Below are 52,394 nucleotides of genomic sequence, written 5' to 3'. Positions count from 1 at the left end.
ACAATCGCTATCACTTTCAAGTGTATCTCACATGAAGCAGTGCAGATAAGCAATTTTTTGTATGCACATAGAATTTTCTATGGCTTTCCTGATAGAAGTGCAAAAGTTACTGATAGAAACCTTAAAGTTACTGATAGGAATGCACAAATTCCTGATAGAACAACTCAAAAAGAGTTTATTAGGTCGCCCCCAAAAAACAGATAAGGGTTAGCCTTGACATAATTGGTTTTAAGATCCCTACTTACCGGCTTAAATCATAGTGAAAAATAGCTTTAATATAGGGGATTTCATCAAAATATTCCCCATAGAAATCAATATTTCACATATGCTTTAAAATGAAATTAATTCATCCCTTAGCTTCTCAAATAGTATAAAACCTACAAATTAGAAAATTTGAAACTACCATTATAAAAATTAACAAGCCTCTTTCTCTCCTATAAATTAAGCTAATCAATAGTCGGAATTATTTTTCTTTTCATTATATCTTGACATGGCAAGGGCACGTTGATAACCTTACAATAATATTCTTTTACCTAGGAGGAATTTTCGAAATGTGGGAAACAAAATTTGCTAAAGAAGGATTAACATTTGATGATGTACTATTAGTCCCAGCTCACTCTGAAGTATTACCAAAAGATGTGGATTTATCAGTGCAATTAACACCGAAAATCAAATTAAATATTCCTTTAATAAGCGCTGGTATGGATACAGTAACAGAAGCAAAAATGGCGATTGCTATGGCACGCCAAGGTGGAATTGGTATTATTCATAAAAACATGACGATTGATGAGCAAGCTGAAGAAGTAGAAAAAGTAAAACGCTCTGAAAATGGCGTTATTACAAATCCATTCTTCTTAACACCAGAGCACCAAGTTTTTGATGCTGAGCACTTAATGGGTAAATACCGCATTTCGGGCGTTCCAATTGTAAACAATATGGACGATCAAAAATTAGTAGGTATTATTACAAATCGTGATTTACGTTTTATTTCTGACTATGCTTTAAAAATTGACGATGTAATGACAAAGGAAGATTTAATTACAGCACCTGAAGGTACAACATTAGAAGATGCAGAGAAAATTTTACAACAGTACAAAATTGAAAAATTACCGATTGTCGATGAAAGCGGTAAGTTATCAGGTTTAATTACAATTAAAGATATTGAAAAAGTGATTGAATTCCCTAATGCTGCAAAAGATATTCATGGCCGTTTATTAGTAGGGGCTGCAGTAGGCGTTTCAAGCGACACAATGGCTCGCATTGCAAAGCTTGTAGAAGCACAAGTAGATATTATTGTTATCGATACAGCACATGGTCATTCACAAGGCGTTTTAAATACAATTAAATCAATTCGCGTTGCTTATCCGGATTTAGAAATCATCGCTGGGAACGTAGCTACTGGAGAAGGAACTCGTGCATTATTTGAAGCTGGTGCAGATGTAGTAAAAGTAGGTATTGGACCAGGTTCAATTTGTACTACACGTGTTGTCGCTGGTGTAGGGGTACCACAAATTACGGCTGTATATGATGCTGCTTCGATAGCACGTGAATACGGTAAAGCAATTATTGCTGACGGTGGTATTAAGTATTCTGGTGATATCGTAAAAGCATTAGCTGCTGGTGGACATGTAGTTATGTTAGGCTCGCTATTAGCAGGTACTTCGGAATCACCAGGAGAAACGGAAATTTTCCAAGGACGCCGCTTTAAAGTATATCGTGGTATGGGATCACTTGGTGCGATGGAAAAAGGTTCAAAAGACCGTTACTTCCAAGAGGATGCGAAGAAACTAGTACCTGAAGGAATTGAAGGGCGTCTTCCATACAAAGGACCACTTGCAGACACAATTCACCAATTAATCGGCGGTATTCGTGCAGGTATGGGCTACTGTGGATCAGCGAATTTACAAGCTTTACGTGAAGAAGCACAATTTGTTCGTATGACAGGTGCAGGTCTTCGTGAATCACACCCACATAACGTACAAATTACAAAAGAAGCACCAAACTATTCTTATCAATAAAAAAATGCAACTAATTCACTCTGTTAACGTCTATAATAATGTTAACAGAGTGTTTTTCTTTGTATAAATACCGCATTTATTGACGTTCTATGATAAAATGGCGAAGGAGAAACTATTTAGTGGAGGTAGCTTTGTGAAAAAGGCAAGTATGAAAATGATTAGTTTGCTAATGCTTCCAATCTTATTACTAAGCATGCTAGTAACAACACCGGTGGCAAAGGCAGAAAGTGATTTAGGTTTAACAGTAGACGCAGCAATTTTAATTGACGCAGATTCAGGGAAAATTTTATACGAACAAAATGCAGATACATCATTAGGTATTGCAAGTATGACAAAAATGATGACGGAATACTTATTGCTTGATGCAATTAACGCAGGGTCAGTTACTTGGGATCAGGAATATCGTGTAACAGACTATACGTACAAAATGTCTCAAAACCGTGCATTAAGTAACGTACCTTTACGTGCAGATGGTACTTATACAATTCGTGAATTGTATGAGGCAATGGCAATTTACTCAGCAAATGCGGCTACAGTTGCGATTGCTGAAACGATTGCAGGTACAGAAACTGAATTTTTAAAGTTAATGAATGCAAAGGCAGAAGAGCTTGGTCTTGAAGGGTATAAATTCGTTAACTCTACAGGTTTAAATAATGCTGATTTATTTGGCATGCATCCATCTGGTACAGGAGCAGAAGATGAAAATGTAATGACAGCAAAATCAACAGCCAAATTAGCATATCATTTACTTAAAGATCACCCAGAAGTTTTAGAAACATCTAAAATTGCTAAAAAGACGTTCCGTGAAGGGACAAGCGATGCGATTAAAATGGAAAACTGGAACTTCATGTTGCCAGAGCTTGTATATGCTTATGAAGGCGTAGACGGCTTAAAAACGGGTACTACGACTTTTGCGGGTCATTGCTTTACAGGAACAGCAGAACGCAATGGTACACGTCTTATTGCGGTTGTAATGAAGGCGGTTGATGCAAATGGTGTAGGCTCTTATAAAGCGCGTTTTGATGCGACAGCAAAGTTATTTGATTATGGCTTTGGTCAGTTCACAAAACAAGAATTATTACCTGCTAATTATACATTTGAAAAGCAAAAAACAGTGCGAGTAACAAAAGGGAAAGAAGAGAGTGTTGCGATTGCAACAAAGGAACCAATCTCTTTCATGATTAAAACGAGCGATAAAGATTTATATAAGCCAGTTCTAAGTTTATCTAATGAAGAATTAGAGGCGGCAGTTGAGCAAGGCAAAGTTGTTGGGAAAGCAACAGTAGAGCGCTCAGAAGGTACGGATTACGGTTTTATCGATGGCAAGCAACTATCAGTAGATGTTGTGACAACAGCGTCTGTAGAGCGTGCTAGTAGCATTTCGCTATTTTTCCAAGGCATCGGCAAATTTTTCAGTAATTTATGGGGAAGTGTCACAGGTTTATTTAGTTAATAATTGTAAGAGAGTTGTCCATTTTGGATAACTCTCTTTTTGTGTAGAAACCTGTTCTATTGAAATAAAGAGGAGCATATACATAATACGTGAAGGAGTGTGAAAAATGTGTGGAATTGCGGGTATCGTTAATTTTGATAAAATACTAAATGATACACAGCAAATACAACATATGACAGATGTTTTGGCACATCGTGGACCTGATGCACAAGCTATTTGGACGAATCAGCATGTACAGCTTGGGCATCGTCGATTAGCAGTGATTGATGTGGCAGGCGGTGCACAGCCAATGACAAAAATACATCAAACAAAACTATATACAATTGTTTATAATGGAGAGCTTTACAATACAGAAGAATTACGACAGACATTAACGGCACAAGGCTATACATTTACAACAACATCAGATACAGAAGTTTTGCTATGTGCATTTATAGAGTGGAAAGAGCATTGTGTAGAGCATATCAATGGAATTTTTGCTTTTGCTGTATGGGATGATAGCCAGCAGTCTATTTATTTATTCCGCGATCGTTTAGGTGTAAAACCTCTATTTTATATGCAAAGTGATGAAGGACTTTTATTTGGCTCTGAAATAAAAGCGTTGCTAGCACATCAGGCAGTTCGTCCAATTGTTACTTATGAAGGATTAACAGCCCTGTTAAGCATTGGCCCTTCTAGAAAGCCTGGTACAACAGTTTTTAAAAATATTTTTGAACTACCGCCAGCTTATGCGTTACAGTTCAATCAAAATAATCTGATGACTTGGTGCTATTGGGATGTAGAAAGCAAGGAGCATACAGATTCATTAGAGCAGACGATTGAGCATGTTCGAGAATTAACAACAGATGCAATTAAACGCCAATTAGTCAGCGATGTGCCACTTTGTACATTATTATCTGGTGGGCTTGATTCAAGTATTATAACTGCAATTGCTGCGAATACATTAAAAGAGCATGGCGAACAGTTGCATACTTATTCAATAGATTATGAGGATAATGAGCAGTTTTTTACACAAAATGATTTCCAAACAACGCGAGATGGTTACTGGATAAACATTATGAGCCAAAAATTTGATACAGTACACCATGAAATTATTATAGAGCAGGAGCAGCTTGTTGCATATTTAAGGCAGGCTTTGCATGGAAAAGACTACCCGAGCATGGTAGATATCGATAGCTCACTTGTATTATTTGGTCAGGAGATTAAAAAGAACTTCACTGTTGCACTATCTGGTGAATGCGCAGATGAATTGTTTGGTGGCTACCCTTGGTATTATAATGTCACACCATTATTTCCTTGGATTCGTTCAATAGATGAGCGAGCACAATTAATTCAAGAAAGCTTTCAGAAGAAATTGCCATTAAAAGAATACTTACAGCAAACTTATAATGATGAAATTAAGCAAATGCCTACATCAGATAAAAGGCAGCAGCTCTTTTATTTAAATCGCCAATACTTTATGCAAACTTTATTAGAACGCAAAGATCGTATGACAATGGCTGCAGGCTTAGAAGTTCGAGTACCTTTTGCAGACCATCGAATCGTTGAATATGCTTGGAATATTCCCTGGGAAATGAAGACAGTTGGTGGCTTAGAAAAAGGTATATTAAGAAAATCATTTGAGGGAATTTTACCTAAAGAAATAGTATATCGAAAAAAGAATCCTTATCCTAAAACTTACCATCCAAAATACACGAATGCTGTTCAAGAAATATTGCAGCAACGTCTAGAAAATAAAAATTCGATTTTACATGAGCTGTTCAATCATGAAAAAATAAATGAGTTAATTCAATCAGGCGGTTCATCATTCCAAGTACCTTGGTTTGGGCAATTGATGGCGGGCCCGCAATTGTTGGCGTTTTTAATTCAATTAGATATGTGGTTTGAGGAATATGAAATTGAGCTGGTGGAGCATTAGTGTTTACTAATGCCCCAAGCTGCCATTAATGCATCAACATAAGATTCAATTTTTTCGATTGGAATGCCGCCAAATCCTAATAAAAACGTTGGGAGTTTAAGTTGTATTGGTGCTAGTAAGTAATTGGAAATAGGTAAAATTGAAATATCATTTTCTAGAGCAATTTGTTGTAATTCATGTTCCTGTTTTTCATGTGGAACTTGTATTAATACATGCATCCCTGCAACATCTCCAGAGACTTTAATAGTTGGGTAATGCTTTGTTAGTATTGTTAGTAGTTTGTCGTGCTTTTTACGATAAATTTTACGCATGCGATTTAAATGCTTTGAAAAGTGCCCGTCCTTCATAAAATGGGCTAAAATATGCTGATCAAAGCGTGGAACAGTCGCAGAATAATAGCCGAATATCTCGTTGTAACGTGCTAATAATGTTGGTGGTAGCACGAAGTATGCAACTCGCAAAGAAGGCATTAATGATTTTGTAAATGTGCTTATATAAATAACTTTATCATTTTGATCTAGACTATGAAGTGCAGGTATTGGTTTTCCAATATAACGAAATTCACTATCATAATCATCTTCAATAATATATCGAGATACTTTTTGGGCAGCCCATTTCAACAATTGAGCTCGACGTGCAGCAGATAGAACAGCGCCTGTCGGGAATTGATGAGAGGGAGTAATATACACTAAATTAGCCTCTGTTTTTTCAAGCTGATCAATCTGCAATCCGTCCGAGTCGACATCGACAGGAATTACAACATGTTCAAATTGATTACGAGGAATAGCTGAATAGCCTGGATTTTCTAATGCAATATTGGCATCATCAAATAATCGTAAAATAAAGGGCATAAGTTGCTCTGTTCCTGAGCCGATAACAATTTGCTCAGCTGTGCAGTTGATGCCACGTGATTGATATAAATAGCTCGCGATTTGAGTGCGTAATTCACATTCTCCTTGCCGGTCGCCAATTTGTAGTAGCTCTTTTGAATGTGAGTCAATTAACTCTTTTGCATACTTTCTCCAAACAGTAAAAGGGAAGGAATCCTCATCAATTTTCCCTGGAGAAAAATCAATTTTATATGTGCGTTTTTTATAGTTTGATGCCGTACTACTAATCGGCTTTTCAATAAAGGGAAGTTCATCGATATCTTCAACAAAATAGCCTACGCGTGGTTTGGAGGCGATATAACCTTCCGCTAAAAGTTGTGCATAGGCTAATTCAATCGTCGTCTGACTAATATTTAAAAAATCACTAAGCTTTCTTTTAGAAGGCAATTTTTCACCAACAGCAATTTTTTGCTGAATAATTGCATCTTTAATGCCCTCGTACAATTGCTCATACAATGGAGTGTTCGTATCGCGGTTTAGTGAAAATAACAGCATATCCATTGTCACTCACCCCTTACAAAATAATCTAAGACACAGCATTCGCCGTACTTATTTCTAAAAATCTTGAAAACACGATCAAGCTTCAGTCGTAACAATGATACCACTTTGATTGTCACCAGATATAGTATATGTTTGATTTTCTGGAAGCAAATCTTCTGAGAATTGTTCGCTTGGATAGTATTCAATAATGTAATCTTGTCCATTAACAGATGTATGCACGGTTTGCTCGGTTTTTAAAAACTCAATGTATTCTTCAAGTGCTAAATCTTTTTCCTGCATCAATATGCTATGCGGAAGACCCACATAGCGAATATGCCAAGGCTCATATTTGATTTTCGTAATATGTGTTTTGTTTTTTGGATAACGCATAATGAAGCCATGCTGCCAAACATTTTCAGCAAGCCATTGCCCCTCAATTGTATCCTCCATTCGCCCTTGCGAAGAGCCAATATCTAAAGATAAACCTAAATTATGCTCACTATAACCAGCTGGAAGAGCACTTTTGCTACCATATTGATCGTATAATTTTTTTTGCTCTACAAAGCTTCGGAAGCCGCTACTAACTAAAAAAGTGGATATGCCATCATTATAAGCTTGTTCCATTAAGGCTTCAAAAGGCGCTTTAATGTGCTCAGAAATTAAAATATCTTTAGATAAAACGATATAGTAATTGCTGTAATTTGATTGATGGGCATTGACTATATCCTTTTGTATATACTCCTCTTTAACGGGGAAGTCGTGATTTACTAATAGTAAATCTCCTTTGTACACGAAAGGATGACCATTCGTAGTGTATTTTTCTTTAATGAATGGATTATTTGTAATAAGCCATCCTCCGATTATTAAAATAAGCAAAATAGAGATAATTTTTTTCATTTATTTTTCCTCCTCATTATTACTTTTCATAATAATGAGGAGAACTTAAATAATTCGCAGGGTATTTCTTAAATTTTTCTTAAATTAATAATAAAGCATGTCTCTTTTAGTGAGCTTGTAACTGAAATTGTTCCTTCATGCTGCTCAATAATATTTTTAGCGATAAATAAGCCTAAACCTGTACTGTTATGTTCTGAAGAGCGAGATTTATCGGCTGTATAAAACATATCAAATAAATGAGGTAAATCTTCTTCAGGAATGGTGCTACCATAATTAAAAATGCGAATTTCAATAGTATCGCCTACTGTTTTTGCAGTAATATCGATATATTGCCCGTCTGCGCCATAGCGACAAGCGTTCGTCATTAAATTTTCAAAAACACGGGCTAAAAGTTCACCATCTGCATGAACAAATAAATTGTCTTCAATCGTGGTACGAGTAGTAAGATTAGCTTGTTCAATAATCGGATACATTTCCTCTGAAAGCTGTAATAAAAGGTGTCCAACATCAAAGGTCGTTTGCTTTAACGGGAGCATCCCGTAGTTTAGTCTGGTCACTTCGAATAATGTATCGATTAGCCCTTCTAGCCGTCCAGTTTTTGTATAAGCAATCGTTAAAAAATGCCTTTTTTGTTCCTCTGATAAGCTTTCATCATGTAAAATTAAATGTAAATAACCGAGTACAGATGTGAGAGGGGTTCGTAAATCATGAGCTAAATTAACAACCAACTCATTTTTACTAGTTTCAGAAAAGTCACCTCGTTCAATCGCTTCTTGTAGCATTTTTGCAGCAACATTTACATGCTCAGCAAGCCCACCGAATTCACTGCGACTTTCGATATGAATTTTCTGCGAAAAATCACCGTTTGCTAGATGACGAATGCCTGTGGAAATTGTATTAAAGTAGCCAGTATATTTTTTGGTTAGTAACATAAACATAACAAATGACAAGGGAACAAATACAATTAGAAAGGCATTAGTATCACCAAAAGCTCGCATAGTTTGGCGCCAAGCAGCTAAGCGAGTGTCAGCATTAACATTTTGCTGATAGTACCAGCGTAGGATGGAGAAAAGAGTGCCTGTAATCGCGCCCGAAAGTGACATACTAACAACGAATAGAAATGCCATCTGAACACGGAAATTATGAAATTGCTTAATCATTAAACGTATAACCTACTCCCCAAACAGTTTTAATAAACTGGTTTTTTTTATCCTCTTTTAATTTTTTACGTAAAGTACGTATATGCACCATCACAGTATTAGCAGCTTCAAAATAAGCTTCTTTCCACACTTCTTCAAAAATATTTTCAGTACTAAATACCTTTTTAGGGTGGCTAGCGAGTAAATATAAGATATCAAATTCCTTGCGCGTTAAATCAAGCACTTCATCATAGAGTTTTACCTCACGTTGCTCTGGTAAAATGACTAATCCGCCGTATTGCAATATAGGTGTTGTAGTGGAAACTGGTGTGTTTAATGTTTTAAATCGTCTAAGCTGTGCATTAACACGAGCAGCTAATTCAATTGGAGTAAAAGGCTTTGTTATATAATCATCAGCACCTATAGCAAGTCCATGCACTTTATCAAAATCAGAAGTTTTGGCACTAACAAAAATGATTGGCATATTAAAATTTTTGCGAATTTGTGCTGTTAATTCATAGCCATTCATATTTGGCATCATAATGTCTAATATTATGAGATCAATTGCTTGATTTTGTAATATGGCAAGTACCTTTGTGCTGTCATAGCATGTAATCACATCATAGAATTCCTTTTCTAAATGTAAGGATATTAAATCTGCAATTTCCTTTTCATCATCGACAACGATAATTTTTGTCTTTTGCATAAGCAAATCACCTCAACGTCATTATACGTAAAAATAATCATCATTGCTTGTTACGAGTTGCCAAAAAAAATAAGCTATAGTACAATGAATGCAAATTATAAGATAATGCGATGATAGGAAATAGTAACAAGCTCGTTTTTTGAAGAGAGTTAGCGGTCGGTGCAAGCTAATAAAAACACTTGTGAATCCATCCTTGAGTTGTCTTGCTGAAAATAATAGTAGGCAAAGACCGGTGACTAAAGCCGTTATGAACGAAGTGGAATAAACATTGCCTGTTTATTCAATTAGGGTGGCAACGCGGGTAGCTCTCGTCCCTTTTAGGGGATGAGGGCTTTTTTGTCGTTTTAGCGCATTAATGTAATAAAGTAAAAAGAATGGAGGAAGAAATATGTTAGATATTAAACGTATTCGAGACAATTATGAAGAAGTAAAAAGAGTATTGCTTACACGCAATGAGGATTTAGGGACTTTCGATCAGTTTGAGGCATTAGATACAGAACGTCGTGATTTAATTGCCAAAACGGAAGTATTAAAAGCTGAGCGCAATAAAGTGTCTGAGCAAATTTCAGTAATGAAGCGTAATAAGGAAAACGCGGATGATGTGATTGCACGCATGCGCGAAGTAGGAGAAGAAATAAAAACGCTTGATGAAGCATTACGTGCTGTTGAAGAAAAATTCGAAGATATGATGATGCGTTTGCCAAACATTCCGCATGAATCAGTTCCTGTCGGGGAAACAGAGGATGACAACGTTGAAGTGTACACATGGGGAGAAATAACAGCATTCGATTTCGAACCAAAACCACACTGGGATGTAGCAACAGATTTGCAAGTTGTTGATTTTGAACGTGCGGGAAAAGTAACTGGAAGCCGCTTCCTATTTTATCGTGGACTAGGTGCTCGTTTAGAGCGTGCGTTAATGAGCTTTATGATGGATTTACATTCAGAGGAGCATGGCTATGAGGAAATGCTACCACCTGTTATTATTAATCGAGATTCATTAACTGGTACAGGGAATTTACCAAAATTTGAAGAGGATGTATTTAAATTAAAGGATTTAGATTACTTCTTAGCACCGACAGCGGAAGTGCCTGTAACGAACTTCTACCGCGATGAAATTTTAGACGGAGAAATGCTACCAAAAGGCTTTGCTGCTTATAGCACTTGCTTCCGTTCTGAGGCAGGTTCAGCAGGTCGCGATACACGCGGACTTATCCGTCAGCACCAATTTAACAAAGTGGAGCTTGTGCGTTTCGTAAAACCAGAAGAATCTTACGAGCAATTAGAGCTATTAGTAGGTCATGCTGAAAAAGTATTAAAATTATTAGAACTTCCATACCGCAAGCTGTTAATGAATACGTCTGATTTAGGTTTTACAGCAGCGAAGAAATATGACTTGGAAGTATGGTTCCCAACGCAAGATATGTACCGTGAAATTTCTTCAATTTCAAACTTTGAAGATTTCCAAGCACGTCGCGCAAACATCCGTTTCCGTCGTGAGCTAGGTGCAAAACCGGAATTCGTACACACATTAAACGGCTCTGGCTTAGCGATTGGTCGTACTGTAGCTGCAATTTTAGAAAACTACCAACAAGCAGATGGCAGCGTCAAAATTCCTGAAGTATTAGTACCTTACATGGGTGGGAAAACAGTAATTGCCGCGCAAGGGAAATAAAATTAAAAAGCATCGTATACATTGAGAAATCAATTGTACGATGCTTTTTGTCATATTAGTTAGTACGAACATAATTTTTCATTTGGAAATTATGTTCACTTTGTAATAAATAAACAAGACCTTCAATTATACCGATAGCAGTTGGAACACCCGACCACCAGAAGAATAGATATATAAGTCCCATCCAAGGACGCCCTAGATAAAACTTGTGGATACCAAGCCCACCAAAAAAAATAGCTAAAAAAGCAGCAAGCCCCTTAGATTTAATTGGCCACGAGGGATCAACACCTGAAGCGGACTCTGTATTAACAGATGCTTGAAAGTTTTGCTGCTGAAATGTGGGCTCATTCATATTGTTTTGTGCTGTTGTTTGAGAAGCTATGTCGTATTTCCCTCCACAATATTTACATTGTACTCTGTTTGCTTCAACAGGCGCACCACACTGAGAGCATTTTAAATTACTCATTAAAGAAGCCTCCTAAACGTAAACTAATCAATTAGCCTTTGCACCGCAATTGTGACAGAATCGAGAATTGGGGTCTAATGTTGCACCACAAGAACAAGTAGATTGTCTGAAATTTTTGCCACAGTTTGCACAAAAGTTTGCATTGTTGTTGTTTTTAAAATTACATGAAGGGCAAATTACTCCCTGTGTATTCATATTTTTCAATGGCTTAAGGTGTTGTTCCATACTTGAAAATATTTCATTGAAAGTATTTAAACCGACATTACTATATACAACCGAACTCGTCATATTATTTCGATTATTTGCTGCATCCTCATAAACATCAAAGCTTCGCTCAGTTGTGTAACGGTCATCCCCCATAATCTCAAATCTAGCGCGGGATGTTAAAATTTTATTAATTTCTTCAAAATCTTCATCTGGGAAATCAATTGAGTTTATATGGAAACTTAATAATGAAAAACCATATTGATGAAATTTCTCTTTAACGATTTGCTTCATGGATTGGGATAGATTTGCTAACTCTGTTGAGATTTCCAAAGCTGAGATTTTTTCTCGAATAATTTTATTTGCTAGCTCGGTTTTAATGTTTGTAATCAATAGACCTCGGAAATATTCTTGTACCATTTCATACTGGACAATTTCATCTGAAGTCATGCTACCAATAAGCTCTGAAAAGAATAGCATATAGTTATCAATACGTAAGGCCATTTGACCAAATGCACGAATTCGTAGCTTCACAAAGTATTTAGGGTCAATTAGTTGGATAGGATTGGTAGTACCCCAATACAAATCAAGCTTATTAGTTAAGTTAATATAATAAATTTCGGCTGTAAAGGGCGTCTTTCCACTATACGCCAAATTTAATAGAGAGCCGATAATAGGTAAGTTGTTTGTAGAAAGCACATATGAACCAGAAGAAAAGGCATCACATACCTGTCCGTTTTTTACAAACAACGCAATTTGCCCTTCGTTTACAATAAGTGTACTACCAAGTCGTATATCTTCTTTTGGGTATTTGTAAATAACCCAATCTCTTGAACGTAACCCATCAAATTTAATGCGGTCAAAGAATCTCATAATGTACCATCCCTTCAATGATTTAAAAAATTGTACAAGATATATATTATCATTGTCCTTTGGATTGAAATATGTGTCAACTCATATTCCAATAATAAAAAGTATATTAGTTAGTTTAAGTAAGATTGAAAATAACTCTAAAAAATATTATTTTCAATGCAAAGAGAAAGTGCTTTTAGAATCGTATACTTTAAGTGGTTTAAAGAACGACCTCCCCTTGCTTTCCATTTTTAACTATTATAACATGAAATTGATTAATCAATCAAAAGTGGGTGTGAGAAATGGTTAGTGATAAAGTGGCACGAAAAATGGAATTAAAAAAAGCACGAGTTTTGGAGGCAGCAATAGCACTTTTTGCGGAGAATGGCTATGAGGCAACAACGATGGCTGATATTGCAAAAAAGGCAGAAGTAGGCTTTGGCACTGTTGCAACATACTTCGGCAGTAAAGAGGAGCTCTTTTATACATGTGTTGTGCAACCATTTCAACCGCTCATTGTAGAATTGAAGGACTTTAATGTAAGCCCAACATCTTATCCAAAAGAAATAGAGGCGATGATTAGAAAGCATATTTTCCTTTTTAATGCTCAAGATGTATATTTGCAATTACTAGTACAAGTAATTGGTCAATATGAAAAATTCCCTGTAATATTTGCTGAGATTAACAAGCAAACAAATGAGCTACAACAACGGCTTATAGAATTAATCGTAAATGGTCAAAACGAGCAACAATTGTCAGAGGGAGAGCCTTTAATTATCGCGATTTCTTATATCAGTTTATTATTCGGATTGTGCCTATCGTCTGTAGGAAATTTTCCAAAAGATATGCTTGAGCAATTTGCGACTAGAGCAATCTATTTATTTGGCGTTAAATAACGCAGTAGCCTGAATGTCTGTAATAAGAAAGTTTAATTAATGGAGATTATTGGGGAATTTTAGTAGGTCGATTATAATTCACATTGCACTACGTTTTTAATAATTAGAACGTAGTGCAATGTAAAAAATTATATAAAGTTAGTTGTTTAAACCCTAATAAAAGCTTTACAGTTGCGACTAGTTATCAAATGAAATTAATTCACCCAATGAGGCGGTAATTGAATATGCTTTGGTAAAATAGATTTATTATTGCCTTTTGCTGAATTAATTTGCATTTGAGTTAAAAACATACTTGTAGAAAGATTGGCACCACTTAAATTTGCATCACGCAAATCTGCTCCAATAAAATCAACACCTCTTAAATCTGAATTGCACAGATCTGCTGCAATTAAATAAGCGCCTCTAAAATCAGTCGTTCTTAAATCCTTACCTTTTAAATTTTTACCAATAAAATCAGCGCCTCTAAGTCGCTGCCCTTTCTTAATTTTAAACACCTTTGAACTTAGCTGACCTCGAATATATTCACTTGTTTCTAAAAGTAATTCGTTTACAGGTAACCGACAACTCATGATATCTAATGACAATAATTTATCAGCATTTATATCCGTTAAATTCTGCAATTTTCTTAATTGTTCATTTAGTTGATTCCGCAATGAATCTGAAATATTATAAGTTAATGATTCCGCAATAAAAGCAATCATTTCATATAGTTGTTCCATCACAGGAAATGCGCGAAACATTTTTTCGGCGATTTCAGGATGCTCCCGCCAGCTTTGGCCATTAAAAGTGTCTTGAGAGATTTTTTGACCAGCCCCTAAACAATCGAACACTGTACATCCCTTAAATCCTGTATCTCTTAAGTTCTTATGAATTTTACATCGAAAATCCTTTTGTAAGTTGGGACAAGGTGTCCCCGCCGGTTTATTTATTGCAAAATCACTTGATGCGACAATGTTAAGTGCTGTGCAACAAAGCCCAAAGCATTTCGAGCAATCGGCTTTTAAATTTTCTCTAATATTTTTTGCTGTTTCATTGTACATTTTTAAAACCCCTTTAAATTTCCTAATCATTGTTTTATTTATTGGAAATAAGAATTCCACATTAGAGATGCATAATTGATTAATTTAGATAAACGCTCCCAAATAGGTTGTATAATTTCCTACAGATAGTTTAATCTCTTTAATATTTATATTTAATAAATTGAAAATATGCTAGCCTTAATAGTACAAACTATGTTTTAATTTGTACAATTAGTGCTAGTATATTTTATTACATAATGAGGTGGAAGTTATGGAATTAGTTTTTTATGAGAAAAAATTTGATAGTTTAATAGCCGATTATATATTGACTGAAGAACAATTAAATTATACTGATACCCCACAAGCATGTATTGAAAAGCAAATAAAGGATATAACTCGTCATTCTATATTAGCCATGGAAAATAATAATCTCGTTACTTTCTTTACCTTACACGAAAAAGATGGGGTTAAACCTTATTCTGAAAATACATCAGCTATTTTATTAAGAGCTTTTTCTACAGATTTTCGATTTCTTGGGCAGGGTCATGCTAAAAAAGCGTTAAAATTACTTCCTGAGTTCACAAAAAGTAATTTCCCAAATATTAATGAAATCGTCTTGGCAGTTAATGTTGGAAACAGCGTAGCTCAAAGTTTGTACGAAAAGTGCGGCTTTGTAGATTATGGTGTTAGAAGAGAGGGAAGTAAAGGCGAGTTAATTATTATGAGCTTGTATTTATCTCACATAAATGGGCAGTAATAACTTCTACGACGAGTAACTGCAGGAGCAATTTAGCGTAGCGACACTAGCAATCAGAAGGGATGAGGAAAACCCACTATGGATTGAAGTTTTACTTTATATCCCATTATTGAATAATAAATAGCGCCCTAATTTAATACGGGGTTTCTCGTTTGGAATGGACTATATTTACCTAAGTATCCTGTTATTTACTAATTCTATGGTAGGTATAATGAATGTAATAACGAATTATTATAATAAAGCTACAACTTCAATAGTTCATAGTAATGTTAGGGTGCATCACAATGCCAGCGAAGATAAGAATGGAACAAATTTAGGAGAGTACGCTTGTAGAAATCTCAGAAGAAGCAAAAGTGGCGTTTCAAAAAAAGGTCGATGAGATGGGCCTTTCAAAGCTAAAATCTGAATGGAGAGAATGATTAGAAATTGAACAAATGCAAAAGGAATTTGAAAATTCTGGAGCAGTAGTACAAAATGTAGCGAAACGAATTATCCCAAATATTCAACTGAATGAAAAGTTAATGAATAGCCTAAAAGGGTTGGATGACTACGTAATAGATGCTGCTTATAGCATTATTAACGACAATCTCCTTACACATGATGGAACTTTATCAGCGCACGAGCGAGCGGAGCTTATATCATTAGGAATTGAGAAAGCAAAGTATCTTTCTGAGCACTAGCTGGGAAATACAAAGCAGTTGAATTTATGAGTGCAATAGATGCAATCGCTAAAATTGGGCTAAACGGAAAAGTAAGCGATAATGAAAAAATTCAATATGATATTCCTAAAGGACCATTGGTAGGCGCACCTGATGATTATGTGCATGAGTTTGATTTAATGGAGAAGGCTGATTATCCTGCATGGAGTCAATATAAGTCTATGATGAATGAGGCATTATAAACAAATGATAAAGAAAAAATGTTATCGGCTATGAAGTATGCATTAGATTGGAGTAAGAGAACGCATAGTGAAAGACCAGATATATTTAAAGAAGAAATTAAAAATTATGCTGACTGGAAGAAGCAGATTGAGACTTCAAACATAGTGAATCCTTTTGAAAAGACGGATCAATCGAATAAGGAAAGCTTTTTGCCAAGTATTATTGAATTAAGCAGTTCTGGAACACGGGACAAGCTTCAAAAGAACTTAGATGCATTTTTTAGATATCTAGAGAAAGCTTAATTAAAGGAAGGGTCAATTTTCAAAATTGGGGAAATAACGCGAGGAATCAACATTCTTAACATTGATTCCTCGCGTTATTTATTTATATGAAGAAACAGTATGAGTACATTAAAATTGCTCGTTTTTATCATTCATAACAAAGGAAATAAGGATGCTTGCTAGCACAAGTACTCCGCTAATTATTTGGTTTAATTGAATGATAGCGTGGCTTAGTAGCATTGTAATGATTGGCACTAAATTTAGTAGAATACGATGAAATTTATGATATTAATAATTTATTTTAATAGTTGAGGCACTTGAGCTAGAACTACACAATTAATAGACATATATAATTTGATTGTAGAATTGGAAATTATTATGGAGATAAGTGAGTGGGCGCATTTGTTACCATAATTAATGCAAACATTATTATTTATTTGTATGAATTTAATAGCTGATTTGAAAATGATTAGTATCAATAATTAAAATAATTTTAAGGAAAATATAATCTATTCAAGAATTTCATATAACTATTAGAAGTGCACACATAAAACTGAATAATAGAAAAAGTTTGACTATTTTCACATTTATATGTATTATAAATATAAACCTTTAAGGTTTATATTTACATATTAGGGGTAAGGAGGGTTTGTGTATGAAAAATGTTTTAAAATTGCAACGTTTAGTTGAAGAAAAAGTTTCTGAGCCAGTTGTACAATTTAGTTGTACTTCGTCAATGCTTTACTGCTTAGTTAGACCATAATAGAAAAGAGGTTCCAGAAGTTAAAGTTGAAACTTCTGGACTTTCTTTTTATATGGAGTTTTTGAAGATGGAAAGGATGAAATGATGAGAACCGTTGCTCAAAGTACACATGGACATTACCTATTATCTAATAATTTATTTTATGCACCTGCTGATAAGTATTTACCAACTACTGAATTGTATAATATAGTAAATGAAACTCTTGGGCATGAACAAAGAATTTTACAAAATGGTGTTTGGTCATCAGTAACTCATTCACCTTATACACAGAATCAAGGTTGGAAAATCCATGTTTCAGCCAATTTACAAAATTATAAAGAAATATTGGGTATTGTTTCCGAATTTTGCAATAAGCAGAAAGTGAATTATAAATTTAATAGTGATACTAACATGTTTTTATTTATGAATTCTAAAACCACTGGTAGAGGAAGTAGTGGGAAGTTTATAACTATATATCCAAGAGATACAGAACATTTTATTGAGCTTATGGAAGAGCTATATTTCTTATTGGAGAATTTTGAAGGTCCTTACATACTGTCTGATAATAGGTATAAAGAATGTAAAGTTTTATATTATAGATATGGTGAATTTGTTAGTATAAGGGAATTGAATTATAAAAACGAATATGATTCATATATTTATAATGTAAAGGGTGAGAAAGTAAAAGAGGTGAGATTACCTTATTTTACGTTACCTGAAGGTGTTCAAGACCCCTTTGAGGATGACAATTCTTTATTTGATGAAGATGAAGATGAATTACTATTAAATAATAGATATCAGATAATAAAAGCATTACATTTGTCAGCTTCTGGAGGAGTATATCTAGCTTTAGATACATTTAATAATGATAAAGTGGTCTTAAAAGAAGCACGACCTTATACTAGTCTTGAGATTCCAAATACGGATGCTTTAGTATTACAAAAAAATGAATATGAAAAGATACTTTATTTAAACTCATTAGGGTTACAAAATATACCCAATCTTATCGATTATTTCAGTGAATGGGAACACTTTTATCTTGTAATAAAATACATTGAAGGTTCAAATTTAGGTCCATATGTTACGTCAAAGAATCCCTTATTAGAATTTAAAATAACTTCAGAGAAAATTCAGAAATATAACAGAAGCTTATTAAAAATATGGAGAAATCTTATTGAAGGCTTTTTAGATTTCTATGAAAAAGGGATTGTTTTTGAGGATTTGTCACCTAATAATATAATTGTTCAAGATGATGGAACCGTAATCTTTATTGACTTAGAAAATGTTAGAGCCAATAATGAACAAGGTTTTAACATGAAAACTATAGGTTATAGAAATTATTATGATAATAGGCCATTTGAACAATTGTCTTATCTAATGTTTACTACCATTCTCCCCCTTACAGCTATATTAGAGAATGATCATAATAAATACATGGAATTTTTATATTACTTAAAACATGAGAAAGTAATTTCTCAAACAGCATTTGAATTTCTAGAATTATTATACACGAACACAAACCCTGATAGAGATACAATAATGGCCTGTTTTAATGAAATTGTAGATATATTAAATCTAGAATATCTTACACATATGTCACCACAAATAGAAATGAGCGAATTAAGAGATGAATTAAGTAAACCAATGATTAATTTTAAATATAATGTTGAAAACTTTTTCCCTGGAGATCCAGTAGCATATGAGACTAACTTTTATAATATTGCTTATGGCATAACAGGAATATTATACTCTTTAAAAATTACTAACCTCGTTCAAGAAGGAGAGAAGTTATTAGAATTTCTGAAAAAAGCGGATTTAGAGAGAATGAATGGGAATCTTATAACAGGAAGTAGTGGAATTGCAGGAGCACTTTATTCGATAAATGAAAATTCATTAGGAGATATTTTTTTAGCACATGCAAAGGGGCACTATCTAAACGACAGTGCACTTGACCTTTCCTATGGATTAGCTGGAATTGGATTAAATTGTTTAAGAGCTTTTAAAGCTACAAATAATAATAAACATCTTGATTATGCCATAGAATGTGGAAATAAGATAATAGTAGAGCTAGATGATTTTAAGCAAGAGTATCCGAGTACCAATAAAAATGGGGAGATTTACCTTGGTCTTGGGTCTGGTTATACAGGAATGGCTTTATTTTTCTCCTACTTATATAGAGAAACAGAGGATATGATATATAAGGATATCTGTGATCATTTAATAGAGCTGGTTTTAAATAAATTAGAATATCGTAATGGAGATTTAATTGGATTTTCTAGGGGCAATTTAAAGCTAGGAGAGCTTGTATATTCCCCTTACGTGTATGATGGGTTAGTGGGCTTGGCAGCAACTTTAATGAGAGTAGACTTTAATAAATACAAAAATATTATTGAAGAGATATTTAATTCTATAAAAGGGAATTTTACAGCTCAAATAAGCTATATGAGAGGCTTAACGGGAATAGGCGATTTTTATATAGACCTTTACAAATTAACTAATTCTCTAGAAATCAAAGAAGAGATAAACAGACTTAATAACTATTTAAAAACTTTTATAGTGGAGGAAAAGTATACGCCAGGTGAACAATTATATAGAAACTCCTTTGATTTATTTACGGGTTCAGCAGGTGTTTTAATTTATCTAGATAGAATTGAGCATTTAGATAAAGAGGAATTACCAGAAAGTAAATGCCCATTTTTTATCGATAATTATTACCCAATCATTTCATTATAATACTGTTTTGTTGATCCTTCGAATGCTCTATATTTATATCGCTAAGGTATTAATATAAAATAGATGTGTGAATTTGCTCTTTATAGAAGAGTAAATAAAAAACGAACTATCCCATGATTACTTTTTGGATAGTTCGTTTATTTTAGTGGTTATGTTTTTTTAGAGGGAGCAACTTATCACTAATAACAACGGAAATAAGGATGCCTGCTAGCACAAGTACCCCGCCAATTATTTGGCTTGATTGGATGATAGCATGAAGGATAATCGCGCTTAGTAGCATTGTAATGATTGGCTCTAAATTCAGTAAAATGGCGGCATTCGTTGAGCCAACCTTGTGTTGATTAGCATTCCAGACAAGGTTGCTGACACCGTGTACAAGTATAGCTGATATGATTAATAAAAGAATCATCGGTAGCTCGGCGATTTGTTTTGGTACAATTGGCGCAAAGCTTAAAAAAGGGAGTAAGGCAAGGCAACCGATAAAACTTGTGAAAAAAGTGACGCTAAAGCTATCTAGATCTTTTCTTAACACATCAAGCAACACAAGGAAAATAGCAAAGCTAAGCATTGTACAAAAGCTGAAAACTTCCCCAATACCAAATTGAGTAGCAGCACCTTGCTTTGCTGAAATAATAATGCCTACTCCTGTAAAAGATATAACCGAGCCAAGCCAAAACAGCCAGCCTTTCTTTTCTCCTCGCACAATACGATTAATAATCCCAGTCATGATAGGTGTAAGTGCTAAAATATAGGCAGCCGTAATAGGGCTTGTCGATTCTAAGCTTTTAAAGAAGCTAAGGTGATTAATACTAACACCGAGTATAGCTGCTAGGCAAAGGAGTAGCCATTGCTTAGGTCGAATTCGAGCTTTACGAATGGTTGGAAACCCGATAATCCCAAGAAATAAGCAAATACACAGCAGGCGATAAACGGTTACATGCAAAGCTGACCAATAATTGACGAGCACCGCGCCAATAATAAAGTTGGAAGCCCACAGGTTAACGCAAACAATGAGTATTGCATAGACCTTTAATTTCATAAACTATAGATTGAAAAATTTCCCTTTGTTCATCATAACGCGCTTCTTCGGTGGGCGTGCCACAGTCTCTGCGCTACAGCTTGATGCTACAAAAACAAAGCTTGCCTCATCGCCAGCCTTTGGCCATTGCATATTACCTTTGCTATCTAAAGGTGTAACGCCATTTGTAATATAGCCTAAGCTTTGACGTAGCTCACGCTCGGTAATTTTACGTGTAACATCTGCAAATGTACAAGCCTTTTGTAAAATATCACCAATACCATATGGACTCCATGAGTCATAGAAGCCATCACAGCCGAAATGAACATTTACGCCATGTTCAGTTAATAAATCAATTGGTGGAATGTTGCGGCCTAAATTAAATGGTACTGTCGACATAATGGCAGAATTATGTTTTTTCAGACGCTTCGCCATTGCGATTTGCTCTGGGACAGTTACATCGCCTAAAGAAAAGGAGTGACTAAAATCAGTTTTTCCTTTAAAGCCACTTTCCTCAACCATATCAAGCCATTTTTCGATTGTGTAATAGCCTAAATGTCCGTTGTCGTGTATATGGAAGTCGACATCCACGTTGAATTCTTGTGCAATTTCCATTGTTGTTTGTAGCGATTTTTCGATATTGCGGTCAATGCCACCTGGATCTAATCCACCAAGCATTGTAGCACCGTTGCGTAATGCCTCACGCAATAAATTTGGCACATCTCCACCTAATAACCCATGCTGAGGGAAGGCGATAACCTCCGCAGTGACATAATCCTTATATTTATCAAGAGCAGCTAAAACACCTTCTAAGTTTTTTAAACCGATATATGGATCGATATTAACATGTGTACGAATATGGTTCGCACCATGCCCTAGAATTTTCTCAATCATTGCACTTGCGCGTTGTTCACAGTTCTCTGCTAAAGCAGAAAGCTCAAGTGATTCAAAATGTAAACGCTCCTCAAGCCCACTAACTGTACGACAAGCTTTCCAAGGTAAAGATAAGTATGTTTTATCTAAATGATTATGCATTTCCTTAAAGGCTGGTAATGCTAATTTACCTTGCATATCCTGTGCATTCTCTGGTTGAAATACTTCTTCAGCAGTTTTTAGCTGTGCAATATGACCTTGCTCATCAATTTCAATATGGAACAGAGCAGTTGTTGTTTGGATGCTTCCATCTTCATGTAATTGTTCACCTGTTTCGAGGCGTACATTTAATAGCCATTGACTCATCGGTAAGCTCCTTTCAATTCAACGTTTTCTTGGTGGATAACAGCGCCCTTTGAAATGACAGTTGTAATTGGACAAATACGAGCAATTGTATGCGCAGCACTAACTGCATCGACTAACAAAGCGTTTGCTGCATCACCTGCTTTTGGCCATACTTGCTGACCTTCAGCATTAAGAGGGGTAATACCACCTGTTGCATATTTAATAGATTGGCTAAGTCTGTATTCATCGATCAATCTGAAGCGCTCAGCTAAAACATTTAATTTTTGAATTGTATTGCCTGTACCAAAAGGAGACCAGTGATCCGTTAAGCTATCATGCCCAACAGAGACATGTACACCGTTTTCGTATAAATATGGGATTGGAATAGTCGAGCGATTTTGGCCGATTGGCACAGTTGTTGTGACATCAATATTGAAAGAAGCAAGGCGTTTTGTAAGCCTTTCTAATGGCTCTCCCTGTAAATCAGATAACGCAATTGCATGGCTAATTGTGACATTATTTTTAAAATCGTGCTTCTCTAATAAATCCATCATCACATGGAATTCATGCTCGCCTAGCGTATCACGGTCATGTATATGGATATCGATATCTTTGTTATAATCCTTGGCAATTTGAATCATTGTTTCTAAAGAATTGTGTACATCGCGGTCAACAGTTGCTGGGTCTACACCACCGACATGTGTTGCTCCTTTTTCCATTGCTTCACGCATTAATGGTTCAACCGCTGAACGGATTAATCCATGCTGAGGGAAGGCAATGATCTCATATGTAATTTGATCTTTAAAGGATTCCAACACTTCCACTGTGATATCAATATGCTTTGTACCAATTTGTGGGTCGACATTACAATGTGAACGAATATGCGTGTGTCCATTCGCAATTAAATGCTCAACCATTTTGATAGCGCGGTCTTTAGCAAAAGGCAATTGCTTTGGTAGCAATACTTGCTCTTCTTCAATACGTGTTAGGATGCCTTTTGTAATTGGCGTAGGTGCTTTCCAGTCGCCGCTAAAGTATGTTTTATCAATATGGATGTGCATTTCACGAAAGGAGGGCAACAGTAGTTGCCCATTCGCTTCAATTACTTCCATATCAGATTCGACTTCAATGGTTGTTTCGATTTTCTTGAATTTCCCATCCTCAATTAAAATATCAAACGGTGCTATAGCCGTTCCCATGATAAAACCATCCTCGTACTGATAGCCAGTTTCTAATTGAGCTTGTTTAATCAATAGTTTCATGAAGCAAATCATCCTTCCTTACTTTTTATTTTGAAATTTCTACATCTGAAAGCATCGTGTAGTTAGAAGCATCTAACCAGAAGTTTTTCACCTTATTGTTATAAACAGCTAGATGTTCATAGTTACGAACTGGGATGTATACAGCTTCGTCTAACTCGATTTTCATTGCATCTTCATATAAGCCAGCGCGTTTTTCTAAATCTGATTCACCACGAGCCGCTTCAATTAGCTTATCTACCTCTGGATTAGAGTAGAAGAAGTGGTTTCCAGGAGGTCCTTGAGACGCTGTATGGAATAGATTGTATTGGTTGTAGTCGCCATCACCTGTTGCGTTACCCCAACCACCGATAAACATTTGGTGTTGATGATTAGAAATTTCGTTGATGTATGCGCCATACTCCATTACTTGAATTTCTACATTTAAGCCAATGCCTTTCAGTTGTGATTGAATTACTTCAGCCATGTTAATACGCTCTTTGCGGTCGCTTGTTAATAGCTTAACAGTTGTACCTTCAGCGATTCCAGCTTCTTTTAATAATGTTTTTGCTTGCTCTACATTGTAGTCATAGCCTTTTACATTTTTAGAGTAACCAACAACCATTGGACTCATAGCAGAGTTTGCTAATGTACCAACGTTGTCATAAATACCGCTAATAATTGCTTCGCGGTCTACTGCATAGCTAATTGCTTGACGTACTTTTACATCTGATAATAGGCTGTCTGTTACGTTGAAGCCAATATATTCAACAGCTAAGCCTTCTGTACGGAATAAAGACATTGTTGAAGAATTGTCAATGCGATCTAATTCTGTTACAGGTACTTGGTCAGAAATATGTGCTTCACCGCTTTCAACCATTGCTAAGCGAGTTGCATCTTCAGGTACGATTTTAAATGTAAGTTTTTTATAAGAAGGCTTTTTGCCCCAATAATCTTCGTTTGTTGTTAAAGTAATAGATTGACCAGATGTCCAAGATTCAAATACGAATGGACCTGTACCAACTGGATGAGTTTTTAAACCTTCTGCATTTTCTTGGATTGCTTTAGGGCTTAAAATGCTACCTTCTTGGCTAGCTAAAATAGCTAGTAATCCAGCATAAGGTTGATTTAATTTCATTGTAACTTTATAGTCACCGTCTGTAGTAACTTCTTGAATCATACCTAATTTATCACGTTGTGGTGATGCTGTTGCAGGATCTAATATACGGTCAAATGTTGCTTTTACTGCTTCTGCATTAAAATCAGCACCATCATGGAACTTAATTCCTTCATTTAATTCAAATGTCCAAGTTGTGTCATCTACTTGCTCCCAAGATTTTGCTAATAATGGAGCAAGGTTGCGATTTTTATCGAATGCTACTAATGTTTCGTAAACTTTACCGTGAACAATATTAGCAGATGGAATATCTGTAATAAAGTGTGGATCTAAGCTTGTTGCATCTGATGCACGTAATACAATTAATTCATCTGCTAGAGAAGAAGAATCTCCTCCAGACTCTTTCTCAGTAGCTTTATTAGCTGTTGAACAAGCTTGTAATATAGCTACTATTAATAAAAGTAGAAATGCTACTTTAAATTTTTTCATATCCTCTAACCCTCTTTCATGTAGTGTGTTTGGTTAACCTAATTGCATTATAGCGAAAAAAATTATTATTTATTTTCACAAATCTGACCACTTCTTTAAATATTCTAACAACTCCGAAAATTCGTATTTACTTTCGTGCGAAAGTTTTTTAAATTGAAGACACAATTATTCAATAGGGAGGTAGGAGCATGAGTGAAAATGTTCAAGCAGCAACATTAAGCCAAGTACGCTCGCAAGTAAAAAAGAAGAAACGAAAAGAATTATGGCAAAAAATCTATTCAAATAAGGCTGCGTTAGCAGGACTTATTATTTTATCTATTTATGCATTGATGTTAATTTTCGGACCATTACTTTCACCATATGATCCATATGAAATTGATTTACAAAACAAATTACAAGGACCGACTTTAGACCATCTAATGGGGACAGATGATAAAGGTCGCGATATTCTTAGCCGTATTTTATATGGTTCATATTTAACATTGGGCGTTGGTTTTTCAGCGGTATTATTCGGTGGCTCAGTTGGTATTTTATTAGGTTTAGTCGCGGGGTATTATGGAGGAAAAATTGATTCTATAATTAGTCGTTTGATTGATGTAATGTTAGCATTCCCAGGTATTTTACTAGCTTTAGCAATTGTTAGTGCCTTAGGTACAAGCTTAATTAATGTAACAATTGCTGTTGGTTTCTTCTCTATTCCAATGTTTGCTCGTATTGTACGTGGTTCTACGATGGAAGTAAAAAAATTAGAGTATATTGACGCAGTAAGAACATTAGGAGCAAATAATGTGATTATTTTATTTAGACATATTTTGCCGAATATTTTATCACCGATTATTATTCAAGCTTCTATGCGTTTAGCAACGGCAATTTTATCAGCAGCAGGTCTATCGTTTTTAGGTTTAGGCGCACAGCCACCTTCACCAGAATGGGGGGCGATGCTATCAGCAGGGCGTGATTTCTTATTCAACGCACCACATATGGCACTATTCCCAGGGATTATGATTTCGTTTTTAGTATTAGGACTGAATTTATTAGGTGACGGGTTACGAGATGCACTAGACCCAAGAATGAAAGCATAGGAGGCGAAAATAATGGCAGTATTTATTTTAAAACGTTTAGCACAAGTAATTCCAGTAATACTTGGCGTTACATTAGTTGTGTTTTTAATTATGCAAATGGTTCCGGGGGATTCAGCCGTTATTTTAGCGGGGGAAGGTGCTTCAGAGCAAACAATTGAAGATTTACGAGAATCTTTAGGCTTAAATAAACCAATTTATGTACAGTATTTTGACTATATTAAAGGCGTTGTACAAGGGGATTTTGGTAATTCATTAAAAAATGGCAAGCCTGTTTTAGAAGAGATTTCAACTCGCTTACCGATTACCTTTGAGCTTGCAATGTATAGTATCGCAATTACGATTATACTTGGTTTAATTGCGGGTATTGTTTCAGCTATTCGCCCATATTCATGGTTAGATATGAGCTTTATGGTTATCGCGTTATTAGGTATTTCATTACCGAGTTTCTGGTTAGGTATTTTATTAATGTACACATTTGCAATTAATTTAGGCTGGCTACCAGTAGCAGGCTGGGAAAGCCCAATGCATATTATTTTACCAGCGATTACATTAGGAGCTGGAGGAGCAGCAATTGTTGCGCGTATGACGCGTTCTAGTATGTTAGAAGTAGTGAATCAAGACTTTATTCGTACAGCAAAAGCAAAAGGCTTGAAAGGCTACGTTATTATTTTCAAGCATGCACTACGCAACGCAATGATTCCGGTTATTACAGTAGTAGGCTTACAGTTTGGTAGTCTTTTAGGTGGTACGGTGTTAGTAGAATCAGTTTTTGCAGTTAACGGCTTAGGTCGTATGATTGTAGACGCGATTCGTACACGTGATTTACCTGTTGTACAAGGTGGCGTATTAGTTGCTTCATTAATTTTCGTATTTGTAAACTTAATCGTTGATATTTTATATCGCGTATTTAATAAACGTATTGATTTGAACTAGGAGGGGATTTTCATGGAACAGCAAAAGGTGCTCGAGGTGAAAAATTTAAAAACACATTTTTTCACAAAAGAAGGTGTGTCCAAAGCAGTAGATGGCGTGTCCTTTTATTTAAATAAAGGTGAAACAATTGGTGTTGTAGGGGAATCAGGTTGTGGAAAATCAATGACTTCCTTATCGATTTTAAACTTAATTCCATCACCTCCAGGGAAAATTGTAGAAGGCGAAATTTTATTACATGGTAAAAATATTGTCGGTTTACCACAGGAGGAGTTACGCCAAATTCGTGGTAAGAAGATTTCAATGATTTTTCAGGAGCCAATGACAAGCTTGAATCCTGTTATTACAGTAGGTGAGCAAATTGCTGAGACAATTCGCCTACATGAAAAATTACCACGCAAACAGGCGTGGGATAAGGCAGTTGAAATGCTACGTATCGTAGGTATACCATCTCCTGAAAAGCGCGCTAAGCAAGAGCCATATCAGCTAAGTGGTGGGATGCGCCAACGCGTTATGATTGCAATGGCATTAGCTTGTAGTCCTGATGTATTAATCGCAGATGAGCCAACAACGGCACTCGATGTAACGATTCAGGCACAAATCTTAGAAATTTTAAAAGATTTGCAGCAAAAAATGGGGATGAGTATTATCTTCATTACGCATGATTTAGGCGTAGTATCAGAAATGTGTGATAAAGTGGCAGTTATGTATGCAGGACAGGTTATTGAAGAAGGGGCAACAGAGGAGCTTTTTGAACAGCCATTACACCCATATACACGTGGCTTAATCGATTCATTGCCAAAGCTTTATGAGGAGCAGGATGAGCTACAAACAATTGAAGGCTCTGTACCAAGCCCATATAAATATCCTGTAGGCTGTCGTTATGCGGATCGTTGCCCATTTGCGCGAGATTTATGTCGTGAGGCACAGCCAGAGCTTATTGAAATGGCAAAAGGACGCAAAGTACGCTGCTATCAATATTCAGAGAAGTGGAATCTACAAGAAAGTGGGGAGCTGTAATGGGTGAGGTTCAACCAATTTTAGAAGTCACAAATTTAAAGCAATATTTTTATTTAAAAAAGGAAAAGCTATTTGGTGAAAAGCAAATTGTACGTGCGGTAGACGATATTTCTTTTCAATTGTACGAGGGCGAAACATTGAGTATTGTAGGCGAATCTGGTTGTGGAAAATCAACAACAGGCCGTTCTATTTTACGATTAGATGAGCCAACAGATGGCAGTATTTCATTATTTGGTGAAAATTTATTAGAGATGACGCAAAAGCAATTACGTGTTGCACGCAAAGATATCCAAATTATTTTCCAAGATCCATATGCATCATTAAATCCGCGTCGAACAATTCGTCAAATGCTGACTGAGGCGATGTCGATTCAAGATGTTGTGCCAAAGGAAAAGCAGGAGGCACGCATGATTGAGCTAATGCAATTAGTTGGTCTACAGCCTGAATATTTAGAGCGCTATCCTCATGAATTTTCAGGTGGACAACGCCAACGTATCGGTATTGCTCGCGCTTTATCGGTAAATCCGAAAATTATTATTTGTGATGAGTCTGTATCTGCATTAGACGTTTCAATTCAAGCGCAAATTTTAAACTTATTAAAAAAGCTGCAAAAAGAACTAGGCTTAACATTGCTATTTATTTCGCACGATTTAAGTGTTGTGCGTCATATCTCAGACCGTGTAATTGTAATGTATTTAGGTAAAATTGTTGAGATTGCTAATAAAAAATCGTTGTTTGATACACCTGTGCATCCATATACGCGTGCTCTTTTTTCAGCAATTCCAACAGTTGAAAAAGGACAAAAGCGCGAACGAATTATTTTAAAAGGAGACGTGCCATCGCCGTTAAATCCTCCGTCAGGTTGTCGATTCCATACACGTTGCCCATTTGCCACAGAGCAATGTAAGCAACAGGAACCACAATTAGTCGAAGTGAAGGACGGACATAAGACGGCATGTCATTACTGGGAAAACTTCCTATGAGGCAATAGGAGCAAAAAAATTTCTTGGGAAATGATTATATGTTTTAATAAAAATCAGACAAGAGTTAACTCGACTCACTAGGAGCTGGAGTGTTGCTGTATGCTTCAATTAGACACATTTAATATGTTTATTATGATTTGTATTTTGACCCCCATCATCTCTGCGATGTTGCTGGGGTTTATTTCAATTTTCGAGAAGCAAATTGATAGTTTGAAGGAAGAGAAAAGAAGATTAGAGCTTGAGAAGGATTTGCAGTCTATAAATTTGATGAAGCTTAATCAGCAAATTAAGCCACATTTCTTTTTCAATACGCTCAATATTATATTAGGACTAGCTAGATTAAATCGCAAAGATGATTTAGTAAAGGCAACAGAGAGCTTAGCCCAATTTTTAAAATTCCATTATAAAGATACAAATATGTTAGTACCTATAGAGGATGAATTAGCATTAATTAATCATTATTACATTATTCAAAGGTATCGCTTTGGCGAGCGACTTCAGCTCACTCTCGACGTTTCAGAGCAGGCAAAGGTTGAAAATTTACCACCCTTTTTGCTACAAACTTTAGTGGAGAATGCATTTAAACATGGCTTTGAGAAATATTCAGGGCCAGCCGAAATGTACATTTCCATACAGGTGATAGATGATAGGCTACGTTTAATTGTACGTAACTCACAGCATGGACAATATGAAGAAAACATTCATGAGGAAAGTGGTTATGGTTTAGCAAATATTGAATCGCGCCTTACATTACTATATGGCAAAGAGGATTACCAGTTTTATACGACAAATGAAAATAATGAATTTGCAGTTTTTATTGAAATACCTATAATGGATACACTAGAGGAAGGGGAGGGTGACAAATGAATTTACTAATTGTAGACGATGAATTTCTAGAGGTAGAGCAGCTTGAATATTTAATTAAGCCTCATTTTCCCAATTGGCATATTTATAAAGCGCAAGACGCCTCACAGGCTATGGCATTGGCAAAGCAACATCGTATTCATTTAGCTTTTCTAGATATTCAAATGCCAGGAAAGACAGGGCTAGAGCTAGCAAAGGAGCTACAGCAGCTATATGAGCTAGATATTGTAATGGTAACCGCATATCAAAGCTTTGATTACGCGCAGCAGGCAATTCGTGTTGGCGTATCGGACTATTTGACAAAACCAATTATAGAGGATGAACTTATTCAAACAATTAAAAAATATGATAAGTGGTCCTCGCAAAATGAAACAATTCAGGCTGCACTATCTATTATTCATGAACGCTATGCAGAGAAACTAACAGTCAACTCTATTGCGGCAGAAGTTTTTGTACATCCTAGTTATTTAAGTAGGAAGTTTTTAGAGGTACAGCAAATTGGATTAAATGAATATATAAATAATTATCGTCTTGAAAAGGCTAAGGCAAAGATGCTGAATAATCCGAAGCTAAGCATTTCTGAAATTGCAGAGCAAAGCGGCTTTAATAGCCAGCATTATTTTAGCGTCGCATTTAAAAAGAAATATGGCAAAGCACCGAGAGAATACAAGGTGATGGAAGTGAATCGCAATAATGAAGCGTAGTGTCAGTAGCCTTTTCACATCTAACTTTTTTATGGTAGGTACAGCCTTTGGTGCAAGTTTGTTACTTGTTCGCTGGATTACAGGCAATCCTCTTATGTCCTCAGAAAAAACGCTTATAAAATATGGATTGTTTTTCGGTATCATTTATACATTAAGTTATGGTCTTGCTTTAACTGCACTCGCCTTTTTCGTGAAAAAAGCAGAGTTTGGACAGCCAGCCACAGTATATATTACAGAACGAATTGATCAGCAAACAACAGGGCATAATCAACTTTTTTTTAAAAGCATCACTTATTTTGCTCAATATGAGCTATGGATTGTTCAATTTGTCGTGTTATATACATTTACGCATTTAATTTTTAACGAATGGTATTTGCAATTTTTATTTGCTTTCCTGCTATTGCTCGTAATTTTTGCATTTTATACATCGACAAATGGCTTTTATCTGTTTACGATGCTATTTATCATTACTTTGTTTAGCACACTAACGTTTATTCCAATTTATTATTTTGTATTGAACGGTACGACAAAAATTTATGAAGGCATTCGTTTATATCACCCTTATTTGCTGTATTATAAAAATCCAGAAATAATTACAGTTTTCATTGCCTATTTATTTGTAGCTGCAGGACAAGTACTTGTCGATTTCCCAACATGGTTTAATCTTTCCTTTATCAAGCAGGAAAAGCGTAAAAGTGCTTTATTTTCTGCTGCTTTTATAAAAATATTACTAGGATTCTCCTTTACAGCCATTTTAATGATTGCTATTTTTAGGGGGTCTTTTGAAAACTTAGAGGTGCTTATACTAACGTTTTTATATAGAGAAGAGTCGTTATGGCTAAGCTATTTATTCGGTTTATTTAGCGTGATCGCTTGCTTTGTAGTATTGCTTAACAGCCTGAAGGCTTTTCAGGCCGCTAGACGAGAAAATATAGCACATACAGCCACAACATTAATATCACTGTTTCTAGTTGTTGGATTACTATCAGGGATTGAAAAAATTTCATTGCTCTATACTGTGCTCTTTTTCGGCATAATGAATGCGGTGTTATTACCCTTTATTTATGTACTATTATTTACTAAAATTCGAATGCCCAACTATACATTTGTGATTGCTTTTCTTCTTATCGTAGGAAGTGAAATATATTTATTTCAGACAGGACAACTGTTAATACCAGTTATCGTCTCAATCTCACTGGCGACAGGCTTTTTACTGTGGGTGCGGCAACGGCAGGTAGCGGGGGATAATGCATGATATTTGTAAGGGGTGTCTGAAAAGTTATTTTGAGACACCCCTTTGAGTTAAAAGAATAAAAAGCCAATACTAATTATGATACCTGTGAAAATAAGGATAAATAAACAGAAGCCCATAATATCCTTGGCTCTTAAGCCGGCAATTGCTAATGCTGGCAATGCCCAAAACGGTTGAATCATATTTGTCCATGCATCACCCCAAGCGATAGCCATAGCTGTTTTTGCATAATCTGCCCCAATTGCTGTAGCAGCATCAAGCATAATAGGTGCTTGAACAGCCCATTGCCCACCACCAGATGGTACAAAAATATTTACTAAGCCACCCGCGAAAAATGTGAATAAATAGAATGTATGCTCATTTGAAATATTAACAAACCATTCAGAAAATACAGCAGCTAATCCTGATGCTGTCATCATCCCCATAATCCCTGCATAAAACGGGAATTGAAAAACGATACCTGTTGTCGTTTTAATCGCTTGTTGTGCTGCTGCAAGGAAACGTTGTGGTGTACCGTGGAAAATAACTCCTAATACAATGAAAATCGTATTAACAATATTTAAATCTAACACAAAGCCCTTTGTGCTAAAATGGTGTATTAAAAATACGAGCCCGATTAAACCAACAAAAATTGTAATCAAGTAACTACGCTCAGCACGGCTAGCGAAAGTATTTTGTGGCTCAGGTAACTCTTCCTTTTCATCAGCTAAAAGTACGGGATCTACTTCTACAATATCATCGCCTTTTGGCATCATCCAGCGATTAAATAAAGGCAATGTAAATAAAATAACGATAACAATAAATAAGTTATACGGTGTAAATAATGTATCTGTAGTAGGCACAACACCCATAATATCTGCGAATGGATGTCCCTCCGTTGCAACAGAAAGGGGGATCGAACCTGCCAATCCACCATGCCATATAACAAACCCAGAGTAAGCGCTTGCGATTAATAAACGGTAATCTACTTTCTTTACATAACGCGCAATCTCTTTTGCAAATAAAGCTCCAATTACTAAACCGAAGCCCCAGTTAATCCAGCAAGCAACAAGTGAAACGAATGTTACTGTAATAATAGCTATTGTTGGTGTTTTAATCTTACTGGCAACAGAGGATAGCCCTTTTTTAAATACAGGGCTGTTAGCTAGTACATGACCAGCAGCTAATACGACTACCATTTGCATCGTAAAGGCTAGTAATCCCCAAATTCCATTCCCTCAATAATTTACCATGTCGAGTGGTGAAGAATCTGTTAATGTTACGCCAAGCAACATAACAAGTGCCGTTAAAATAGCTACGAATATGTATGGATCAGGCAAAAACCTATCCATTAATGCGTTAGCAAAGCGCGTTAAATACTTCATAAAGATATCCCCCTTGTGAAACAGCGTTTAAGCTAGCTGTGATGTTCTATATTCATATTACAGAAAAATGTCATTAATAAAATTATAAAATTGAATTTTCGAGAATTATTGAGTTATAAGGTAGAAAAAAGGAGGGGAATCTATGTTTTTTATAAATGATTTCACAATAATAATTTTATAAAGGAACTCTGCTTGATAGTACCATACATATGTACAAGGGCTAGCCCAAAGTCTCTGATAGATGTCGCAGATTTCAGATGGAGGTTTTAAATAACGATATTTGTTTTGTAGCAATAGTAATATGCTATAGTAAATTTAAGCATCTTACGACTAAATAGAATGATGATTATACCAAATTAGAATAAATCAAAAGGAGCTTTGATATGGAGTTTAAAGACTTAAAATCCTTTATTACAGTTGTAGAAAATGGAAGCTTTACGAAAGCGGCAAATGAAAGCTTTGTTTCGCAGCCATCTCTTAGCAAAAGTATTAAGAGATTGGAAGATTCTTTAAATGTTGAGCTGTTGGACCGTTCTACAAGACATGTTATTTTAACGGATGTAGGAGTGCTAGTTTATGAGCAGAGCCATAAAATACTTCGAGCCGTAGAAGAGTTAAATATTGCATTAGATGACTTAATGAATATGAAATCTGGTGTGATTAAAGTAGGAATTCCTCCGTTAATCGGTACATTATTTTTCCCGCGAATTGCACGTGACTTTCATTCACGCTATCCTGATGTACAATTACAGCTCATTGAAAGAGGCGCAAAGGCCATAGCTCCATTAGTAGATAGCGGGCAAATTGATGTAGGCTTTGTCGTTTTACCAACAGATGAGAAGCATTTTACTGTTACTCCTTTTATAGAGGATACATTTTATGCTTTTCTTCATGAGGCACATCCGCTAGCTAATCAGGAATCTATATCTCTAGCGGACTTAAAGCAAGAAAAATTCATTTTGTTTACAGAAGAATTTGCTTTGCATGATTACATTATAAAAAAGTGCCGTACAGCGGGATTTCAGCCAAATGTAAGTTATAAAAGCTCGCAATGGGATTTAATTATAGAACTCGTAGCTTCTAATTTAGGAGTGACATTATTACCTAAATCGATTTATGAAAAACAAATGAATAGCAATGTAAAGATCGTGCCAATCGAAGGAGTACATTTGCCATGGAGCTTAGCAATTATTACGAAAAAAAATGCATATCAATCCTATGCACAAAAGGAATTTTTAAAGCTAATTGGGGAAGGTAGGGAAAGTGATTTATAATTATTCTAAAAAGGAATAAATAAAAATGCTATTATTCATTTACTGAAAAACGTGCGTAAGGTAGAATTTTCGTTAAGTAATACAGAAAAGGGGTGTTTGTATTGGCGAATAATAAAGTATGGTCATCTTTTAGTGAGGCTGTGGAAGATATTGGGGATGGCAGCACATTAATCGTTGGTGGCTTTGGGCTTTGTGGTATTCCAGAAAAATTGATTGAGGCATTAAAAAATAAAGGAACAAAAAATCTAACAGTTGTTAGTAATAACTGTGGTGTAGATGATTGGGGATTAGGCTTGCTCCTAGCGAATAAGCAGATAAAAAAAATGGTAGCATCCTATGTGGGAGAAAATAAAATTTTTGAGCAGCAATTTTTAAGTGGTGAGCTAGAGGTTGAATTGACACCACAGGGTACACTTGCAGAGCGCATTCGTGCAGGTGGTGCGGGTATTCCAGGCTTTTATACAGCAACTGGGGTTGGTACGCCAATCGCAGAGGGGAAGGAAGTAAAAGTCTTCGATGGTAAGGAATATTTGCTGGAGGAAGGCATTGTTGGTGATTTTGCATTAGTAAAGGCTTGGAAGGCAGATACAATGGGCAATCTAGTATTCCGTAAAACGTCGCGTAATTTTAATCCAATTGCAGCGACAGCTGGTAAAATTACAATTGCAGAAGTGGAGGAAATCGTTGAAGTGGGCGAGCTTGATCCAGATGAAATTCACACGCCAGGCATTTATGTACAACGTGTCTTGCTAGGGGAAAACTACGAAAAACGCATCGAACGACGTGTTGTGAAGGGGGATATTTGAAATGCGTGATAGTAGACAATTGATTGTAGCGCGTGCTGTTCAAGAAGTAAAAGACGGTATGTATGTGAACCTAGGTATCGGCATTCCAACACTTGTTGCAGATGCTTTGCCGGCAGATGTTAATGTATTATTACAATCAGAAAATGGCTTACTTGGCATCGGACCATATCCAACAGAGGCGGAAGTAGATGCGGATTTAATTAACGCGGGGAAGGAAACTGTTACTGCTGCGCGCGGGGCTGCTTTTTTTGATAGTGCCGCGTCATTTGCGATGATTCGCGGTGGTCATATCGACTTAGCAATTTTAGGAGGAATGGAGGTTTCGCAGGAAGGAGATTTAGCAAACTGGATGATTCCAGGCAAAATGGTCAAAGGCATGGGTGGCGCAATGGATTTAGTTGTTGGCGCAAAACGTGTTGTTGTCATTATGGAGCATGTCAATAAGCATGGCGAATCGAAAATTAAAAAGGAATGTACATTACCTTTAACAGGAAAAGCAGTTGTGCATCGTTTAATTACCGATTTAGCAGTTTTTGATTTTACGGAAGAGGGCATGGTTTTAATCGAAGTAATGGAAGGTAGCTCAGTACAGGAAATTCAGGAAAAGACTGAGGCGAGTTTTATAGTAGCAGCGCATTTGCTGTAAGGTGGAGAATCGGTATTCAACTATGAATGCCGATTATCTTTTTGTATATTTTTAGGGATTTCTAGATTATTAACAATTCAATCGATTAGCGAAAAATTGTCCGACAAGCGGCGCGTCAACCTGCTTTTAAGACAACCCCGCTATTTACTTTTGAAATATATGACACCCAAAAATATTATAGTAAGTAATACGCCGATAGTACCGATAATTAGTATGGACTTTGCATCGGCAAAAAGAAATAAGAATCTTTCACTTCCTACATCCGATTTACCAACCTTCGATGCTTTGTACAATTGAATAGCAGTAACTTATTTTCAAATTTTGTGAGCTCGATTATTGTTAATGCCGTGTTATGCATGCGTGGAAGGTTTTGTTCAGGAAGCAGAAGCTGAAAAAATCGCTGTAGCAAATCGCCATGACTAACGACAAGTACCCGATTTGTTGGAAATTCACATTTTATGTATTCTAAAAATGCTTCACAGCGATTAAGAATTTCTTGCTCTTTTTCAATACCTAGCTCCATTTCTCTCCAGTGCACTCCCCATTTTGCGATACGCTCTTGCTCTGTTGTACCTTCTATTAAACCTGTTCCAATTTCACATAATCGTGCATCTATTTTTAATGGAAGCTGCTGTGCGATAATTTCAGCAGTTTGCTGAGCGCGTGCTAAAGGGCTTGTGAAAATAGCATCCCATTGCTCATTAGCCAATCTTTTCGCTAATATTTGAGCAGCTATAATACCCTCCTGATGTAAGGGGATATTTAGTTGCCCCTGCTCGCGACCTTCCTTATTCCACGCTGTAATGCCGTGTCGTATAAAGCCAATTGTTGTCATTGTAGCTCCTGTTGCTGCGCTTGTTTTTTGGCCTTTTTGCGCGCTCGTAATGCACGGAAAAAATCCGTTAAAATCTGCCCGCATTCCTCAGCTAAAACACCTTCAACTACGTCGCATTCATGGTTAAAACGTTCATCATTAAGCAATCTATACAATGAATCGACACAGCCTGCCTTTAAGTCGCGTGCACCATAAACAACGCGCGGCACTCTCGATTGTAAAATTGCGCCTGCACACATTGGGCAAGGCTCTAATGTAACGTATAAAGTCGTATGCTCTAAGCGCCAGCTCCCGATTTTTTCACATGCCTGTTGAATGGCTAATAGCTCTGCGTGTGTAACTGCATTTTGTGTTGTTTCACGTAAATTATGGGCTCGTGCAATAATTTCTCCATTATATACAAGGACAGCTCCAATTGGTACTTCCCCTTTAGCTCCTGCATGTTGTGCTTCTATAAGAGCCTGTTGCATAAAATAACGATCTTTTTCAAATATGTTCATACTTTTTCGCTCCTTATCTTCATTGTAACAGAGTGCCAGATACACACACAATTCTCACACAATTTATCGTGTCTATGATACAATGAAAAGCATTGACGAATTTGAAATTAAGGGGAGGAACTTTTTGTGTCAGTTCCATTTATTACAATAGAAGGTCCGATTGGTGTTGGGAAAACATCTTTATCTAACGCTGTATCAGAGCATTTTACATATCATTTGCTAAAAGAAATTGTTGATGAAAATCCGTTTTTAGGGAAATTTTATGAAAATATTGAGGAGTGGAGCTTTCAGACGGAAATGTTCTTCCTATGCAACCGCTATAAGCAGCTTTCTGATATTAAGCAATACTTAGCAGGGGAACAAAAGCCAGTTGTAGCTGATTATCATATTTTCAAAAATTTAATTTTTGCAAAACGTACGCTACAGCCTACAGAATATGATAAATACGAAGCGATTTATAATATTTTAACTGCGGACATGCCAGTTCCAAATATGGTCGTTTACTTACATGCAAGTGTCGACACATTGATGAAGCGAATTGCGAAGCGCGGTCGTGAGTTTGAAAAAAATATTACACGAGAATATATGGAGCAGCTAGCAGCAGATTATCATGAATTTATTCAGCATTTTGTGAAGACGCATCCTGAAATTCCTGTTATACAGCTAAACGGCGATGAAATTGATTTTGTAGAAAATAAATCAGATTTAAAAGAAGTACTACAAATTATTGAGCAAAAGTTACAACAAAGGAGCATACAGCAGTGATTAATTTACGAGAAAAATACGGGATTCCAACAAATGCAGTTATTACGATTGCAGGGACAGTAGGTGTTGGAAAATCAACGATGACGAAAGCGCTAGCAGAAGCTTTAAAATTCCGCACATCGTTTGAAAAAGTGGATACGAATCCATATTTGGACAAGTTTTATGAGGATTTTGAAAAATGGAGCTTCCATTTACAAATTTACTTTTTAGCAGAACGCTTTAAGGAGCAAAAACGCATTTTTGAATATGGTGGCGGTTTTATTCAAGACCGTTCAATCTATGAGGATACAGGTATTTTTGCGAAAATGCATTATGATAAAGGGACAATGAGCCCAACGGATTATGAAACATATACAAACTTGTTCGATGCGATGGTCATGACACCATACTTCCCACATCCAGATTTATTAGTATATTTAGAAGGGCCTGTTGAAGATGTCATCGGCCGCATTCAAGAGCGCGGTCGTGCGATGGAGCAACAAACACCACATGACTATTGGTTCGAAATGCACGGACGCTATGAAAACTGGATTAATAATTTCAACGCCTGTCCTGTACTACGTTTAAATATTAACGACTACGATTTAATGGAAAATCCAGATCAAGTTGAAAGCATCGTAGAACGCATAGCCTACATGATGGAGCAAACATCGCATTTAAGAAAATAAAAGCCAACAATAATGTTATTGGCGAAACAAATGATAAAAGACAATCACTTTGAGTTACTGCGACGAAAGCAAAGCGACAGTCGCAAACATCGCATTTAAGAAAATAAAGGCCAACAATTATGTTATTGACGAAACAAATGATAAAAGACAATTACTTTTAGTTACTGTGGCGAAAGCAAAGCGACAGCCACAAACAAGTCATTTAAGAAAATAAAAGTTCACAATAATGTTATTGGCGAAACTAATGATAAAAGATTATCACTTTGAGTTACTGTGACAAGCAATGTCATTGATTAAAAAAGAACAACATCGAAATAGTTGTAGGCTATTTCGTGTTGTTCTTTTTTGTTTCAGCATCTATTGTATCCAAAAACTCTTTTGTAACACGCATAACATACTTTACTTCATTTAAATTGCGCTCTCTTAGTAATGAATGATGAATACTAAGCATCAAATTCTTTTCCTCGATATCTGTAATACCAGAAAGCTGTTGAAAATTAAACAGTTCATCTGGAGAAATTTCCAGCGCCTTCATCAAAATTTCCAATGTGCTTAATGTAATATTAGATTGTCCATTCTCGATATTCGAAATGCGTCCTTTACTAAAGCCGATTTTCCCAGTTTTTTCAGCTACTTCTTCCTGACTCATTCCCTTTGCCAAACGAATTGTGCGAAGCTGTTCTCCTACTAGCTTTAAAAAATCTGACATATCATTTCACCTCTAATTAAAAACTAGAGAAAAATATTTCAAATGGAGATATCTCTTAAATGGTACAATTTTTAAAAAGTTAAAATATATCGGTACTTTTCCTATATAACATACTTTATACAAGGAAGTAAGCCGGAGAAAAGTTATATAATAGTAATGAATGAAAATCAAATATGGTAATCATTAAGATAAAACTTTCTTGGGCAATACAAATTTTGAAAAGTGATTTAAACGAAGCTAGTTTATAGAAGTGTAATTTATTTCGTAATTAGAAATATTTTTTATTAATAGTATTCAGAAAACTTCATATATTCCGATTATTATATTGTGGATGATAGTAATATTAAATATTGAAATTGAACCTAGGGTCAGTTATTTAAAGCGGGAGGCATTGTTTATGATTAAATTATCAGCAAGTTATTTAGACGTATTATCAGAGTGGCGTAGGGATTTTCATCGCTATCCTGAGCCGGGCTGGCTTGAGTTCCGTACAACGGCAAAGATCGCTGATCAGCTTGAGGCGTGGGGATATACTGTACATGTGGGTAAGGATATAGTCGTAGGTGAGCGCATGGGGCTTCCTAGCAAGGAAGATATGAAGCTGTTTTTCGAGAAGGCAAAAAGTCTTGGAGCTAATGAAAAATGGCTCGCTAAAATGGAAGGTGGTTACACAGGGGCATTAGCTGTTCTTGAAACAGGTAAGCCTGGTCCGAATGTATTATATCGTGTAGATATTGATGCGTTACCAATTTTAGAGACGATGAATGAAAGCCATGTGCCGCAGCAGCTTGATTTCCGTTCACTAAACGAAGGCTATATGCATGCTTGTGGTCATGATAGTCATGCGGCAATTGGGCTTGGACTCGCTGAGCAAATAATAAAACATCGCGATGACCTGACAGGGACGATTAAAATTTTGTTCCAGCCAGCAGAGGAAGGTGTGCGTGGTGCAGCCTCGATTGTCGCTTCTGATTTACTTGATAAAATTGATTATTTCTTTGCCTTACATATCGGAACAGGCGTTGAAAAGGGGGTATTTGTTGCTGGGACGGATGGATTTTTAGCAACATCGAAATACGATGTGACGTTTGAAGGACTTGCCGCACATGCGGGAGCCTTTCCAGAGCAAGGGAAAAACGCCCTTCTTGCAAGTGCGCAGGCCACTCTTGCTTTACATGCATTACCCCCACATAGCGATGGTTCAAGTCGCATAAATGTTGGGACATTGCACGCGGGAGCAGGACGTAATATTATTGCACCAAATGCCAAAATGCAACTTGAATTGCGAGGAGAAACAACAGAAATCAATGCTTTTTATGAAAATCAGATGCGCAATATTTTAGATGGCATTGCGACAATGTATGACATTCAAGTCAGCTATGAAAAGGTTGGAAGTGCGATAAGTGTACCATCAGATAGAAAGTTAGCTGAACAATTAGCGAAAGTAACGAAAGCATTAAACATTCCAACCATTGAATATCAATACTTCAATGCAGGCTCAGAGGATGCTACATATTTAATGGGAAAAGTACAAAGTAGTGGCGGTTTAGCTACATATTCTATTATAGGCACAGATTTAGCAGCGGGGCATCATAATGAATGCTTCGATATACGTGAGGAAGATATGCTACCCGCTATTGAAATATGGTTGAATATTCTATTACATCTTGGCGAGGAGGAAAAGTAAATGGCAATAACAGCGCTTGCGTCGATGCAAGAGCTTGAATCTTATCTAACTAAATATGAAGAAGACATATTTGCTTTATCTGATCGGATTTGGGAAATTGCAGAAATACGCTTTGAGGAACATCAATCAGCAAAATTATTAATTTCTTATCTAAAGGAAAATGGCTTTGAGATAGAGACTGGTTTAGGTGGAATAGAAACAGCCTTCGTAGCAAAGTATGGGGCAAAAGGACCGATTATCGGAATTTTGGGTGAATACGATGCATTACCAGGCTTAAATCAAAGAGGTGGAGCTGCGAAACGTGAAGCATTTGTCAAAGGAGCAAATGGTCATGGCTGTGGACATAACTTATTAGGCACAGCAGGAATTGCAGCTGTAATGGTATTAAAAGAATGGATTGCTGAAGGGAAGATACAGGGGCAAATACATTATTACGGCTGTCCAGCGGAAGAAGGAGGCTCTGGTAAAACATTTATGGTACGTGAAGGTGTGTTCAAAGATGTTGATATCGCATTAACTTGGCATCCAGAATCATATGCGGGTGTTTGTAATCGTTCTTCTCTTGCAAATTACCAAGTATATTTTGAGTTTGAGGGGGTTGCAGCACATGCAGCGAATTCCCCAGAGCTTGGACGCAGCGCATTGGATGCGGTAGAGCTGATGAATGTAGGTGTTAACTATTTACGCGAGCATGTGCCATCAAATGTGCGTCTTCATTATGCGGTGACCAATACAGGTGGTATTTCACCGAACGTAGTACAAGCAAATGCAGAAGTATTATATTTAATTCGTGGCAAGGATATTAAGGAAGTTGAGCAAATTTATCAGCGTGTTGTCAAAATTGCAGAGGGAGCTGCGCTGATGACAGAAACAAAGGTTAAAGTGAAGTTTGATAAAGCCTGCTCCAATTACTTGCCGAACGATACAATCAATCAACTTTTATATAAAAATTTAGAGGCTGTAGGATTGCCGAAATATACGGAGCAGGAGCTCGCATATGCTAAGCAAATGACACAAACGCTAACGTTAAATGAAATACAAGCAGTGAAAAATGATGTCAAGGATATTGCAGGAACGTATAATATCGACACCGCACTTGACCAGATGGATAGCTCATTTTTAAATATCGTACTACCTTATGAGCAATCAAATAAAGCGATGGCGGGTTCAACGGATGTAGCGGATGTAAGTTGGGCTGTACCAACCGCTCAATGCTTCACACCTTGCTTTGTTTTCGGCACACCTCTTCATACGTGGCAAGTTGTATCTCAAGGAAAAACATCCATCGCTCATAAAGGCTTATTATATGCAGCAAAAGTAATGGCATTAACAGCGTTTGATTTACTTCAGGAGCCAAAGCTAATCACAAAGGCGAAACTAGAACACGCCGTTCAAACTAATGGTTCATACGTAAATCCAATTCCAGCGCATGTGAAGCCAAATATGAATAAATAAAGAAAAAGTGTGAGCTCAGTGGAACTCACACTTTTTTTAATCCCAACATTCTTTTTTTCAAATACTCTAATAAAAAAGCGACTACAAGAAGTACAACAGGTGTTAGTGCGATGAATTGATAAGCGTTATTTGCCCCGACTAAAAAATACAGAGCTGTTGGCACGAATGCAATTGCACTTACACCGATAAATAACCCAGATAATCGAGCTAATCCAACTAACAATGCCCCGATTGAAACCGTTAACGATAGGTAGAAAAGTGTTAACATTTTTGGTCATCCTCCTCATAGTTTATATTACATTTATTATAACAGGAAGGGCATAGATGCTCCTGTACAACCTATTAAAGTAGCGTCCATTTCAATGGAGATGCTATGTGCGTGATAAATGCTATATTTTCTAGGGGTGGTTGTACAAACATACGTTGAAAAATATATATAGGGACTCAGTTTAAGAACACGACCCATGCACGCAACGACTAAGTGACCAATGTCATGTTGTTCCAAACGCCACATAGGATGTCACAGAATTCGAAGAGGTTTCCTTTGCAAGTTCGAAAAAAACATGAATTAGAGTTAGGCAAGGTGTAATTAATCTGGAAAATTGTAGTCGTAATAAAAATAAAACAAATAAAAAATAATCTAATTAAATCAAAGTAAAAGCGAAATATTTTGCGTTTTTACAAAATAATTCAAAAATAACGTTATTTAATATGCATTTTCTGGATTGTTTTTGTCAGATGTTGGAGATAGCTAATACTTTAGTATTGTTAAATTATGCTATAATTTAGACAGTGCCTTACTATTTGATTTTAGCTATTATTTCAGCGTACTAAAATGAGGTGAGCCTTTTTGCATATAGGTAATAGAATACGAAAAATAAGGATGCTAAGAGGGTTTTCTCGTGAGTATGTTTATGCAGGTATTGTCTCCAACTCTCACTTTAGCAATATTGAAAAAGGAAGATTCCAGCCCCCGACAGAGACATTGCAATTGATGGCAGAAAGAATGGAAGTACCACCGCATTATTTAAGTGATTTTTACGAAGAGGATGCGGAAGTTGCAACAATTATTGAACGTCTATCTAATTGTATGAAAAATCACCAACTACAAGAGGCGCAAGATATCTTAAATAGTTACCAAGAGAAGCTTGCATATATTTCATCTGTATGGCAGGAATTAGATTTAAACCTTATTCGTTTTGATGTTTATACTAAGCTTCATCAAGAGGATGAGGCGAAATTGTTATTTGAGAGGGAAATACAAGGTATCATACATTTACAGGATGTGCCTCCAGAGCTACAGTATAAATATTTAAAAATATACGGCACATATTCTTTAATGCAGAAGGATTTTGAACAAAGTTTGAGACATTATCAACAAGCATTGAGTAGCTCATATGATATGTCGGACCAAGTGCCAATTCACTATAATTTAGCAATGTGTTATTACCGACTAGGTGATATAGAAAAGGCATGTGAAAATTTAGATAAAGTGCTTCATTATGAGTTACGTATGCAAAAGTGGGTAGATGCGATTCATTCCTATAATTTATTTGGTGTATTGTTTCAAAAGAAAAAAGATTATCAACAAGCACAAAGGTATTATCAATATGGCATTGCACTAAGTGAATTAATTCAGTTAAAGGATGTATTAATTATAGGAAAGCTCTATCATAATTTAGGGTTTGCTTATTTTGAACAGGATAACCTTGAAGAAGCTGAAAAAATGCTATTGCATTGTTTGGAGCTTAGAAAAGATGCTCCACAAATAGATAAAGTCAAAACAATTTATTTAGTAATAGAAATTTATATTAAGCAAGGTTACTTAGAAAAAGCATGCCTTGAGTTAGATCGTTACAAAACTATTATACCTCGCTCGCTTTATACTTTTTGTCAGGCAAAACTTGCTCGTCAACAGCAGGAAAATGATGAATTTGAGCGATATATTTTACAAGCAATTAGCTGTTTGGGAGAAGAAAAAGAGGATATTTATTTATTAGAGGCACTCGAATATTATATTCCTTATTTAGAGGAAAAACGCAAATATAAACAGGCATATGAGTTGTTAAAAAAGTATCACCATATTAAAAAATAAAGGGGTTATGCAAAATGAAAAAATGGATTTTAGTACTAGCTTTATTATTAGTGAGTGTTCCAGTTCACCATGAGATTAGTCCTTCAGATCATGCTGATCTTGGGGAACCGAAATAAAATAAGCTTTTGTTGCATTAGAATGTTATCATTTCGTTAAAAATTTCTCTTGCAACTAGTCATGCACCTACCTTGTCTATTAATATAATAGAAGAAAAGGAAGGTGCATTTTAATGAATATAGCAGTATATTGTGGCTCACAAATGGGGAAATCTGAGGTATATAAGGAGGCGGCAGCGCAGTTAGGGGAAGTGCTGGCGAATGCTGGACATGGAATTGTCTATGGTGGCTCAAATATTGGCCTGATGGGACAAGTTGCAGATGCAGCGCTACACTCAGGAGGAAAAGTAATTGGTGTGATGCCTACACATTTACAAAAGCGCGAAATTGCTCATACAAGTTTAACGGAAATTCATTTTGTTGATTCGATGCATGTGCGTAAAGCAAAGATGGTGGAATTAGCTGATGCATTTATTGCTTTGCCAGGAGGCTGTGGCACGCTTGATGAGTATTTTGAGGTGTTCACATGGGCACAAATCGGCTTACATGAAAAGCCTGTTATTTTATACAATGTCAACGGCTTTTATGATGCAATAGCGCAACATTTTGAAAAGATGCTTGATGAGGGATTTATACGAGTAGAGCAACGTAACTTACTACATATTGCGACATCACCACAGCAAATAATAGAGATTTTGGCGGGATAATTCCCGTCTTTTTTTATTTTGATTCAACAATATATACAGTAAACCCCCTACCTTTTTATATGGTGAGACGAATACCTATTTTGTTTTTTATAAATCAGTGGGTGTCCAAACATCCCGCGGACAGGTCCGCTCGAAGCAGGTCAGTTAATCATTATCACACGACATAACGGTTTTAGATTAACTTCCACTCAGTTCGAAAAAATCTGGACTTAAGTTAGCCGAGGCGTAACTAATTGCTTATAGCTTTGCATAAAATTTGTGTTTGCATTAAACTTTTCTATAAACCTATCCGTCTAGTAGTTGTATACATTGATAAAAGGAGTATTTCGGAAATGAGTAATTCGCGCGCGGAACAAAATTTAGTTACATTTATCCGAAGCAACAAGGAGCGTTTTTATTATCTTGCTTATAGTTACACAAAAAACGAGCAAGACGCACTAGATGTTGTGCAGGACAGCATTCAAAAAGCACTACAATCTCTTCATACATTACAAAATGAGGATCAAATGAAAAGTTGGTTCTATAAAATTGTCGTGCGCACAGCTATCGATTTTCTTCGGAAGCATAAGCGTCAACATTTAATGGAAGACGATAAACTCATGCTACTAACGCCACAGCAATTTGATTCGTATGAAAATACGGACTTAGAGGTAGCTCTTGATAGTTTACCAACTGTTTACAGGGAAGTAGTTATCTTGCGTTATTTTGAGGATTTAAAAATTGAAGATGTTGCGCGTGTGTTGGATACAAATATTAGCACAATAAAATCTAGATTGTATAAAGCGCTAAAGCTATTAAAAGTACAACTACAAGAGGAAGAAGGGTTTTAAAGATGGATGAGCGTTTAAAAAAGTTGGAGGAACAATATAAAAGTGTACCTATACCGAAAAACCTTGATTCATTAGTAGAAGCGAGTTTGAAGCAAAGACCAAAAAGGCGTGCACCAAAATGGATTTTAGGTGCAGTCGCAGCGACAGCTTTATTTACTGCGGGTTTAAATATTAATCCTACAATGGCTAAAAATTTAGTAGGTGTACCTATTATTGGTGATGTGGTAAGCGTACTAACCTTTGTTAGTTATGAGGTTGAAGAGGATACTTATACTGCAAATATAGATGTACCAAAAATTAGTGGGAAATCAGAAGAAATTGCTGCACTAAATGAAAAGTATGCAGCTGAAGGTAAAGAATTATTCGAGAAATTTAAAGAAGATGTAGACTGGATGAATGAAAATGAAGGTGGACATCTTGGTGTAGATAGTGGCTATATTGTAGCGACAGATACAGATCAAATTTTATCAATTGGTCGCTATGTAGTTGAAATGGTAGGTTCCTCCTCGACAGTTATGAAATATGATACGATTGATAAGCAAAAAGAAATTGTTATTACTTTACCAAGCTTATTTAAAGATGATGCATATGTCGAAAAAATTAGCAGTTACATTGCAGGGCAAATGCGTGAAGAGATGAAAGCAACGAACCAGGATAAAATGTACTGGGTAAGTGATGCTGGTCTTGAAGATGAAAGTTTAGTTGAGCTTTTCACAACAATTAAATCTAATCAAAACTTCTACATTACTGAACAAGGTAAGCTTGTTATCGTCTTTGATAAATACGAAGTTGCTCCAGGTTATATGGGAGTAGTAGAATTTGAAATACCAACAGATATATTGCAGGATTCACTTGTAAGCAATGAATATATTCGCCAATAGAAAGGGGGGAGTGTCTGAAAATAACTTTTCAGACACTCCCTTTGTGCCAAGGATGGCGGCATCGTGACTCGCCACATAAAAATATATGCTACGATCACTGTAGAAGCCCAAGTTTCTAGCGAATATTTAAAATAAAAGTTGGGGTAGTTCAGAAAGGTATTTTTTTCTGAATTGCCTTTTTTGCTGTAATAATAAAAAAACCGTTACATATGTAACGGTTGACATTTAAAAAATATGGCGGAGGAAGAGGGATTCGAACCCCCGCGCGGTTTAACCCGCCTGTCGGTTTTCAAGACCGATCCCTTCAGCCGGACTTGGGTATTCCTCCGTATAGATGTCTTATCGACAAGAATTAGAATATCATGTATTGAGATGCTGGTCAAGCTTTTTTAGGAAAATTATTTAAAAATATAATCGATGATGTCTTGGCTAATTCTAGATCTGTTTTTCGCGCTAAAAATTAATTTAAAATATTACTACTTGTATCAAAGACTGATTCAAAGAAAATATAATACGCATTCATCTCATAACTTATAGAAAATGGTTCTTCTATTGAACATAAGATAAACAATAAATTCCTGGGTGCAATCCGTTGCTTTTTTTGTTGCATATGAGTATACTTATAAATGCCGTGCTAGATGGGGAGGTAGCGGTGCCCTGTAACTTGCAATCCGCTCTAGCAAGATTGAATTCCTTTTCTGAGGCTGTCCGTATTGTTTGGTCTGCCTTTTGCACGTAGTGTTGACGGTTGGGTCCTGCGCAATGGGTACCCATGAACTATGTCAGGTCCGGAAGGAAGCAGCATTAAGTGGTTTCACTCATGTGCCGCGGGGTAGCCTAACCTGAGCTGTCGACAAGAGTAACGCTTATGTGCGGCTGTCGAAGGAAGGTGCACGGCATTAAATTGCCAATAATAGCGCATCCATCTCATCATGATGGATGCGCTTTTTTATCTTGATTCAGTAAAAAACTCCCACCTCTACAGGTGGTGAGACGAATGCTATATTTTGTTTTCTATGGTTCAGTGGGTGTACAAACACGCACTGAATCAAAATAAACGCCCCAGCGGATGTCACAGATTTTAAATAGACACTAAATCAGATTGAATAATCAATATCGGGTTGACCCAAAAGCACTGACGGGTGTTACGGGTCAATGATATTAATTCAATAGATGAACAAGAGTACTACAGCATATTATAGACTTAAAAAAGGGCAAAGTAGAGGTCGACTAAGCTGTCCGAAAAAATCCATCTGTAATTACGCGCAAGATGCAATTAATGCTATACTATAGCTAGTGAATTCAAGCAAAGGAGAGGAAACCATTGACGTATCAAGCATTTTATCGTGTCTACCGCCCTCAATCTTTTCGGGAAATGTCAGGGCAAGTACATGTCAAAAGAACGCTACAAAATGCCCTCCTCGCAAATAAAACAACACATGCCTATCTCTTCTCTGGCCCACGGGGTACAGGAAAAACGAGTACAGCGAAAATTTTTGCGAAAACACTAAACTGCGAGCATGCCCCAACAAGTGAGCCATGTAATGAATGCGCTACATGTATAAGCATTACAGAAGGATCACATCCGGATATAATTGAATTTGACGCAGCCTCTAACTCCCGTGTGGAAGAAATGCGTGATATTATTGAAAAAGTCCACTTTACACCTGCAAATGCGCGCTTCAAAGTTTATATTATTGACGAGGTACATATGCTATCAACAAGTGCCTTCAATGCATTATTAAAAACATTAGAAGAGCCGCCCGCGCATGTGGTATTTGTCTTAGCAACGACAGAGCCACATAAACTGCCAGCAACAATTATTTCTCGCTGTCAACGCTTCGATTTTAAGCGCCTTTCTTCTAATGATATACTAGAGCGAATGAAAGTTGTTTTGGAGGATATTGATCTGCCATTTGAGGAGCAAGCATTAAAGGTTATTACACAATCTGCAGCTGGAGGAATGCGTGACGCATTAAGTTTGCTAGATCAAGTTGTGTCTTTTAGTAAGGATGTATTAAAAGTAGAGGATGCACTTTTTGTAACAGGCTCCGTTAGTCAAGATGTTTTTTATGAGCTCACACTTGCAATTCAACAAAAAGATGTGGCGAAAGTATTGCTATTATTAGAGCAACTAGTTGCTGATGGTAAAGAGCCATTACGTTTAACAGAAGACCTCATTACTTTTTTCCGAGACTTATTGTTATTACAAACTGAAGGTGATTTAAGTGAGCTACTAGAGCTTGTTACAATAGAGGATAGATTCATTCAATTAGCACAGCAATTTTCAGCAGATACGCTGTATAGCTTTATTGATACATTAGCGCAAACACAGCAGGAAATGCGATTCTCTCATCACACTAAAATCTATTTAGAAACTGCTTTATTAAAAATAACGCAATTTACGTCAAGCCCTACGGCGACAGTAGGGGTTAATTCGGCGTTAGAAGAAAAAGTGGTAACATTAGAGCGATTAGTTCAGCAGCTAACTGAGCAATTGGCGAACGGTGTACCTGCGCAACAGCAAGAACAACAGCCTCCCCGACAAAGAGCGAAGACACCGAATGGATTTAAGCCGCAAACAGGACGAATCCAGGAAGTATTGAAGGATGCCACAAAGGAAGGTATTCAAAAAATCAAATCAGCTTGGGCACATAGCTTAAATCAACTGCAAAAATCACAAGCTGCACTTCTAGCAGAAGCGGAGCCAGTTGCAGCATCTTCAAGTGCTTTTGTGTTAAAATTCAAGTATGATATACATTGTCAAATGGTGGCTGAAAATCGTTCTTTGTTAACAATGTTTGCACAAACATTAGCTGCTCAAATTGGTACTATGTATGAAGTGTTATGTATTCCAGAAAGCTCTTGGCTTGAATTGCGAGAAAACTTTATTCGTGATAACGGTTTGAATGCTAAAAAATCCGAACAGGTTGAGAATGTAGCAGAGCCATTTATTGACGATGCGCAACCAATAGCATCGCAAGATCCTCTTATAGTAGAGGCGGAAGCGCTATTCGGTAAAGATTTTGTTGAAGTTATCGAAGAGTAATCTTTTTGATTGGGTAAATTTCTTTTGCACCGAAAACAAAGATTCGGGTACAGAATACTCCTGTCTCTATCTAAATGGCGAGATGAATGCTTAATTAGTATTTAATTCAGTGGATGTCCAAGCAACCGCTGAATCAAAATAAAGCCTTTAGCGGATGTCACAGTTTTTGAAGAGAAGTTTGCAAGACACAGGTTAGTTAATCGTTTTGTATGTAGTTACAACGGTTAAATGTTAATAGCTATCTTGAGAAAATCTAGACAAAAGTTAGCTAAGGCATAATTGATTAAATAGGAGGAATTTAACTATGCGTGGAATGGGTAATATGCAAGGTATGATGAAAAAAATGCAAAAAATGCAAAAGGAAATGATGGAAGCACAAGAAGCTTTAAATGCACAGCAATTTGAAGGCTCTGCAGGTGGCGGTGTGGTGAAAGTTATCGTTAACGGTCAACGTGAAATTCTTGAAGTTAATCTTGATGAGTCTGTAGTAGACCCTGAGGATATTGAAATGTTACAAGACTTAATCGTTGTTGCAACAAACGATGCATTGAAAAAAGTAGAAGATACTACTAACTCAACAATGGGTAAATTCACTCAAGGCTTAAACCTTCCATTCTAGGAGGTACAATATGCACTATCCTGAACCAATTTCAAAGCTTATTGATAGCTTTATGAAACTGCCAGGTATCGGGCCCAAAACTGCGGCTCGTCTGGCATTTTTTGTATTAACAATGAAAGAGGATACAGTTTTATCATTTGCAAAGGCATTAGTCGATGCAAAGCGTAATTTAATGTATTGCTCGCAATGTGGTCATATTACAGATATTGATCCATGTCATATTTGCTCAGATAAGCAGCGTGACGTATCGATGATTTGTGTAGTACAAGACCCGAAAGATGTTATTGCCATGGAAAAAATGCGTGACTATAATGGAACGTATCACGTGTTACATGGTGCAATTTCGCCTATTGAAGGGGTAGGGCCAGAAGATATTAATATTGCTTCTTTATTAACGCGACTTCATGATGAGCGAGTGCAGGAACTTATTTTAGCAACAAACCCTACAATTGAAGGGGAAGCAACGGCGATGTATATTTCTCGCCTCGTTAAGCCATCTGGTATTCGAACAACAAGAATTGCACACGGCTTGCCGGTAGGTGGCGACTTAGAGTATGCCGATGAAGTTACTTTATCTAAAGCGTTAGAAGGTAGACGCGAGCTATAAGGTGTGTGAAACATGTTCTTTTCACGAAAAGGGAAATTGAAAAAAGAATTCGATGAAAAATTAGTGAGTCTTATAAAGGGAACAAAAGAAGACTGGCATAATGCTAGAGTGATTGAAGATCTATCAGATGATTTTAATTTAGATGTGGAGGCACAAAGAAAAGCTGCTGAGAGTGTCCACTTCTTCTTATTTAAGGAAGCTAGAATTCGTCGGGTAAATATAAAATGAAAATAGGAGCTGTTGAGACTCAACAGCTCCTATTAAATTTTGTACAGTCCCTTTAGTTACTACTAATGTATATGTAGAAAGTAAAAGTGCTTAAATTAAGAAATAATTATCACTATTCTTGCATATGTTCTGTTGAATACATATATAAGGAGTGGATTGGTATTTATAAAGTACTCAGTATTAGCTTAATTTTAGTTATTGTTTTATTTATAGGAAGTAAGTTAAATTGGAATTTTATATTTGAAAAGTTAGCTGTAATATGGTTTAAATTAGCTTTTGCAGTATTGATTTTATTTGGCGCTCATTTATTGCTGTCAATGCAAGGTATCGTACTACCAATTAACGTTTTTTCAATATTAACAATAACGTTTTTAGGAATACCTGGCTTGCTGTGTGTCGCATTCACAACTTTTTTATTAAATTTTTAAACAAAGGTATTGCATAAAATGAAATAGGGTGATATTATAGATAAAGTCGTTAGGGCGACGGGTTAATAATAAAAAATATTGACTAGTGTCTTAAAGATATGATAAAATTTAAAAGTTGCTATTTTGATATTGACAACGACAGAGAATGGTGTTAAACTATTAAAAGTCGCTTACCGAAATAGTGAACGATATGAACCTTGAAAACTGAACAAGCAATACGTGAATGAATAAAGTTTCATTGAAATAGATGAAACACAATTTTG

The 52,394-nt window shown here is 36.2% G+C and carries 48 protein-coding genes, 1 tRNA gene, 1 other RNA gene, 1 pseudogene and 1 other annotated feature; of the genes and pseudogenes, 34 read left to right on the top strand and 17 right to left on the bottom strand.

Features of this window, described 5'->3' with window-relative positions; genetic code table 11:
* The 4 genes from TY13_RS21095 to asnB all read left to right on the top strand — a co-directional run.
* Positions 1–204: hypothetical protein (locus TY13_RS21095; RefSeq protein ID WP_230199485.1), on the top strand; the 204-nt coding region annotated here is incomplete at its 5' end.
* Positions 205–551: 347 nt separating this feature from the next.
* The gene (gene guaB / locus TY13_RS19385; RefSeq protein WP_042479349.1) at positions 552–2,018 is read left to right on the top strand and encodes an IMP dehydrogenase; all 1,467 of its coding nucleotides are present in this window, start codon (positions 552–554) and stop codon (positions 2,016–2,018) included.
* A 148-nt stretch (positions 2,019–2,166) separates the two neighbouring features.
* On the top strand, positions 2,167–3,471 hold the full coding sequence (locus TY13_RS19380) for a D-alanyl-D-alanine carboxypeptidase family protein (RefSeq protein WP_195891732.1): 1,305 nt from the start codon (positions 2,167–2,169) through the stop codon (positions 3,469–3,471).
* A 106-nt stretch (positions 3,472–3,577) separates the two neighbouring features.
* Positions 3,578–5,389, top strand: coding sequence for an asparagine synthase (glutamine-hydrolyzing) (asnB, locus tag TY13_RS19375; RefSeq protein WP_042479344.1), 1,812 nt, complete (start codon positions 3,578–3,580; stop codon positions 5,387–5,389).
* On the opposite strand, the gene pdxR is transcribed toward asnB, so the two are convergent.
* From pdxR to TY13_RS19355, 4 genes are all read right to left on the bottom strand, one after another.
* Entirely contained in the window at positions 5,386–6,780 is a 1,395-nt protein-coding gene (gene pdxR / locus TY13_RS19370; RefSeq protein ID WP_195891731.1) for a MocR-like pyridoxine biosynthesis transcription factor PdxR, read from the bottom strand. The genes asnB and pdxR overlap by 4 nt on opposite strands.
* A gap of 75 nt (positions 6,781–6,855) precedes the next feature.
* Positions 6,856–7,656: a M15 family metallopeptidase gene (locus tag TY13_RS19365; RefSeq protein WP_052344395.1), complete on the bottom strand. Its 801-nt coding sequence runs from the start codon at positions 7,654–7,656 to the stop codon at positions 6,856–6,858.
* 68 nt (positions 7,657–7,724) lie between these two features.
* On the bottom strand, positions 7,725–8,816 hold the full coding sequence (locus tag TY13_RS19360) for a sensor histidine kinase (RefSeq protein ID WP_042479340.1): 1,092 nt from the start codon (positions 8,814–8,816) through the stop codon (positions 7,725–7,727).
* Positions 8,809–9,501 (bottom strand): response regulator transcription factor, encoded by a 693-nt coding sequence (locus tag TY13_RS19355; protein ID WP_042479338.1) that lies wholly within the window; start codon positions 9,499–9,501, stop codon positions 8,809–8,811. The genes TY13_RS19360 and TY13_RS19355 overlap by 8 nt, the downstream gene beginning before the upstream one ends.
* Before the next feature lie 101 nt (positions 9,502–9,602).
* Positions 9,603–9,820 (top strand) — a binding site (T-box leader).
* Positions 9,821–9,889: 69 nt separating this feature from the next.
* On the opposite strand from TY13_RS19355, the gene serS reads away from it, so the two are divergent.
* Complete coding sequence (serS, locus tag TY13_RS19350; protein ID WP_042479336.1) at positions 9,890–11,176, top strand: serine--tRNA ligase; 1,287 nt, start codon at positions 9,890–9,892, stop codon at positions 11,174–11,176.
* Positions 11,177–11,231: 55 nt separating this feature from the next.
* On the opposite strand, the gene TY13_RS21195 is transcribed toward serS, so the two are convergent.
* On the bottom strand, positions 11,232–11,444 hold the full coding sequence (locus TY13_RS21195) for a TM2 domain-containing protein (protein ID WP_326586725.1): 213 nt from the start codon (positions 11,442–11,444) through the stop codon (positions 11,232–11,234).
* Positions 11,445–11,669: 225 nt separating this feature from the next.
* Positions 11,670–12,719, bottom strand: a complete 1,050-nt coding sequence (locus tag TY13_RS19340) for an SPFH domain-containing protein (RefSeq protein WP_042479325.1) — start codon at positions 12,717–12,719, stop codon at positions 11,670–11,672.
* 308 nt (positions 12,720–13,027) lie between these two features.
* Here TY13_RS19340 and TY13_RS19335 point away from each other — a divergent pair, with 308 nt between their 5' ends.
* Positions 13,028–13,594 carry a TetR/AcrR family transcriptional regulator gene (locus TY13_RS19335; protein ID WP_195891730.1) on the top strand — a complete coding sequence of 189 codons (567 nt, stop codon included), beginning with the start codon at positions 13,028–13,030 and terminating at the stop codon, positions 13,592–13,594.
* Positions 13,595–13,788: 194 nt separating this feature from the next.
* Here TY13_RS19335 and TY13_RS19330 read toward each other — a convergent pair whose 3' ends face one another.
* Positions 13,789–14,634, bottom strand: a complete 846-nt coding sequence (locus tag TY13_RS19330) for a pentapeptide repeat-containing protein (protein ID WP_042479320.1) — start codon at positions 14,632–14,634, stop codon at positions 13,789–13,791.
* Positions 14,635–14,884: 250 nt separating this feature from the next.
* On the opposite strand from TY13_RS19330, the gene TY13_RS19325 reads away from it, so the two are divergent.
* The 5 genes from TY13_RS19325 (at position 14,885) to lanKC (ending at position 20,007) form a co-directional block, all read left to right on the top strand.
* Positions 14,885–15,370 (top strand): GNAT family N-acetyltransferase, encoded by a 486-nt coding sequence (locus TY13_RS19325; RefSeq protein ID WP_042479317.1) that lies wholly within the window; start codon positions 14,885–14,887, stop codon positions 15,368–15,370.
* Positions 15,371–15,804: 434 nt separating this feature from the next.
* Positions 15,805–16,050, top strand: coding sequence for a hypothetical protein (locus tag TY13_RS19320; protein WP_042479314.1), 246 nt, complete (start codon positions 15,805–15,807; stop codon positions 16,048–16,050).
* A 26-nt stretch (positions 16,051–16,076) separates the two neighbouring features.
* The gene (locus TY13_RS19315) at positions 16,077–16,271 is read left to right on the top strand and encodes a hypothetical protein (protein WP_042479312.1); all 195 of its coding nucleotides are present in this window, start codon (positions 16,077–16,079) and stop codon (positions 16,269–16,271) included.
* A gap of 30 nt (positions 16,272–16,301) precedes the next feature.
* On the top strand, positions 16,302–16,553 hold the full coding sequence (locus TY13_RS19310) for a hypothetical protein (RefSeq protein WP_154661651.1): 252 nt from the start codon (positions 16,302–16,304) through the stop codon (positions 16,551–16,553).
* Between the two features lie 823 nt (positions 16,554–17,376).
* A complete protein-coding gene (gene lanKC, locus TY13_RS19305) occupies positions 17,377–20,007 on the top strand; it encodes a class III lanthionine synthetase LanKC (RefSeq protein ID WP_081797053.1) in 2,631 nt (876 codons plus the stop codon).
* Positions 20,008–20,149: 142 nt separating this feature from the next.
* Here lanKC and TY13_RS19300 read toward each other — a convergent pair whose 3' ends face one another.
* From TY13_RS19300 to TY13_RS19285, 4 genes are read right to left on the bottom strand one after another with little or no spacing between them, the layout of a single operon-like run.
* Entirely contained in the window at positions 20,150–21,046 is an 897-nt protein-coding gene (locus TY13_RS19300; protein WP_042479305.1) for a DMT family transporter, read from the bottom strand.
* A gap of 3 nt (positions 21,047–21,049) precedes the next feature.
* On the bottom strand, positions 21,050–22,264 hold the full coding sequence (locus tag TY13_RS19295) for an amidohydrolase (RefSeq protein ID WP_042479302.1): 1,215 nt from the start codon (positions 22,262–22,264) through the stop codon (positions 21,050–21,052).
* Positions 22,261–23,505: an amidohydrolase gene (locus tag TY13_RS19290; RefSeq protein ID WP_042479299.1), complete on the bottom strand. Its 1,245-nt coding sequence runs from the start codon at positions 23,503–23,505 to the stop codon at positions 22,261–22,263. The genes TY13_RS19295 and TY13_RS19290 overlap by 4 nt, the downstream gene beginning before the upstream one ends.
* Positions 23,506–23,530: 25 nt before the next feature.
* Positions 23,531–25,087 (bottom strand): glutathione ABC transporter substrate-binding protein, encoded by a 1,557-nt coding sequence (locus tag TY13_RS19285; RefSeq protein WP_042479297.1) that lies wholly within the window; start codon positions 25,085–25,087, stop codon positions 23,531–23,533.
* A 188-nt stretch (positions 25,088–25,275) separates the two neighbouring features.
* On the opposite strand from TY13_RS19285, the gene TY13_RS19280 reads away from it, so the two are divergent.
* The 7 genes from TY13_RS19280 to TY13_RS19250 all read left to right on the top strand — a co-directional run bounded on the left by TY13_RS19280 (position 25,276) and on the right by TY13_RS19250 (position 31,925).
* Positions 25,276–26,169: an ABC transporter permease gene (locus tag TY13_RS19280; RefSeq protein WP_042479294.1), complete on the top strand. Its 894-nt coding sequence runs from the start codon at positions 25,276–25,278 to the stop codon at positions 26,167–26,169.
* A 12-nt stretch (positions 26,170–26,181) separates the two neighbouring features.
* Positions 26,182–27,102, top strand: a complete 921-nt coding sequence (gene nikB / locus TY13_RS19275) for a nickel ABC transporter permease (protein WP_042479292.1) — start codon at positions 26,182–26,184, stop codon at positions 27,100–27,102.
* 12 nt (positions 27,103–27,114) lie between these two features.
* Positions 27,115–28,119, top strand: a complete 1,005-nt coding sequence (locus tag TY13_RS19270; protein WP_042479289.1) for an ABC transporter ATP-binding protein — start codon at positions 27,115–27,117, stop codon at positions 28,117–28,119.
* Positions 28,119–29,102 carry an ABC transporter ATP-binding protein gene (locus TY13_RS19265; RefSeq protein ID WP_042479286.1) on the top strand — a complete coding sequence of 328 codons (984 nt, stop codon included), beginning with the start codon at positions 28,119–28,121 and terminating at the stop codon, positions 29,100–29,102. The genes TY13_RS19270 and TY13_RS19265 overlap by 1 nt, the downstream gene beginning before the upstream one ends.
* A gap of 99 nt (positions 29,103–29,201) precedes the next feature.
* A complete protein-coding gene (locus tag TY13_RS19260; RefSeq protein WP_042479284.1) occupies positions 29,202–29,969 on the top strand; it encodes a sensor histidine kinase in 768 nt (255 codons plus the stop codon).
* Entirely contained in the window at positions 29,966–30,670 is a 705-nt protein-coding gene (locus TY13_RS19255) for a response regulator transcription factor (protein WP_042479281.1), read from the top strand. The genes TY13_RS19260 and TY13_RS19255 overlap by 4 nt, the downstream gene beginning before the upstream one ends.
* Positions 30,660–31,925, top strand: a complete 1,266-nt coding sequence (locus tag TY13_RS19250) for a hypothetical protein (RefSeq protein ID WP_042479279.1) — start codon at positions 30,660–30,662, stop codon at positions 31,923–31,925. The genes TY13_RS19255 and TY13_RS19250 overlap by 11 nt, the downstream gene beginning before the upstream one ends.
* A 47-nt stretch (positions 31,926–31,972) precedes the next feature.
* Here the strand turns inward: TY13_RS19250 and TY13_RS19245 are convergent.
* A pseudogene (locus TY13_RS19245) lies at positions 31,973–33,286 on the bottom strand (short-chain fatty acid transporter).
* Positions 33,287–33,669: 383 nt separating this feature from the next.
* Here TY13_RS19245 and TY13_RS19240 point away from each other — a divergent pair.
* The 3 genes from TY13_RS19240 to TY13_RS19230 all read left to right on the top strand — a co-directional run bounded on the left by TY13_RS19240 (position 33,670) and on the right by TY13_RS19230 (position 36,012).
* Complete coding sequence (locus tag TY13_RS19240; RefSeq protein WP_042479276.1) at positions 33,670–34,560, top strand: LysR family transcriptional regulator; 891 nt, start codon at positions 33,670–33,672, stop codon at positions 34,558–34,560.
* A 101-nt stretch (positions 34,561–34,661) separates the two neighbouring features.
* On the top strand, positions 34,662–35,366 hold the full coding sequence (locus TY13_RS19235; RefSeq protein ID WP_042479273.1) for a CoA transferase subunit A: 705 nt from the start codon (positions 34,662–34,664) through the stop codon (positions 35,364–35,366).
* Position 35,367: 1 nt separating this feature from the next.
* Complete coding sequence (locus tag TY13_RS19230; RefSeq protein ID WP_042479272.1) at positions 35,368–36,012, top strand: CoA transferase subunit B; 645 nt, start codon at positions 35,368–35,370, stop codon at positions 36,010–36,012.
* A gap of 256 nt (positions 36,013–36,268) precedes the next feature.
* Here TY13_RS19230 and TY13_RS19225 read toward each other — a convergent pair whose 3' ends face one another.
* Positions 36,269–36,847 (bottom strand): histidine phosphatase family protein, encoded by a 579-nt coding sequence (locus TY13_RS19225; protein WP_042479270.1) that lies wholly within the window; start codon positions 36,845–36,847, stop codon positions 36,269–36,271.
* Positions 36,844–37,347 carry a tRNA adenosine(34) deaminase TadA gene (gene tadA, locus TY13_RS19220; RefSeq protein ID WP_042479268.1) on the bottom strand — a complete coding sequence of 168 codons (504 nt, stop codon included), beginning with the start codon at positions 37,345–37,347 and terminating at the stop codon, positions 36,844–36,846. The genes TY13_RS19225 and tadA overlap by 4 nt, the downstream gene beginning before the upstream one ends.
* Before the next feature lie 126 nt (positions 37,348–37,473).
* On the opposite strand from tadA, the gene TY13_RS19215 reads away from it, so the two are divergent.
* Positions 37,474–38,112: a deoxynucleoside kinase gene (locus tag TY13_RS19215; RefSeq protein ID WP_042479266.1), complete on the top strand. Its 639-nt coding sequence runs from the start codon at positions 37,474–37,476 to the stop codon at positions 38,110–38,112.
* Positions 38,112–38,780, top strand: coding sequence for a deoxynucleoside kinase (locus TY13_RS19210; RefSeq protein WP_042479360.1), 669 nt, complete (start codon positions 38,112–38,114; stop codon positions 38,778–38,780). The genes TY13_RS19215 and TY13_RS19210 overlap by 1 nt, the downstream gene beginning before the upstream one ends.
* 325 nt (positions 38,781–39,105) lie before the next feature.
* Here TY13_RS19210 and TY13_RS19205 read toward each other — a convergent pair whose 3' ends face one another.
* Entirely contained in the window at positions 39,106–39,489 is a 384-nt protein-coding gene (locus TY13_RS19205; RefSeq protein ID WP_042479265.1) for a helix-turn-helix domain-containing protein, read from the bottom strand.
* A 397-nt stretch (positions 39,490–39,886) separates the two neighbouring features.
* Here TY13_RS19205 and TY13_RS19200 point away from each other — a divergent pair, with 397 nt between their 5' ends.
* Together TY13_RS19200 and TY13_RS19195 are read left to right on the top strand one after the other, a co-directional pair.
* Positions 39,887–41,176, top strand: coding sequence for an amidohydrolase (locus TY13_RS19200; RefSeq protein WP_042479263.1), 1,290 nt, complete (start codon positions 39,887–39,889; stop codon positions 41,174–41,176).
* A complete protein-coding gene (locus tag TY13_RS19195) occupies positions 41,177–42,631 on the top strand; it encodes a M20 family metallopeptidase (protein WP_081797052.1) in 1,455 nt (484 codons plus the stop codon).
* 25 nt (positions 42,632–42,656) lie between these two features.
* On the opposite strand, the gene TY13_RS19190 is transcribed toward TY13_RS19195, so the two are convergent.
* Positions 42,657–42,899 (bottom strand): hypothetical protein, encoded by a 243-nt coding sequence (locus TY13_RS19190; protein WP_042479260.1) that lies wholly within the window; start codon positions 42,897–42,899, stop codon positions 42,657–42,659.
* A gap of 582 nt (positions 42,900–43,481) precedes the next feature.
* Between TY13_RS19190 and TY13_RS19185 the strand changes: the two genes are divergently transcribed.
* From TY13_RS19185 to TY13_RS19170, 4 genes are all read left to right on the top strand, one after another.
* The gene (locus tag TY13_RS19185) at positions 43,482–44,726 is read left to right on the top strand and encodes a helix-turn-helix domain-containing protein (RefSeq protein ID WP_268258016.1); all 1,245 of its coding nucleotides are present in this window, start codon (positions 43,482–43,484) and stop codon (positions 44,724–44,726) included.
* Between the two features lie 229 nt (positions 44,727–44,955).
* Complete coding sequence (locus TY13_RS19180) at positions 44,956–45,489, top strand: LOG family protein (protein WP_042479255.1); 534 nt, start codon at positions 44,956–44,958, stop codon at positions 45,487–45,489.
* A gap of 332 nt (positions 45,490–45,821) precedes the next feature.
* The gene (locus TY13_RS19175) at positions 45,822–46,319 is read left to right on the top strand and encodes an RNA polymerase sigma factor (RefSeq protein WP_042479253.1); all 498 of its coding nucleotides are present in this window, start codon (positions 45,822–45,824) and stop codon (positions 46,317–46,319) included.
* Positions 46,320–46,321: 2 nt separating this feature from the next.
* Positions 46,322–47,200 (top strand): DUF3298 domain-containing protein, encoded by an 879-nt coding sequence (locus TY13_RS19170; protein ID WP_042479251.1) that lies wholly within the window; start codon positions 46,322–46,324, stop codon positions 47,198–47,200.
* A gap of 235 nt (positions 47,201–47,435) precedes the next feature.
* Here TY13_RS19170 and TY13_RS19165 read toward each other — a convergent pair.
* Positions 47,436–47,528, bottom strand: a tRNA-Ser gene (locus tag TY13_RS19165).
* Between the two features lie 301 nt (positions 47,529–47,829).
* Here TY13_RS19165 and ffs point away from each other — a divergent pair.
* From ffs to TY13_RS19145, 5 genes are all read left to right on the top strand, one after another.
* Positions 47,830–48,097, top strand: an RNA gene (gene ffs, locus TY13_RS20365) — signal recognition particle sRNA large type.
* 427 nt (positions 48,098–48,524) lie between these two features.
* Complete coding sequence (gene dnaX / locus TY13_RS19160; protein WP_042479250.1) at positions 48,525–50,249, top strand: DNA polymerase III subunit gamma/tau; 1,725 nt, start codon at positions 48,525–48,527, stop codon at positions 50,247–50,249.
* A 304-nt stretch (positions 50,250–50,553) separates the two neighbouring features.
* Entirely contained in the window at positions 50,554–50,868 is a 315-nt protein-coding gene (locus TY13_RS19155) for a YbaB/EbfC family nucleoid-associated protein (protein ID WP_042479248.1), read from the top strand.
* 10 nt (positions 50,869–50,878) lie between these two features.
* A complete protein-coding gene (gene recR, locus TY13_RS19150; RefSeq protein ID WP_042479245.1) occupies positions 50,879–51,475 on the top strand; it encodes a recombination mediator RecR in 597 nt (198 codons plus the stop codon).
* Positions 51,476–51,487: 12 nt separating this feature from the next.
* Positions 51,488–51,703 carry a YaaL family protein gene (locus TY13_RS19145; RefSeq protein WP_042479242.1) on the top strand — a complete coding sequence of 72 codons (216 nt, stop codon included), beginning with the start codon at positions 51,488–51,490 and terminating at the stop codon, positions 51,701–51,703.
* The last annotated feature ends 691 nt before the right edge of the window (positions 51,704–52,394 follow it).

This window comes from Bacillus ndiopicus (genome assembly GCF_000612805.1).
GTDB classification, from domain to species: Bacteria; Bacillota; Bacilli; order Bacillales_A; family Planococcaceae; genus Metasolibacillus; species Metasolibacillus ndiopicus.
The sequence above is the reverse complement of the archived record's forward strand: the minus strand, read 5'-3'. Positions and strand labels throughout refer to the sequence as shown.

Bases quoted from the DNA above. Each gene is read 5' to 3' on its own strand.
- guaB (WP_042479349.1), top strand. From the start codon at position 552: ATGTGGGAAACAAAATTTGCTAAAGAAGGATTAACATTTGATGATGTA.
- TY13_RS19380 (WP_195891732.1), top strand. From the start codon at position 2,167: ATGAAAATGATTAGTTTGCTAATGCTTCCAATCTTATTACTAAGCATG.
- asnB (WP_042479344.1), top strand. From the start codon at position 3,578: ATGTGTGGAATTGCGGGTATCGTTAATTTTGATAAAATACTAAATGAT.
- pdxR (WP_195891731.1), bottom strand. From the start codon at position 6,780: ATGGATATGCTGTTATTTTCACTAAACCGCGATACGAACACTCCATTG.
- TY13_RS19365 (WP_052344395.1), bottom strand. From the start codon at position 7,656: ATGAAAAAAATTATCTCTATTTTGCTTATTTTAATAATCGGAGGATGG.
- TY13_RS19360 (WP_042479340.1), bottom strand. From the start codon at position 8,816: ATGATTAAGCAATTTCATAATTTCCGTGTTCAGATGGCATTTCTATTC.
- TY13_RS19355 (WP_042479338.1), bottom strand. From the start codon at position 9,501: ATGCAAAAGACAAAAATTATCGTTGTCGATGATGAAAAGGAAATTGCA.
- serS (WP_042479336.1), top strand. From the start codon at position 9,890: ATGTTAGATATTAAACGTATTCGAGACAATTATGAAGAAGTAAAAAGA.
- TY13_RS19340 (WP_042479325.1), bottom strand. From the start codon at position 12,719: ATGAGATTCTTTGACCGCATTAAATTTGATGGGTTACGTTCAAGAGAT.
- TY13_RS19335 (WP_195891730.1), top strand. From the start codon at position 13,028: ATGGAATTAAAAAAAGCACGAGTTTTGGAGGCAGCAATAGCACTTTTT.
- TY13_RS19330 (WP_042479320.1), bottom strand. From the start codon at position 14,634: ATGTACAATGAAACAGCAAAAAATATTAGAGAAAATTTAAAAGCCGAT.
- TY13_RS19325 (WP_042479317.1), top strand. From the start codon at position 14,885: ATGGAATTAGTTTTTTATGAGAAAAAATTTGATAGTTTAATAGCCGAT.
- TY13_RS19320 (WP_042479314.1), top strand. From the start codon at position 15,805: ATGCAAAAGGAATTTGAAAATTCTGGAGCAGTAGTACAAAATGTAGCG.
- TY13_RS19315 (WP_042479312.1), top strand. From the start codon at position 16,077: ATGAGTGCAATAGATGCAATCGCTAAAATTGGGCTAAACGGAAAAGTA.
- TY13_RS19310 (WP_154661651.1), top strand. From the start codon at position 16,302: ATGAAGTATGCATTAGATTGGAGTAAGAGAACGCATAGTGAAAGACCA.
- lanKC (WP_081797053.1), top strand. From the start codon at position 17,377: ATGATGAGAACCGTTGCTCAAAGTACACATGGACATTACCTATTATCT.
- TY13_RS19300 (WP_042479305.1), bottom strand. From the start codon at position 21,046: ATGAAATTAAAGGTCTATGCAATACTCATTGTTTGCGTTAACCTGTGG.
- TY13_RS19295 (WP_042479302.1), bottom strand. From the start codon at position 22,264: ATGAGTCAATGGCTATTAAATGTACGCCTCGAAACAGGTGAACAATTA.
- TY13_RS19290 (WP_042479299.1), bottom strand. From the start codon at position 23,505: ATGAAACTATTGATTAAACAAGCTCAATTAGAAACTGGCTATCAGTAC.
- TY13_RS19285 (WP_042479297.1), bottom strand. From the start codon at position 25,087: ATGAAAAAATTTAAAGTAGCATTTCTACTTTTATTAATAGTAGCTATA.
- TY13_RS19280 (WP_042479294.1), top strand. From the start codon at position 25,276: ATGAGTGAAAATGTTCAAGCAGCAACATTAAGCCAAGTACGCTCGCAA.
- nikB (WP_042479292.1), top strand. From the start codon at position 26,182: ATGGCAGTATTTATTTTAAAACGTTTAGCACAAGTAATTCCAGTAATA.
- TY13_RS19270 (WP_042479289.1), top strand. From the start codon at position 27,115: ATGGAACAGCAAAAGGTGCTCGAGGTGAAAAATTTAAAAACACATTTT.
- TY13_RS19265 (WP_042479286.1), top strand. From the start codon at position 28,119: ATGGGTGAGGTTCAACCAATTTTAGAAGTCACAAATTTAAAGCAATAT.
- TY13_RS19260 (WP_042479284.1), top strand. From the start codon at position 29,202: ATGCTTCAATTAGACACATTTAATATGTTTATTATGATTTGTATTTTG.
- TY13_RS19255 (WP_042479281.1), top strand. From the start codon at position 29,966: ATGAATTTACTAATTGTAGACGATGAATTTCTAGAGGTAGAGCAGCTT.
- TY13_RS19250 (WP_042479279.1), top strand. From the start codon at position 30,660: ATGAAGCGTAGTGTCAGTAGCCTTTTCACATCTAACTTTTTTATGGTA.
- TY13_RS19240 (WP_042479276.1), top strand. From the start codon at position 33,670: ATGGAGTTTAAAGACTTAAAATCCTTTATTACAGTTGTAGAAAATGGA.
- TY13_RS19230 (WP_042479272.1), top strand. From the start codon at position 35,368: ATGCGTGATAGTAGACAATTGATTGTAGCGCGTGCTGTTCAAGAAGTA.
- TY13_RS19225 (WP_042479270.1), bottom strand. From the start codon at position 36,847: ATGACAACAATTGGCTTTATACGACACGGCATTACAGCGTGGAATAAG.
- tadA (WP_042479268.1), bottom strand. From the start codon at position 37,347: ATGAACATATTTGAAAAAGATCGTTATTTTATGCAACAGGCTCTTATA.
- TY13_RS19205 (WP_042479265.1), bottom strand. From the start codon at position 39,489: ATGTCAGATTTTTTAAAGCTAGTAGGAGAACAGCTTCGCACAATTCGT.
- TY13_RS19200 (WP_042479263.1), top strand. From the start codon at position 39,887: ATGATTAAATTATCAGCAAGTTATTTAGACGTATTATCAGAGTGGCGT.
- TY13_RS19195 (WP_081797052.1), top strand. From the start codon at position 41,177: ATGGCAATAACAGCGCTTGCGTCGATGCAAGAGCTTGAATCTTATCTA.
- TY13_RS19190 (WP_042479260.1), bottom strand. From the start codon at position 42,899: ATGTTAACACTTTTCTACCTATCGTTAACGGTTTCAATCGGGGCATTG.
- TY13_RS19180 (WP_042479255.1), top strand. From the start codon at position 44,956: ATGAATATAGCAGTATATTGTGGCTCACAAATGGGGAAATCTGAGGTA.
- TY13_RS19175 (WP_042479253.1), top strand. From the start codon at position 45,822: ATGAGTAATTCGCGCGCGGAACAAAATTTAGTTACATTTATCCGAAGC.
- TY13_RS19170 (WP_042479251.1), top strand. From the start codon at position 46,322: ATGGATGAGCGTTTAAAAAAGTTGGAGGAACAATATAAAAGTGTACCT.
- TY13_RS19155 (WP_042479248.1), top strand. From the start codon at position 50,554: ATGCGTGGAATGGGTAATATGCAAGGTATGATGAAAAAAATGCAAAAA.
- recR (WP_042479245.1), top strand. From the start codon at position 50,879: ATGCACTATCCTGAACCAATTTCAAAGCTTATTGATAGCTTTATGAAA.
- TY13_RS19145 (WP_042479242.1), top strand. From the start codon at position 51,488: ATGTTCTTTTCACGAAAAGGGAAATTGAAAAAAGAATTCGATGAAAAA.